Annotated in this window: 50 protein-coding genes (2 of these 50 running past the window's edge); 29 read left to right on the forward strand and 21 right to left on the reverse strand. The window is 55.4% G+C overall.

Going from position 1 to position 57,671, the window contains the following annotated elements:
• Together HX448_RS09540 and tsaD are read right to left on the reverse strand one after the other, a co-directional pair.
• Positions 1–146: the beginning of a M16 family metallopeptidase gene (locus HX448_RS09540; protein ID WP_102330976.1), read on the reverse strand. It extends 1,123 nt beyond the left edge of the window; 146 of the gene's 1,269 nt are visible here — the first part of the coding sequence; it begins with the start codon at positions 144–146; its stop codon lies beyond the left edge, outside the window.
• A gap of 61 nt (positions 147–207) precedes the next feature.
• Positions 208–1,224: a tRNA (adenosine(37)-N6)-threonylcarbamoyltransferase complex transferase subunit TsaD gene (gene tsaD / locus HX448_RS09545; RefSeq protein ID WP_102330977.1), complete on the reverse strand. Its 1,017-nt coding sequence runs from the start codon at positions 1,222–1,224 to the stop codon at positions 208–210.
• 280 nt (positions 1,225–1,504) lie between these two features.
• On the opposite strand from tsaD, the gene HX448_RS09550 reads away from it, so the two are divergent.
• The 13 genes from HX448_RS09550 to tilS all read left to right on the forward strand — a co-directional run bounded on the left by HX448_RS09550 (position 1,505) and on the right by tilS (position 14,580).
• Positions 1,505–1,798: a co-chaperone GroES gene (locus HX448_RS09550; RefSeq protein WP_102330978.1), complete on the forward strand. Its 294-nt coding sequence runs from the start codon at positions 1,505–1,507 to the stop codon at positions 1,796–1,798.
• A 30-nt stretch (positions 1,799–1,828) separates the two neighbouring features.
• Entirely contained in the window at positions 1,829–3,439 is a 1,611-nt protein-coding gene (gene groL / locus HX448_RS09555; protein ID WP_102330979.1) for a chaperonin GroEL, read from the forward strand.
• A gap of 135 nt (positions 3,440–3,574) precedes the next feature.
• Entirely contained in the window at positions 3,575–3,934 is a 360-nt protein-coding gene (gene hypA / locus HX448_RS09560) for a hydrogenase maturation nickel metallochaperone HypA (RefSeq protein WP_102330980.1), read from the forward strand.
• Positions 3,915–4,562, forward strand: coding sequence for a hydrogenase nickel incorporation protein HypB (gene hypB, locus HX448_RS09565; RefSeq protein ID WP_102330981.1), 648 nt, complete (start codon positions 3,915–3,917; stop codon positions 4,560–4,562). Before hypA ends, hypB begins: the two co-directional genes overlap by 20 nt.
• A gap of 9 nt (positions 4,563–4,571) precedes the next feature.
• Positions 4,572–6,872: a carbamoyltransferase HypF gene (gene hypF / locus HX448_RS09570; RefSeq protein ID WP_102330982.1), complete on the forward strand. Its 2,301-nt coding sequence runs from the start codon at positions 4,572–4,574 to the stop codon at positions 6,870–6,872.
• Positions 6,873–6,890: 18 nt separating this feature from the next.
• Positions 6,891–7,118 (forward strand): HypC/HybG/HupF family hydrogenase formation chaperone, encoded by a 228-nt coding sequence (locus HX448_RS09575; RefSeq protein ID WP_102330983.1) that lies wholly within the window; start codon positions 6,891–6,893, stop codon positions 7,116–7,118.
• Positions 7,115–8,206, forward strand: a complete 1,092-nt coding sequence (gene hypD / locus HX448_RS09580) for a hydrogenase formation protein HypD (RefSeq protein ID WP_102330984.1) — start codon at positions 7,115–7,117, stop codon at positions 8,204–8,206. Before HX448_RS09575 ends, hypD begins: the two co-directional genes overlap by 4 nt.
• A gap of 23 nt (positions 8,207–8,229) precedes the next feature.
• On the forward strand, positions 8,230–9,243 hold the full coding sequence (gene hypE / locus HX448_RS09585) for a hydrogenase expression/formation protein HypE (protein WP_102330985.1): 1,014 nt from the start codon (positions 8,230–8,232) through the stop codon (positions 9,241–9,243).
• Positions 9,244–9,357: 114 nt separating this feature from the next.
• Positions 9,358–10,683 (forward strand): HlyC/CorC family transporter, encoded by a 1,326-nt coding sequence (locus HX448_RS09590; RefSeq protein ID WP_102330986.1) that lies wholly within the window; start codon positions 9,358–9,360, stop codon positions 10,681–10,683.
• 19 nt (positions 10,684–10,702) lie between these two features.
• Positions 10,703–11,344, forward strand: coding sequence for a TIGR03936 family radical SAM-associated protein (locus tag HX448_RS09595; protein WP_102330987.1), 642 nt, complete (start codon positions 10,703–10,705; stop codon positions 11,342–11,344).
• Between the two features lie 10 nt (positions 11,345–11,354).
• Complete coding sequence (locus HX448_RS09600; protein ID WP_102330988.1) at positions 11,355–12,500, forward strand: M48 family metallopeptidase; 1,146 nt, start codon at positions 11,355–11,357, stop codon at positions 12,498–12,500.
• A complete protein-coding gene (locus HX448_RS09605) occupies positions 12,497–13,123 on the forward strand; it encodes a histidine phosphatase family protein (RefSeq protein WP_102330989.1) in 627 nt (208 codons plus the stop codon). Before HX448_RS09600 ends, HX448_RS09605 begins: the two co-directional genes overlap by 4 nt.
• 11 nt (positions 13,124–13,134) lie before the next feature.
• Complete coding sequence (gene tilS / locus HX448_RS09610) at positions 13,135–14,580, forward strand: tRNA lysidine(34) synthetase TilS (RefSeq protein ID WP_102330990.1); 1,446 nt, start codon at positions 13,135–13,137, stop codon at positions 14,578–14,580.
• Here the strand turns inward: tilS and HX448_RS09615 are convergent.
• Together HX448_RS09615 and hgcC are read right to left on the reverse strand one after the other, a co-directional pair.
• Positions 14,564–15,391, reverse strand: coding sequence for an arsenite methyltransferase (locus HX448_RS09615; RefSeq protein ID WP_102330991.1), 828 nt, complete (start codon positions 15,389–15,391; stop codon positions 14,564–14,566). The genes tilS and HX448_RS09615 overlap by 17 nt on opposite strands.
• A 16-nt stretch (positions 15,392–15,407) precedes the next feature.
• Complete coding sequence (gene hgcC, locus HX448_RS09620) at positions 15,408–15,674, reverse strand: HgcAB-associated protein HgcC (RefSeq protein WP_102330992.1); 267 nt, start codon at positions 15,672–15,674, stop codon at positions 15,408–15,410.
• 92 nt (positions 15,675–15,766) lie between these two features.
• Here hgcC and HX448_RS09625 point away from each other — a divergent pair, with 92 nt between their 5' ends.
• Both HX448_RS09625 and HX448_RS09630 read left to right on the forward strand, forming a co-directional pair.
• Positions 15,767–16,771, forward strand: coding sequence for a YdeI/OmpD-associated family protein (locus tag HX448_RS09625; RefSeq protein ID WP_102330993.1), 1,005 nt, complete (start codon positions 15,767–15,769; stop codon positions 16,769–16,771).
• 1 nt (position 16,772) lies between these two features.
• Positions 16,773–17,201 (forward strand): C-GCAxxG-C-C family protein, encoded by a 429-nt coding sequence (locus HX448_RS09630; RefSeq protein WP_226846759.1) that lies wholly within the window; start codon positions 16,773–16,775, stop codon positions 17,199–17,201.
• Positions 17,202–17,203: 2 nt separating this feature from the next.
• Here HX448_RS09630 and HX448_RS09635 read toward each other — a convergent pair whose 3' ends face one another.
• From HX448_RS09635 to purM, 3 genes are all read right to left on the reverse strand, one after another.
• Positions 17,204–18,229: a nicotinate phosphoribosyltransferase gene (locus HX448_RS09635; RefSeq protein ID WP_102330994.1), complete on the reverse strand. Its 1,026-nt coding sequence runs from the start codon at positions 18,227–18,229 to the stop codon at positions 17,204–17,206.
• An 18-nt stretch (positions 18,230–18,247) separates the two neighbouring features.
• On the reverse strand, positions 18,248–19,783 hold the full coding sequence (gene purH / locus HX448_RS09640) for a bifunctional phosphoribosylaminoimidazolecarboxamide formyltransferase/IMP cyclohydrolase (RefSeq protein WP_102330995.1): 1,536 nt from the start codon (positions 19,781–19,783) through the stop codon (positions 18,248–18,250).
• Positions 19,784–19,875: 92 nt separating this feature from the next.
• Complete coding sequence (gene purM, locus HX448_RS09645; RefSeq protein ID WP_102330996.1) at positions 19,876–20,889, reverse strand: phosphoribosylformylglycinamidine cyclo-ligase; 1,014 nt, start codon at positions 20,887–20,889, stop codon at positions 19,876–19,878.
• A 245-nt stretch (positions 20,890–21,134) separates the two neighbouring features.
• Between purM and HX448_RS09650 the strand changes: the two genes are divergently transcribed.
• The 3 genes from HX448_RS09650 to HX448_RS09660 are packed head-to-tail and all read left to right on the forward strand — an operon-like array spanning position 21,135 to position 24,895.
• Positions 21,135–22,070 carry a DnaJ C-terminal domain-containing protein gene (locus HX448_RS09650; RefSeq protein WP_102330997.1) on the forward strand — a complete coding sequence of 312 codons (936 nt, stop codon included), beginning with the start codon at positions 21,135–21,137 and terminating at the stop codon, positions 22,068–22,070.
• 18 nt (positions 22,071–22,088) lie between these two features.
• Complete coding sequence (locus HX448_RS09655) at positions 22,089–22,403, forward strand: MerR family transcriptional regulator (RefSeq protein WP_102330998.1); 315 nt, start codon at positions 22,089–22,091, stop codon at positions 22,401–22,403.
• The gene (locus HX448_RS09660) at positions 22,403–24,895 is read left to right on the forward strand and encodes an ATP-dependent Clp protease ATP-binding subunit (protein ID WP_102330999.1); all 2,493 of its coding nucleotides are present in this window, start codon (positions 22,403–22,405) and stop codon (positions 24,893–24,895) included. The genes HX448_RS09655 and HX448_RS09660 overlap by 1 nt, the downstream gene beginning before the upstream one ends.
• Positions 24,896–24,957: 62 nt before the next feature.
• Here the strand turns inward: HX448_RS09660 and HX448_RS09665 are convergent, their stop codons facing one another.
• The gene (locus tag HX448_RS09665; protein WP_102331000.1) at positions 24,958–26,412 is read right to left on the reverse strand and encodes a multiheme c-type cytochrome; all 1,455 of its coding nucleotides are present in this window, start codon (positions 26,410–26,412) and stop codon (positions 24,958–24,960) included.
• 243 nt (positions 26,413–26,655) lie between these two features.
• Between HX448_RS09665 and pyrG the strand changes: the two genes are divergently transcribed.
• The 5 genes from pyrG (at position 26,656) to HX448_RS09690 (ending at position 35,588) form a co-directional block, all read left to right on the forward strand.
• Positions 26,656–28,302 carry a CTP synthase gene (pyrG, locus tag HX448_RS09670; RefSeq protein ID WP_102331002.1) on the forward strand — a complete coding sequence of 549 codons (1,647 nt, stop codon included), beginning with the start codon at positions 26,656–26,658 and terminating at the stop codon, positions 28,300–28,302.
• 95 nt (positions 28,303–28,397) lie between these two features.
• Positions 28,398–29,063, forward strand: coding sequence for a fructose-6-phosphate aldolase (gene fsa / locus HX448_RS09675; protein WP_102331003.1), 666 nt, complete (start codon positions 28,398–28,400; stop codon positions 29,061–29,063).
• 55 nt (positions 29,064–29,118) lie between these two features.
• Positions 29,119–30,474, forward strand: coding sequence for a transcription termination factor Rho (gene rho, locus HX448_RS09680; RefSeq protein ID WP_102331004.1), 1,356 nt, complete (start codon positions 29,119–29,121; stop codon positions 30,472–30,474).
• 714 nt (positions 30,475–31,188) lie between these two features.
• Positions 31,189–34,263: a beta strand repeat-containing protein gene (locus HX448_RS09685; RefSeq protein WP_102331005.1), complete on the forward strand. Its 3,075-nt coding sequence runs from the start codon at positions 31,189–31,191 to the stop codon at positions 34,261–34,263.
• A gap of 281 nt (positions 34,264–34,544) precedes the next feature.
• The gene (locus tag HX448_RS09690; protein WP_102331006.1) at positions 34,545–35,588 is read left to right on the forward strand and encodes a histone deacetylase family protein; all 1,044 of its coding nucleotides are present in this window, start codon (positions 34,545–34,547) and stop codon (positions 35,586–35,588) included.
• Between the two features lie 39 nt (positions 35,589–35,627).
• Here the strand turns inward: HX448_RS09690 and HX448_RS09695 are convergent, their stop codons facing one another.
• From HX448_RS09695 to gatB, 10 genes are all read right to left on the reverse strand, one after another.
• The gene (locus HX448_RS09695) at positions 35,628–36,539 is read right to left on the reverse strand and encodes a cation diffusion facilitator family transporter (RefSeq protein ID WP_102331007.1); all 912 of its coding nucleotides are present in this window, start codon (positions 36,537–36,539) and stop codon (positions 35,628–35,630) included.
• A 4-nt stretch (positions 36,540–36,543) separates the two neighbouring features.
• Positions 36,544–37,455 (reverse strand): protein translocase subunit SecF, encoded by a 912-nt coding sequence (gene secF, locus HX448_RS09700; protein ID WP_102331008.1) that lies wholly within the window; start codon positions 37,453–37,455, stop codon positions 36,544–36,546.
• Entirely contained in the window at positions 37,448–38,797 is a 1,350-nt protein-coding gene (secD, locus tag HX448_RS09705; protein WP_102331009.1) for a protein translocase subunit SecD, read from the reverse strand. Before secD ends, secF begins: the two co-directional genes overlap by 8 nt.
• Positions 38,798–38,883: 86 nt before the next feature.
• Complete coding sequence (locus tag HX448_RS09710) at positions 38,884–40,380, reverse strand: CCA tRNA nucleotidyltransferase (RefSeq protein WP_102331010.1); 1,497 nt, start codon at positions 40,378–40,380, stop codon at positions 38,884–38,886.
• 114 nt (positions 40,381–40,494) lie between these two features.
• A complete protein-coding gene (gene priA, locus HX448_RS09715; protein ID WP_102331011.1) occupies positions 40,495–42,915 on the reverse strand; it encodes a replication restart helicase PriA in 2,421 nt (806 codons plus the stop codon).
• 69 nt (positions 42,916–42,984) lie between these two features.
• Positions 42,985–43,338, reverse strand: coding sequence for a 50S ribosomal protein L19 (gene rplS, locus HX448_RS09720; RefSeq protein WP_102331012.1), 354 nt, complete (start codon positions 43,336–43,338; stop codon positions 42,985–42,987).
• 160 nt (positions 43,339–43,498) lie between these two features.
• On the reverse strand, positions 43,499–44,269 hold the full coding sequence (gene trmD, locus HX448_RS09725; protein ID WP_102331013.1) for a tRNA (guanosine(37)-N1)-methyltransferase TrmD: 771 nt from the start codon (positions 44,267–44,269) through the stop codon (positions 43,499–43,501).
• 610 nt (positions 44,270–44,879) lie between these two features.
• On the reverse strand, positions 44,880–45,731 hold the full coding sequence (locus HX448_RS09730) for an SAM hydrolase/SAM-dependent halogenase family protein (protein WP_102331014.1): 852 nt from the start codon (positions 45,729–45,731) through the stop codon (positions 44,880–44,882).
• A gap of 69 nt (positions 45,732–45,800) precedes the next feature.
• Positions 45,801–46,019: a preprotein translocase subunit SecG gene (gene secG / locus HX448_RS09735; RefSeq protein WP_102331015.1), complete on the reverse strand. Its 219-nt coding sequence runs from the start codon at positions 46,017–46,019 to the stop codon at positions 45,801–45,803.
• A gap of 47 nt (positions 46,020–46,066) precedes the next feature.
• On the reverse strand, positions 46,067–47,545 hold the full coding sequence (gatB, locus tag HX448_RS09740; RefSeq protein ID WP_102331016.1) for an Asp-tRNA(Asn)/Glu-tRNA(Gln) amidotransferase subunit GatB: 1,479 nt from the start codon (positions 47,543–47,545) through the stop codon (positions 46,067–46,069).
• A 213-nt stretch (positions 47,546–47,758) separates the two neighbouring features.
• Here gatB and HX448_RS09745 point away from each other — a divergent pair, with 213 nt between their 5' ends.
• From HX448_RS09745 to HX448_RS09765, 5 genes are all read left to right on the forward strand, one after another.
• Positions 47,759–48,772 carry a S1C family serine protease gene (locus HX448_RS09745; RefSeq protein ID WP_102331017.1) on the forward strand — a complete coding sequence of 338 codons (1,014 nt, stop codon included), beginning with the start codon at positions 47,759–47,761 and terminating at the stop codon, positions 48,770–48,772.
• Between the two features lie 34 nt (positions 48,773–48,806).
• Positions 48,807–49,637, forward strand: a complete 831-nt coding sequence (locus HX448_RS09750; protein WP_102331018.1) for a S1C family serine protease — start codon at positions 48,807–48,809, stop codon at positions 49,635–49,637.
• An 80-nt stretch (positions 49,638–49,717) separates the two neighbouring features.
• Positions 49,718–51,730, forward strand: coding sequence for an excinuclease ABC subunit UvrB (gene uvrB, locus HX448_RS09755; RefSeq protein ID WP_102331019.1), 2,013 nt, complete (start codon positions 49,718–49,720; stop codon positions 51,728–51,730).
• Positions 51,717–51,875 (forward strand): hypothetical protein, encoded by a 159-nt coding sequence (locus HX448_RS09760; protein ID WP_190259876.1) that lies wholly within the window; start codon positions 51,717–51,719, stop codon positions 51,873–51,875. Before uvrB ends, HX448_RS09760 begins: the two co-directional genes overlap by 14 nt.
• Entirely contained in the window at positions 51,872–52,561 is a 690-nt protein-coding gene (locus HX448_RS09765; RefSeq protein ID WP_102331020.1) for a class I SAM-dependent methyltransferase, read from the forward strand. The genes HX448_RS09760 and HX448_RS09765 overlap by 4 nt, the downstream gene beginning before the upstream one ends.
• Here HX448_RS09765 and HX448_RS09770 read toward each other — a convergent pair.
• A complete protein-coding gene (locus tag HX448_RS09770) occupies positions 52,558–53,418 on the reverse strand; it encodes a universal stress protein (protein ID WP_102331021.1) in 861 nt (286 codons plus the stop codon). The two genes, HX448_RS09765 and HX448_RS09770, sit on opposite strands and share 4 nt — an antisense overlap.
• A gap of 172 nt (positions 53,419–53,590) precedes the next feature.
• On the opposite strand from HX448_RS09770, the gene HX448_RS09775 reads away from it, so the two are divergent.
• Complete coding sequence (locus HX448_RS09775) at positions 53,591–54,016, forward strand: YkgJ family cysteine cluster protein (RefSeq protein ID WP_102331022.1); 426 nt, start codon at positions 53,591–53,593, stop codon at positions 54,014–54,016.
• A gap of 84 nt (positions 54,017–54,100) precedes the next feature.
• Here the strand turns inward: HX448_RS09775 and HX448_RS09780 are convergent, their stop codons facing one another.
• A complete protein-coding gene (locus tag HX448_RS09780; protein ID WP_102331023.1) occupies positions 54,101–56,782 on the reverse strand; it encodes an MEDS domain-containing protein in 2,682 nt (893 codons plus the stop codon).
• Positions 56,783–56,983: 201 nt separating this feature from the next.
• On the reverse strand, positions 56,984–57,671 hold the 3' portion of the coding sequence (locus HX448_RS09785; RefSeq protein WP_102331024.1) for a hypothetical protein. 1,445 nt of this gene lie beyond the right edge of the window; only the last 688 of its 2,133 coding nucleotides appear in the window; its start codon lies beyond the right edge, outside the window — the gene reads right to left on this strand; it ends in the stop codon at positions 56,984–56,986.

Genomic DNA, 57,671 nt, shown 5'->3' on the forward strand with positions numbered 1-57,671 from the left:
TCGATAAAATGGGAAATCCCGGAAATAGGCTCGGTTTCGTAACGCGAGCCGGTGCCGACGAAAAGGCAGATGGACACCGATAAAGTTTGCGGCATCTCCTGTGACAGCAATCTTAAACCGTTGGGCAATACAGTTTTATGGTACATCTCTAACCTCTGGAAATGATTGTACCCCGTTTATCGCGGAGGCCAAAACGGTATTGACCGGTCACGGCCGGGCGAAATTCCGGATTAGTCCGTTTACCCAGGCAAAGGGCATGCTGGGATAAACGTCCAGGTCAAGGTTCGAGCGTTCGCCTTTAACCATATGAAAATAACCGCAACTGGCGATTATGGCGGCATTATCGGTGCATAATGAAAGCGGCGGAATCGACACAGGGATTGGGGAATCTTCAATCATCTTCTCCCTTAGTCGGCTGTTGGCGGCGACACCCCCGGCAAGCAGGATCTGATTAACTCCGTGTTCTTCAGCCGCTGCCAGGGTCCTCTTGACCAATATTTTAACCACCGCCTCCTGAAAACTGGCGGCGGCATCGTTCGGAGAGGCAACCTGACCGGTTTCGGCCAACCGGTACAGCGCCGTTTTGAGCCCTGAGAAGCTGAAATCGAAGCTGCCCGGGATGATCCCCTTTGGCAATTTCAGCGTTACTTTCCCCGATTTGGCCGCCTTCTCGATAACCGGCCCGCCCGGATAGCCCAGGTTCAGCAGCCGGGCGGCTTTGTCGAAAGCTTCTCCGGCGGCGTCATCCCTGGTTCTGCCGATGAGTTGATAATCGCCGTGGTCTCTCATCAACACCAGGTCGGTGTGACCACCGGAAACGATAAGCGCCAGCGCCGGGAACCTCGGGGTTTGGCCGGGGGTCAACCAATTGGCATAAATGTGGCCTTCGAGGTGGTTGATCCCGATCAACGGTTTACCGGCGGCCATCGCGATGGATTTGGCGAAATTGACGCCGACCAGCAGGGATCCGGCGAGTCCGGGACCGCAGGTTACCGCCAATGCGTCGATCTGTTCCATTGTCAGAGAAGCGTCCCTCAGGCACTCTTTGAGCACCGGCACAATGGATAAGAGGTGCTGCCGGGAGGCGACTTCGGGCACTACGCCGCCGTAGCGGGAATGGATGTCCACCTGGGAAGCGACCTTGTTGCCTAGGATTTTGATCCCGTTCTCGACCACTGCAGCGGCTGTCTCGTCGCAGGAGGTTTCTATACCCAAAACTCGCATTGCATGATTATAACAGACCGGCGATAAACGTTTCAGTCAGGCATGCGCAATGCGAATAATGGTAATAATGAATATAAATACAAGAAATGAAGAGTAATACCTCGAAATATTTGTCATGGATCTACTAGAATCAGTTAGGAGATAGCCCCAGAATCGATAAGAATGGATGAGGATCAATTTGCTGATATTTAGGTTGGTGGGTTATTATAACTGGTGTTAGCAGTCTCGTGGTGAGACTGCTAAAATAATGAGGAAGAAAGACACTAAGAAGGAGGTATTCATGGCAATCAACGTGCAACCGCTGCAAAACTTCATCCTGGTGAAACCCGGTAAGAAGGAAGAAAGTCGCAGCGGCATCATCATCCCGGACACAGCCCAGGAAAAAGCCCAGGAAGGTGAAGTCGTCGCCGTAGGTCCCGGCCGACTGGGCAAAGACAACACCCGTGAGGTCATGGACGTAAAGGTCGGCGATTTCGTGATCTATCCCAAGTTCGGCGGCACTGAGGTCAAGGTTGACGGCATGGACATGGTTATCATGCCCGAAAATCAAGTCCTGGCCAAAAAAGTCTACTAATAAATACTTAAAAAACGATTAGGAGGAAAAGTGGCAAAGCAGATTATTTTCGGAGATCAGGTTAGAAAATCCCTGGCTCGTGGCATCAACACTCTTACCGATACCGTCAAAGTCACTCTCGGCCCAAAGGGTCATCCGGTTGCCCTATCTAAGCCCTGGGGCGCACCCACGGTCATCGACGATGGCGTCACCATTGCCCGCGACATCGACCTGCCGGATCCTTTTGAGAACATGGGCGCCCAGATCGTCAAGGAAGCCGCTTCCAAGACCAACGATGCCGCCGGAGACGGCACCACGACTTCCATCATGCTAGCCCAAGCCATCATCACCGAGGCATTCAAAAACATCACTGCCGGTTCCGAACCCATCGCTCTGAAGCGCGGCATCGAGAAAGCCACCGCCGCGATTGCCAAGGAGCTCAAACGGATGTCGAACCCAATTCGCGGCCGCGAACAGATCGTCCAGGTCGCCACCATTACCGCCAAGGATCCTGAAATTGGTGAACTTATCGCCGACGTCATGGAAAAAGTCGGTAAAGACGGCGTCATTACCATCGAAGAATCAAAAGGCCTGAAATACCAGACCGATTATGTCGAAGGTTTGCAGTTCGACCGCGGCTACATCTCGGCCTACTTCGTTACCGATACCGGCCGCATGGAATCGGTGCTCGAAGACCCGATGATCCTTATCACCGACCGCAAGATCGAGACCATGGGTGAGCTCCTGCCCGCCCTGGAGAAGATACTGCAGTGGACCCGCACCCTTGTCATTATCGCCGAGAACGTTGAGGGCGAAGCTCTGGCCACCCTCGTCGTCAACAAGATGAAGGGTACACTGAATATTCTGGCCGTCAAAGCCCCGGGCTTCGGCGATCGCCAGAAGCAGATGCTGGAAGACATCGCCATCCTTACCGGTGGCCGCGTCATCTCCAAGGAAGCCGGCCGCAAGCTTGACTCGGTCACCGAGGAAGACATGGGCCGCGCTCATCGCGTCACCACCAACAAAGACAAGACGGTTATCGTTGACGGCGCCGGAACTCCGGAAGCCATCAAAGACCGCATCAAGCACATTAAAGCTCAGATCGACGAGGTCGAGAGCGCTTTCGACCGCGAGAAGCTGCAGGAGCGCCAGGCTGCCCTCGCTGGCGGCGTTGCCATCATCGCTGTAGGCGCAGCCACTGAGACCGAAATGAAAGAGCGCAAGGCCCGCGTCGAAGACGCTCTGGCCGCCACCCGCGCCGCTCTTGAAGAAGGTATCCTCCCCGGCGGCGGCGTCGGTTTGATCAACGCCCTGCCCGCTCTGGACAAGTTGAAGTTGGAAGGCGATGAGGCCACCGGCGCTTTGATCGTGAAGCGCGCCCTGCCCACGCCGGTCCGCTGGATCGCCACCAATGCCGGCCGCGACGGCGCCGTGGTCTTCGACAAGGTTCGCACCTCTCCTCCCGGTGTCGGCTACAACGCCGAGACCGATGAGTGGGGCAACATGGTCGAAATGGGCATCATCGATCCCACCATGGTTGTCCGCTCCGCCCTGGAGAATGCTGCGTCCGTAGCTAACATGGTCATCATCACCAACTCACTGGTGGCCGATATCCCGGAGAAGAAGATTGAAGCTCCGCCACCCGCCGGCGACTTCGGCTAAACCTAACTGGTCTCCTTTCGGAAGAGAGCCGCCTTCAAAGGCGGCTCTCTTCTTTTGACCGGTTTCCCAAATTGCCCAATCGTGGCAATCGCGGTATAATTTTAAATTGTACTTTAGTATTAGGACTGTGCCTTAATGCATGAAATGGCGGTAACTCAGAGCCTCCTGGAAATCGTGCTGAAAGAAGTCGGCAAGGTTGGAGCCAAGAAAGTGAACGGCGTTAACCTGGTCATCGGCGAACTTTCGGGATTGGTGGATGACTCCATTCAGTTCTATTTCGATTTCATGACTAAAGAAACCATCGCCGAGGGGGCGAAATTAAAGTTTACCCGTATTCCCGCAAAAATGAAGTGCCGGGCTTGCGGCCAGGAGTTCATCACCGCTCCGGATGAATGGATTTGTCCCAAATGCGGAGAATGGCAGGCTGAGGTGATCGCCGGCAAAGAATTTTACATCGATTCGATCGAGGTGGACGATGCAGATAAAGGTCCTTAAAGACATCATGGCAGCCAACACCCAGAACGCCGGCGCGAATCAGGCGAGGCTGGATGCACAGGGCATACTGGGGATTAATATCATGGCTTCTCCGGGCGCCGGCAAAACCACCTTTATATTGGCCACCATTGACAGCCTTGGACAGGATGCTCGCGTCGGTGTCATCGAGGGCGACATTGCCTCGCAGATCGATGCCGAGGAGGTGGCTCAGAAAGGCGCCCCGGTAGTTCAGATCAACACTGGAGGGGGCTGTCATCTCGATGCGGGGCAAGTAGCCGCCGGGCTTGATAATCTACCGCTGGAAGAGATTGATATTCTCTTTATTGAGAATGTCGGCAATCTTGTTTGTCCCTCCGAGTTCAAACTTGGCGAGCATCTGAGAGTTGTCCTCCTGAGCGTTCCCGAGGGGGATGACAAGCCTTTCAAATACCCGGGCATGTTCGCCTCGGCTGATGTGGTCGTTGTTACCAAAATCGATATCATGCCCTATTTCGATTTTGACCTGGATAAATTCACTAAGGCCATCGAAGGTCTCAAGCCGGGAATTCGAGTATTTCCACTGTCTGCTCGAACCGGGGAGGGTTTTTCCGGCTGGACGGACTTTTTGAAATCGCAGTTGAGGCGGTAACCAGAGCCTGTGGCTGTGAATTTGGCTGTTGAACGCCTGGCAATCTCTGTCAAAGGAGTTGTTCAGGGTGTGGGTTTCAGACCGTTTGTGTACCAACTGGCACATTCTCACCATCTATCCGGTTGGGTAACCAATACCTCGGGCGAGGTACGAATTGAAGTCGAGGGTCCACGAACGAATGTGGATGCCTTTCTGCTCGAGATGGAGAAAAAAACTCCCCCTCAAGCCCATATCACCGGCGTTATGTCAACTAGACTCGAGCCGTGCGGGTACCAAGACTTCGAAATCAAGGAAAGCCTGGCCGAACCGGGAAAATACCAGCTGATCTCGCCGGACCTGGCAACTTGCCCCGAATGCCGGGCTGAGATATTCGATCCGGCCGACCGGCGATACCGCTATCCATTTACCAACTGCACAAATTGTGGCCCAAGGTTCACCATCATCGAAGACATCCCCTATGACCGACCGCTGACCACGATGAAAATTTTCCCGATGTGCCCCGACTGCCGAAAGGAATATGAAGACCCTTCGAACCGGAGGTTTCACGCCCAGCCTAACGCATGCCCTGTATGCGGACCACGGCTTCGATTGGTCGATTCTGCCGGGAGACAACTCGAAAGCCAGGACGTCATCGGTGATGCCGGAGAATACCTCAAAGAGGGCAAGATCATTGCCATCCGGGGGTTGGGAGGGTTCTTGCTGGCCTGCGACGCCACAAATGAATTGGCCGTCGCCGAACTCAGACAGCGGAAGCATCGTCCTGCCAAGCCATTAGCGGTGATGATGGAAGATATGGGTGAAGTAGAAACGAGGTGCGGCGTATCGCCCGATGAAAAAGACCTGCTGAATTCATCAGCGGGGGCTCCCATCGTTCTGCTGAAGATGAAAGATTGCACCGACATCGCGCCGTCCGTAGCCCCCGGTTTGAAATATTTGGGTGTGATGCTGCCTTACACCCCCCTTCACCACCTCCTGATGTCCGAAGTGAACCGGCCGCTGGTCATGACCTCCGGCAACATGTCCGAAGAACCCATCGCCAGGGACAACAAGGAGGCGCTTTCCCGCTTAGGTAACATCGCCGATTATTTCATTCTGCATAACCGGGATATCTTCTCCCGTTACGACGACAGCGTGACCATGTTCGAGGCTGGTTCCAAGAGGATGCTGCGGCGCGCCCGCGGTTTCGCTCCTTCTCCGGTTCGTTTAACTTCCCCAGCACCGCAGATGCTCGGCGTCGGCGCCCAGGAAAAGAACACCTTCTGCCTAACGCGTGACGATAACGCGTTCATTTCCCAGCATATCGGTGACATGGAGAACGAGGAAACCTTCGAACACTTCGAGAAAACGCTGGACCTCTACAAAACTATGTTCCGCGTTGAACCGCAACTCATCGCCTGCGATATGCACCCGGAATATTTCGCCACGAAGTGGGCTGAGGTCGAGGCCTCCCGGTCGGGATTACCTGTGATTAAAGTTCAGCATCACCATGCCCATGTCGCGTCCTGCCTAGCCGAGAATGGAATCGACGAAAAAGTTATCGGCGTTGCCCTGGATGGTACAGGTTTTGGTGCCGATGGTAAGATCTGGGGCGGTGAATTCCTCGTAGCCGATACAACGGATTACGAGCGGATGGCTCACCTTGAATACCTCCCACTCGCCGGCGGCGAGGCCGCCATAAAGAAGCCGTATCGCGTGACTGCGGGCTATCTCTACCGACTTTTTGATGACCAGGGGTTGACAATAGCAACCCGATGTCTACGGGATGTCGAGGGGGCAGAATTCGGATTAATCAAGCAATTAGTGGATCGCGGACTTAACTCACCGGTAACATCCAGCGCTGGGCGGCTATTCGACGCCGTTTCATCGCTGCTTGGAATATGCCGGGAAATTAAGTACGAAGCCCAGGCAGCGATAGAACTCGAGATGGCGGCTGAAGGGGTCGAAACTCGGGCTAGTTATCCGTTTAACCTTGAAACCGACAGCGGGCACAAAGTCATACGTCTGAGCCGCTTATTCGAAGGCCTCATCGCGGATATCGACGCGGGTATTCCGGTCCCGGAAATCGCCGCCAGGTTTCACAACGCAATTGTTGACATAATCATTAGGACATGTGACATTATTAGGAGCGAAAGGCGATTAACCAAGGTGGCTTTGTCCGGCGGTTGCTTCATGAACCGGCGACTGCTGAGGCTAAGCATCGAACGCCTCTCCGCCCGGGGATTCGAGGTTTATGCGCACCGGGAGGTGCCGACCAACGATGGCGGCATTTCACTTGGACAGGTTGCAGTGGCAAAACATTATGTCAAATAGATTATTGGGGGTTTTGTTATGTGCCTAGCGGTTCCGGCCAAGATAGTGAGGATCGATGACACGATAGCCGAGGTCGATATGGCGGGTACCACGGTGCGCGCCAGCCTGGTGATGGTGCCTGACGCCAAGCTTGGCGACTATGTTCTGCTCCACACCGGTTTTGCGATACAGGTCCTCGATGAGCATGAGGCGCTTGAGACTCTGGAGCTTTTCAAAGAAATGGAAATGATTCCGGAGACAACATGAAGTTTGCCACTGAATTCCGGGATTCGGCGCTTGCCAAAAAGCTCCTGGAAGATATCCGGCGCAAGTCTACCAAACCCGCCAATATAATGGAGTTTTGCGGCGGGCACACAGTAGCCATTTTCCGGTACGGTCTTCGCGATCTTTTGCCCAAGCATCTGAAATTGCTTTCGGGACCCGGTTGTCCGGTGTGTGTCACCTCGACCGCCGACCTGGACAGGGTCATGGCTTTGGCCAGGATGCCGGGGGTTATCATCACCACCTTCGGCGATCTGATTAAGGTGCCGGCGAGTTACGGCAGTCTGGACAGAGCCAGAGCCTCTGGTGCCGATGTCCGCACCGTCTACTCTACCCTTGACGCCTTGGACATCGCACGCAAAAACCCTGAAAAAAAGGTAGTCTTCGTCGGCATCGGTTTCGAGACCACAGCACCAACCATCGCCGCCGCAATCCTGCAGGCGGATTCCGAAAAACTCACGAATTTCCTGGTTTTATCCCTTCACAAAGTCACGCCTCCGGTGACCAAAGTGCTGCTGGATGCCGGGGAAGTAAAGATTCAGGGCATCATCGCTCCAGGGCATGTCTCGGCTATAATCGGAGCCGACGCTTGGAATTTCATCCCCGAGCGCTACGGGATCGCCTGTGCCGTTTCAGGGTTTGAACCCCTGGACATTCTGTATTGCGTAGACCTGATCATCGATCAGATCGAGGCCGGGAAACCAAAGGTGGAAACCGCCTACAGCCGCGCTGTGAAGAGTGAGGGCAATCCGGTCGCACTTGCAATGCTTGACCGGGTGTTTGCGCCCGCTGCGGCCAACTGGCGGGGCGTCGGCATCATTCCCGGAAGCGGGCTGGTCATAAGGCCGGAATTTTCAGCCCACGATGCCGAAAAAGTTATTGACATAAAGCTGGACAAACTGCCACGCGAACCGACTGGATGTCTTTGCGGCGAGGTCATCCGCGCCGTCAAAACCCCGGAGGAGTGCAAGCTGTTCCGCAAGGTCTGCACACCGGAGAACCCCATCGGCCCATGCATGGTTTCCAGTGAAGGTTCCTGCGCCGCCTACTACCATTTCGCCGAAGCAATCTAGCGCCCAACGAATTCGGAGGCATCTTGGAAAAATCCAAACAGGTACTGCTTGCTCACGGCTCCGGCGGCAAACTAAGCCAGGAACTGGTGCGCAACATGTTCATCGGCGAATTGGCCAACGAAGCCCTCTGCCGGATGGATGATTCCGCCTGTCTGGACCTTGGCGGCGGTCGGCTGGCGTTCACTACAGATAGCTATGTGGTCAGCCCGATCTTTTTTCCAGGCGGAGACATCGGGAAGCTGGCGGTTTGCGGCACGGTGAATGATTTATCCACCTCCGGAGCTGTACCCAAATATTTGAGCCTGGCCATGATCATTGAAGAAGGCTTGCCCTTTGAAGATCTGTCCAGGGTTGTCCAGAGCATTAAGGCAACCGCCGCCGAGGCTGGCGTCTGCATCGTTACCGGCGACACCAAGGTGGTTAATCGAGGCAAAGCCGACAAGTTATTTATAAATACCGCCGGGATCGGAGTCGTTCCGCCGGGAGTTAATATTTCCGGGAGCAACGCCCGGCTTGGTGATATAGTTATGTTAAGTGGAAGCATTGGGGACCACGGCATGGCCATCATGGCGCAGCGGGAGGGATTTACTTTCAAAGTGCCCGTTGAGAGCGATTGCGCTCCCCTAAACGGCCTTGTCGCCGGGATGTTGAAGGCATCCGGCAATATTCATGTGCTTCGAGATCCGACCCGTGGCGGACTGGCCAGTACTTTGAACGAAATAGCCGCCCAGTCAGGTGTGGGCATCGAAATCGATGAATCGAAGATTCCGGTGAAAGACGCCGTCCGCAGCGCCTGTGAACTGCTCGGCTTCGATCCACTGTATGTGGCCAATGAAGGTAAGATGATCGTTATCGCCACCCCCGGTGACGCCGAAAAGGTTCTGGCAGCCGTGCGGTCCAACCGGTATGGGGCTGATGCCGCCGTCATCGGTGAAGTCACGTCAGAACACAAAAACCGAGTCGTTTTAAGGACAGCCCTCGGCGCAAGACGCATCGTCGACATGCTTTCAGGCGAACTTTTACCACGGATCTGTTAGCCCCTGACATCCTATGGCCAATCCGGCCTGGACATGTCAAAGGTAGTGCAACCCCTCCCGGACTGTGTTATCATCAAGTTACGATGAATCCGAAAATTCTCCCCAGGTACAATCATGTCAACTGAGTCCATTTATCTGATACTTCTTTTAGCCTGTCTCCTTCTGTCGGCTTTTTTCTCGAGTTCTGAGACGGCATTTATCTCATTATCGAAATACCGTCTGCAAAACATGCTCGATGAAAAAGTAAGAGGCGCCGACCATGTCGCCAAATTGGTTGAGAAACCCGAGAGGCTGTTGTCGACGGTGCTGTTGGGCAACAATTTCGTTAACATCGCGGCTTCAGCTCTAGCAACCGTCCTGGCGATTTCAGTTTTCGGCGAGGAATATGGCGTCATTATAGCCACTATCGGTTCGACCGCGATCATTCTGATTTTCGGTGAAGTGACTCCCAAGACCGCGGCAACGCGACATCCCGATCGCATTGCGCTTACTTTTGCCAGGCCGATCGCCTTCTTGGCCTGGTTGTTCACACCCCTGGTCACCGCTCTCTCGTGGATCGCCTCAGGATTTATGAAAGTTTTCGGCGGGGGCGTAACCTATCACCGCTCTCTGTTCAACGAGGACGAAATACGCACCATGATCGACGTGGGCCACAAAGAAGGCGCTGTAGGGCCGGTTCAAGCCGAGATGCTTCAAGCTGTATTCGATTTTCGCGACCGTCCGGTCTCAGAAGTCCTGGTGCCGCGTCCGGAGGTCGTAGCTGTCGAAAAAGGGACAGCGCTGCAGAACTTTTTTGACATCTACCAGAAATCTCCGATGTCACGTTTTCCCGTGTTTGAAGAAAACATGGATAACGTTGTCGGTATTCTGTCGATAAAAGACGTCCTCATGGCGCAAGCCCGAGGGGAGATCAAAACCGAAGAACCCATCGACAGCCTGGTTCGGCCGGCTTATTTTGCCCCAGAATCTAAACCCATCGGCGCCCTTTTCAATGAGATGCGCGATAAAAATTTCCGGATGTGCATCGTCATCGACGAACACGGCGGCACCGCCGGCATCGTCTCGTTGTCCCGCCTGATGGAAGAAATAGTCGGTCCTGTCGGCGATGAACTTTCTAAGGTTGAAAAAGAATACGAGCCCATCAACGAGTTTACCTTCCAGGTCGACGGCGGTATGAGGGTTGCCGACGCCAATGAAGAACTCGATCTTGGTTTACCTGAGGATCCAAGCTATGAGACGGTTGCCGGTTTCATTATGAAACGTCTGGGCCAAATTCCACGCCAGGGACAGGTTCTTAAATACCAAAACCTTAAAATGGTAATCAGCGGGATGCGTGGGCGAAAGATCGAGGAGATTCTTATCACCAAAGAAAAACCTCCGGAAATCACCGGACCCGAAGCGCCCAAGCCGGAAACGGTTACCGGTATCAAAGCTAGCTGAGATTCTATTATTGCCTCCTATGAAACGTCTTCGTTTTCAGTTTAGCCGCGGGGAGAAACTCAAGTTCCTATCCCACCTGGATATGATGCGGCTTTGGCCGCGGCTTTTTCGACGCGCCGGGATCGATCTAGCCTATTCCGAGGGCTTCAACGCCCATCCCCGCCTGGCCGTAGCCGCCCCATTAGCCGTGGGTTGGACAGGGCAGGCAGAGCTCATGGAAGTCTGGCTCGACAGCCCTTTGCCCGCGGATTCAATACTAGCGTGCCTTGCACGGAAGCTGCCTGAAGACCTGACGCTTGGACAGGGGATGTTTGTAAACGACGAAGAATCCTCTCTGCAATCACAAGTACGTTTTGCTGAGTATAGGGTTTCGTTACCTCTTAACCGACCTTCTCCCGAGATCGAAAAATCTATAATTGACCTGCTTGGAATGTCTACCCTGGACTGGAGCCACCGCAGAGATGACGAGACCAAACATTACGACCTTAGGTCCCAGATCGAGAACATCTCGATTGAAAATGCCGGCGAAGAAACCGTTTCGATGGTGATGCTTCTCAAAAACGATCCATCAGGTTCCGGCCGTCCCGAGCAGGTCAGCCTGGCACTGGGATTCAAAGAACATCCCCTCAAGATCCATCGTACCCGTTTGGTGTTGGCTTAGGACCGAGCCGATGGCCGAATTGGACCCGGAACGGCAGAGACAAGCCAGCGAATACGCCAGAAAAAGACGTCGACTCGGGTTCGTCAACTTTGGATTAACGATCTTTCTCATCCTGGTTCTACTGCTGACGCCTTTTTCAAAAGAGATCGCGAGCCATTTACCCGGGGCTTCACCGGTCGCCGCGGCTCTCTACCTCGTGTTGTTGATGGTCGCGTATGATCTCCTGACGCTTCCGCTGTCCTATTTCTCGGGGTACAAGCTGCCGAGGGATTACGGACTGCTACACCAAACGGTGAACGGATGGTTAACGGACCATTTCAAGTCTCTGCTACTCGGGACAGCTTTCGGCGCAGGGGTGGTGGCTGTCTTGTTTTTCTTAATCGGGACCTCGCCCGGTTGGTGGTGGTTGATTGCCTGGGGCCTACTACTGATCGTGACCGTAGTTATGACCATTCTAGCCCCGATCGCGTTGATCCCGTTGTTCTACAAGATACGGCCGATCAGTGAAGGTGAACTAAAGGATCGGCTGATTGCAGTGGCAATAAGCGCTGGAGTAAAAATATCGGGGATATACATAATCGAATTTTCTGAAAAGACGACCCTCGCCAATGCCGCTGTAATGGGTTTGGGCCGCACCAAGAGGATCGTGATATCGGACACGCTGGTCAACGCCTATACCCAGGAAGAGATGGATGTCGTCATGGCTCATGAACTGGGGCATCAGCGGCACCATGACGTGTGGCGCCTGTTCGGTTGTCAATCTGTGATTTATCTAGGGGTGTTTTGGCTGGCTTCTTGGCTCTTTGCCGTACTGGTGAACCAAATGGATTATGTAAACCAGACCGATCCGGCCGCTTTGCCTCTACTGCTTTTTTGCATCACCGTTGCCGGCGCGCCCAGTGTGCCGCTTTTAAGCTGGTTCAGCCGAAGAATTGAAGCCGGAGCGGACGCTTTCGCCCTTCATTCGAGCGGTAAACCTGACGTTTTTATCTCCGCGATGACGAAACTGACCGATCAGAACCTGGGTGAAGCCAGATCCTCAAATTTTCTCGAACGGCTGGGACAGGATCATCCAAGTTATGTTGATCGTGTTAAAATGGCGGAGAGATTTAACACGAGAAGCCGGCCAGATAATGGCCAGTCTGGACAAACATGACTCGGATTTTCATCGCCCGGCACGCAGAAACCGAATGGAACCGTATCCGGCGCATCCAGGGTGGAGGTTCTGATACTCCGCTTAACGAGACTGGCCTGAGGCAGGTTAAATGCCTGGCGGGGCGCCTGGCTACTGAAAAGTTGGAAACCATCGTATCCAGTCCTCTCGGTCGGGCAAGGGTCACCGCAGAGGCCATCGCCACCGAGCATGGACACATGCCGGTAGAACTGGAACCTGACCTGAGAGAGATTGATGCCGGCGAACTCGAAGGCAAGGCAGTCGCTGAGGTTGGTGGCGGGTTGGGCTTATTGCTAACCGCCGTGACCGAAAATGGACTGCCTAGATTGCCGGGTGGAGAATCGCTTGCCGATGTAAGGGAGCGAGCCTGGCGGGTCGTGCAGACGCTGACCAACAGGTTTCCGGATGGTGAAGTCTTAATCGTTACCCATTATTTCGTGGTGTTATCTTTGATCTGCCGGGTTTTAGGATTGGAGGAGTCCAGTATAAGAAAATTCCGGCTAAATACGGGAAGTCTTTCGGTCGTTGAAGTTGATCAAAACGGCAACGCCAAGCTTGTGGTTTTTAACGAATCCTGTTTTCAGGTAGACAGTCACCCCTGGTAAAAACTTACGGCATGAACAAAACGGAAAATAAAGTCCTGGCATTCATTAAGGCTAACCATCTAGTGTCCAGGGGTAGTGAGGTGATTGTCGCCGTTTCCGGCGGCGCCGATTCGGTCGGTTTGCTTCATATATTACATAATATCAGTTCCGAGCTCGATATCAGCCTGCATGTTGCCCATCTTGATCACATGTTGCGAGGCGAACCCTCAAGGCAGGACGCTGAATTTGTCAAAAAACTGGCTGATCGGCTGTGTCTCCCAGCCACCCTCGGATTAGAGGATGTGTCCGCTTACCGACAGCAGCATCGCCTTACCCTCGAAGAAGCCGCGAGAGAGGTACGCTACAAGTTTCTCGAGGAGGTGGTCAAGGCGACCGGGGCGACCTGTGCTGCGGTAGCTCACACCATGAATGACCACGTGGAGACCGTCCTCCTGCACCTGTTAAGGGGAAGCGGTCTAACGGGTTTGGCGGGGCTACAAGCGAAAAGCGTTCTTCGCTACAAACGCGTGGGCCCCCTCACCCTGATCCGCCCGTTGTTGTGCCTAAATCGAGGTGACATCGAAGAATATTGTCGCGACTCTAATATCGAATTTCGAAATGATGCCTCCAATGAATCATTGTCGTTCACCCGCAACCGTATTCGCCGAAAGCTGTTGCCGAGCCTTCGCCAAGATTTCAATCCAAGCATAGATGAAGCGTTGGATCGGTTGTCAAAATTAGCCGTTGAAGAAGTTGATTTTAAAAACCGTGAGGCTGCTAAAGCTTCTGAATCGATAATACGTACTGAAGGGCCGCTGGTAAAAATCGACAGGAAGGGCTACTTAGGGCTTCACCCCGCGCTAAAGCGCGCCCTGCTGCGGCAGGCGCTCGTTTCGGTCCTGGGGAGCCCTAAAGACATTGAGGCAGTCCATATCGAAAAGATGGTCGATCTCGCCGAGGGTGAAACCGGCCGGAGCGTTAACTTGCCGGACGGGATAAATTTTATCTCAAGCTACTCCGAACTGGTTCTCGGACGTGACGTTTCGGCGGACATCCCTCTACCCGAAATAACTGGAACATATGCCATAAACGTACCAGGCGTGACCGAAATGCCAGGGTGGAATATCACGGCATCGGTTATCGAATATGGCCCTGATTTAATCACTGGCAAGGAAAATGACGGTTTTTCTCAGTTATTTGATTTCGATGCCGTTGGTTCAGAACTTAAGGTCAGGACGCGTAAGCCCGGCGACCGCTTTATCCCCCTTGGCGAAGTCGCCGAAAAATCGGTTAAGGACTATTTCATCGATGCCAAAGTACCCAGGCTCTGGCGGCCCCGGGTACCGGTGGTTGTCAACCATGGTCAGATCGTATGGTTGGCAGGATACCGGCTCGACGATCGGGCGAAGGTTACACCGGCAACGAAAAACGTTTTAAAGCTGGTGTTCAGGCCACAATCTACTATTTTGCCGGTTTGACCGCCTGAACCTTAACGCTCACGATTGTCTCGGAGATGTGCTGGATCATTCCCTCGGTTATACCCAAGGCTTCCGCGTCTTTCATAAGTTCCGGCGCCATATCGATGAAATCGAGGTCGAAGATATTTTCTCCCACCACTTCGATATCATCGAATCCGGCTCGTTTTATGGCACCCAGATACTCTTCCTTGAGGTTAGCCCCGGAGACGCAGGCGGTGTAAGCCGCCACGGAGTCTCGGACATAATCCGGTAACGGCTCCAGGAGGACGATGTCGGATACGGCTATGCGGCCGCCCGGTTTAAGGACGCGGAAAGCCTCTTCGAACACCTTCGGTTTGTCAGTCGATAGATTGATCACGCAGTTGGATATGATCGTGTCGATCGTGTTCGATTCCACCGGGAGATTTTCAATTTCACCCTGACGAAATTCAACATTCGTGATATTGCCTTTTTTAGCGTTATCCCTAGCTCGCTCCAGCATGTCGGGGGTCATGTCCACGCCGATGACTTTGCCGGTGGGGCCGACTTTCCTCGATGCCAGGAAGGCGTCGAAGCCGGCACCAGAACCGAGGTCAACGACAGTTTCCCCCGGTTTGAGGGCGGCGATGGCAGTAGGATTACCGCAGCCCAGGCCGAGGTTAGCGCCCTCCGGTACTGCTGCCAGTTCATCTTCCGAGTAGCCGACCACCTTGGCGATGGTATCCACGGGCACCGGGCCGCAACATGTGGAGCCGCAGCCACACCCGCCACCGCTGCGGGCGATGCCGCCATAGCGTTCCTTGACATAACTCTTGATTTCGGTGTCTTTCATCGTGTTATCCTTTCGCTCAAATTTCTTTGATCAATGGTCCGAGTAGGTCGCGCGCGCTCTTGGCCAAGTTTTCCGCCTTGGTCATCACAAGGCAACAGGGCTTTCCACCGCGAGACAGGGTGACCAAAGCCAGTTTGTCCCCGGCGGCGATCCCCATGCCATCACGGATTTCCTTGGGTAGTACCACCTGACCGCGGGCATCTACTGATACCACCGCCTCGACGCGGCAGCATTCAGTTGTTTCGCAACACGCGCCTTGTTGGGACTTTGAATTTTCGGGCATATACCCTCCGCAAAAGCAGATATATCAGTATAATCAGAATATACTGATATGTCAAGGTGGAAAGGGACTGCATATTATCGGATAATGTGGCCATGGTCAGCCAAGTCGGACTGCTCGTGTTCAACGATGCCGGTGAATGGCATGCCTGGTTAGCTGACAACCATGACAAAGCTAAGGATGCCTGGGTGGTCCACTATAAAAAGAACAGTAAAACACCGGGATTGCGTTATGACGAGGCTCTGGAACAGGCTATTGCCTTTGGCTGGATTGATGGCAAGCTCAAGAGCCTCGATGACAATAGGTTCATGCTTCGTTACAGCCCCAGAAAGATGAACAGCGTGTGGTCGAAACGAAATAAGGTGATCGCTGAGAGATTGATAGCCACCGGGAAGATGGAAATCCCGGGGAAGGCCTCTGTTGAAAATGCCAAGTCTAATGGTAAGTGGGATGCCGCGTATTCTGACGATGCGCCAATCGAGCTTCCCGAAGACTTTCATCGAGCTCTATCTTCGGACAGAACCGCCAGCGAAAACTTCGAACGGTTTTCGGTCAGTTCTCGGAATATGTATGTTCGGTGGATCGAAAACGCAAAAACTGCCGCCACACGCCGCGCCAGGATTATGTCTGGCGTGGAAAGATCTCGCCAAAATCTTAAACTTGCAAGCGACGATGAGTTCATGACCGATATGGCGGGCGCCAAGGCGAACTCAGTCAACCAAAGTCCCGAAGCGCTTTTTCAAGGTCGCCCGGTTTCATTGATGCTATTTGAAACAGTGCGCAGTTATATTGAATCCCTCGGACGGGTAACCGTCGAGTGTCTGAAAACGCAGGTATCCCTCGGTTCGAAGGGAAAATTCGCCTGGATCTGGCTGCCGCAGATGTGGATCAAAAAACAGCCCGAGAATAGCATTGTATTAACCATAGGTATTGATCATAGGATCGAAAGTCCGAAGATAAAGGAAAGTGTCCAGCCTTATCCCGGTCGCTGGATTCACCACATTGTCATCGGCAAAGAATCAGACTTCGACGAAGAAATGAAAAAGTGGCTAAAATCAGCTTATGAGTTTGCACAAAAGCAAGACATTCTGGAGGCGTGAATTGACTCGTTCTGAAGAAGCCCGAATGAATATGGTCGAATCTAAAATGAACTGCGCTCAATCGGTTTTGACTGCTTTCTGTGAAGAGCTTGAACTGGACAAAGCGACAGCTTTGAAGTTGTCCAGGGGATTCGGCGGAGGGATGGGGCGAACCGGAAAAACGTGCGGCGCGGTAACCGGTGCTTTCATGGTCATTGGACTCTCGGAATCAAAGACAGCCCGTGAGGGGGTTGAGGCCGTTTACGCCTGGATCCAGGAATTCACAAGGCGGTTTAATGGGCGATACGGCTCAACCGAATGCACCGAACTGATTGGCTGTGACCTTAGTAATGCTGAGGGTTTATCTAGGGCGAGGGGTGAAGGTGTATTCACAAAAATCTGCCCGGATATTGTCAAAAGCGCCGTGGAAATACTGGAACAAATCAGATAAGGCTACAGAACGCGTTTTAGCCGGGGATTAGCGGTTAATCCAGGTATCCTGCCTCGTTTGGCGATCGGTTTTCCGTCAATCTCGTGAAGATCGGCGGTGTAATCGATAGGTTTGGCTCCGGAAATGTAGCTGCCGATACCGAAACCGGTTACCGGCGCGCCCCGGTCGATAAAATACTTGATGCGCTCCGGCGTTATGCCTCCGCTTACAAAAACACCCACACCGGGATGTCCAGCCTGGTCAAGCCGGGCACGGACCTCTTTGACTAGCTCAGCGGTTACCCTGCCGCGTTCAACCGGGGTATCCAAACGGACTGCTTTTAACTTTTCTCCCAGCGCATCCGCCACCCGCAGACTCTCTTCTGCCTCGTCTTTGAAGGTGTCCACCAGTGATACTCTGGCTACTGATGGATCAATATATTTATCGAAGGCCAGGGTCGCTTTCACGGTGTCGCCCATGACGATGATGAGGGCGTGCGGCATAGTGCCTGAAGGTTCGATATCGGCCAAACGAGCGCCTTCAACGCTGGAGCAACCGGAGCAGCCGCCGACAAAAGCGGCGTAGTCCATTCGTCCGGAGACAAAGGGGTGGACATGCCGTGCCCCGAAACTGATGCAGGGAATGTCGCCCGCGGCTTGAAGGCATTCGCGTGCAGCGGTAGCCCAACCTGTGCCCGAAGCCAGAAAACCGAGGATCGCTGTTTCATAAAGGCCGAAGCTCTGATAAGGAGCCTTGGTTCGCAAGGCGACTTCTTTGGATGCGACAGTGTCGCCGTCAGACAGCGCCCAGACTTCCCGATTGTCTTTTGGCAAAACCCGTTCCAATAGCGCGAGGGTTTCATCGAGCCCGCAAATGATCCCGGATCCGTTGGGGAATGCTTCCATGACGGCTACCGGGTTCAGGCGCTCCTTTTTAAGGATCTCAATAGTCCTGTGAAAGTAAACGTCGGCCGAATCGCCGAGGATTACTGACTCAGGCGTCCTGAACTTGGCCAGGCGATCATTGATATTCTGAGAGTCTTCGATCATAGTTTCGAATTTCGATATTTAGTGCAAGAAATGCCGGACGCCCGTGAAAACCATGGCGATGCCGTTCTCGTCTGCTGCCTGGATCGAAGCATCATCCCTAATAGAACCGCCGGGCTGGATAATGGCGGCGACACCCGCGGCCGCGGCTTGCAACACACTGTCGTTGAAGGGGAACATGGCGTCGGAGGCGAGGACGCTGCCCTTCGATTTTTCACCCGCCCGTTTGACCGCGATGTCCACGCTGGTAACCCGGTTGGGTTGGCCGGCGCCCATGCCCAGCAATGTCCTGTCTTTGACCAGGGCTATGGCGTTGGACTTGATGTGCTTGACCGCCCGGAAGGCGAATAACATGTCGGCGATTTGAGCTTCCGTCGGCTCTTTTTTGGTCACCGTCTTAAGCGTTAAAGCCGAATTTGGCATGATGTCGGTCCGTTGCACCAGCAGTCCGCCTTTGACCCGTCGGTAATCCAACGGCGGCTGGGCTTCGGGCACGGGCAATTTGGCTTTCAGGATACGCAGATCCTTCCTCTTTTTGAGAATCTCGAGGGCGGCATCTTCGTAATCGGGTGCGATAGAGATCTCGTAGAATGTGCCTCTCATGGCCTCAGCCATTCCGGCGGTGAGCGTATGATTGACGGCCACGATACCGCCGTAAGCAGAAACAGGGTCACCTTCAAAAGCTTTTTTGTAGACCTCGACGAGATCATCGCCGCTGGCAAGGCCGCACGGATTAGTGTGCTTGATTATGGCGACCGTAGGATCTGGAAAATCGGTCGCCGTGGACCATGCGGCGTCGGCATCAAGGATGTTATTGAATGAGAGTTCTTTGCCCCAGAACTGCTCCGCCCAGGTGATACCGGTGTTCTGTCCGGCGCCGACGCGTTGTTCCGCGTAAAAAGCGGCGGGCTGGTGCGGATTCTCGCCGTAGCGCAGGCCGTAGCGTTTCTTGAGGGCGATTGTCATGTTATCCGGGAAGCCTTCGTTACCTTGCCACAGGTATTGGGCGATGGCGGTATCGTACATTGCGGTGTGCTGGAAGGCTTTTTGTGCCAGGCGTTTGCGTTCATCGAGTGACAGGCCGGAGCCTTTGAGTTTTTCGATGACCATCGCATAGTCCGCTGGGTCGGTCACAATGATCACGCCCGGGAAGTTTTTGGCCGAAGCGCGGATCATGGCGGGCCCGCCGATGTCGATGTTCTCCAGGGCGGTTTCGAGGGTAACATTACCCTTTGACACGGTTTGGACAAATGGGTAGAGGTTGACCACCACCATGTCTATGGGCGTGATTCCGTTTTGGGCTAGTTGGGTCATGTGGTCTTCCTTGTCCCTCCTGGCCAGGATGCCGCCGTGAACCATGGGATGGAGGGTCTTAACCCGGCCGTCGAGGATCTCGGGAAAGCCGGTAATATCGGAAATCGAATGGACGGGAACACCGGCTTCAGAGAGCGACTTTTTGGTGCCGCCGGTCGAAAATATCTCCCAGCCCAGCTTGGTGAGATCAGCGGCGAAGGATTCTAATCCGGTTTTATCGGAGACACTGAGGATGGCCCGCATGGTTCCCTCCTGCAATTTTGGTGTTCACGGACGAGTTTGCCTCATCCAATTGATAATTTCAGTGTTGGCGAGAAAAGTTACTCGACATAATGTTATTCGATGATGACGCGGCCTTTGCCGGTATCAGCAACTACTTCGCCGACGATTCTGGCATCGGGCATTGCATTCAACAGCGCAGGGACTTTGGCTTGATCGGCAAAAATCACCATCCCGATCCCCATGTTGAAAACCCGGTACATCTCTGCGTCGGCCACATTACCCATTTCCTGGATGAGTTCAAAAATGGGCAGGACATCCCAGGAGCCTTTTTTAATGCGTGCTGAAGTGCCCACCGGCAGGGTGCGAGGGATGTTATCGGTGAATCCGCCACCGGTGATGTGCGCCAGGCCTTTTATCTCGGACAGAACTGGTTTGAGATCTCCGAGATAAGAGCGATGTGGAGCAAGGAGGGCTTCGCCGACGCTTTCGTCCAGGGGAGGATAGCGAATGACCATGGCGGACGAACTCTCCCCGAGGACCCTCCGGGCAAGAGAATAGCCGTTGGTATGGAGTCCGGTCGACGGAAGTCCGAGGATGGCGTCGCCGGGGTTTATCGATTGTCCGTTCAGGATATTGTCTTTTTCAACGATACCGACGATGAAGCCGGCGAGGTCGTAGTCATTGCCATGATATAATCCGGGCATCTCGGCTGTTTCGCCGCCGATCAATGCGCATCCCACCTGTTGACACGCCGTGGACAATCCTTTGACAATATCGGCAACAAGGACGGGGTCGAGCTTGCCCATGGCAATATAGTCAAGGAAGAACAGCGGTGTGGCGCCGCAGGTAAGAATGTCGTTGACGCTGTGATTGACAATGTCGATACCAACGGTATCATGTTTGCCCATCGCCGACGCGATGCGGAGCTTGGTGCCGACGCCATCGCAACTTGAGACTAATACCGGTTTACTATAACCGGTCGGAATCTCGAACATCCCGCCGAAGAATCCCGGGCCTGCCAGGACGTTTGAGTTGAAGGTCGCTTTTGCAAGCTTTTTGATCTGTTCCTTGGCGATCGCGGCCGAATCGATAGAAACGCCGGCAGCGGCGTACGAGTCCTGTCTGATGGGATTCTCCTTGGAGTTGATGCAGAAATGATAGCATCTGCTGCTGGTTGACGCAATCGGTAATCCGCGATAACCGCGATATCGATTTCTTTTTTGAACTCGGGAACTGGCGGCTTACAATATGAGTGAAGTTGAACCGACGATCAACAAAGTTAATACCAGAATGTCAAGAAAACTTACAGCAACTCGACAGAAAACCTTAGCCGCTGATATAATGAACTATCTTGTATTTACAAGAGGACGATATGGCCGCTAAGGATTACTACGCTACCCTTGGGGTGAGCCGCACCGCTACCGAAGACGAGATCAAAAAAGCCTTCCGCAAACTGGCTCGGAAGTATCATCCGGACGTGAACCCGGGAGACAAAGCTGCTGAAGCTAAGTTCAAAGAAATTAATGAAGCCCATGAGGTTCTTTCGGACAAGGACAAACGCGCCAAATATGACAAATACGGGGAGAACTGGCAGCACGCCGAAGCGTATGAGAAGGCTGGTGCCGGATTCCGGCAATACAGTGGCGGCGGCACGCCGTTCGAAGGGTTTGATTTCCAGCAGGGAGGCGGCTCTTTTGGCGGCTCGTATGGCGGGGAAGACGTCGGCGATTTATTTGACCAGATACTGAGGGGTGGTGGTAGACGCCGGCCGCACCGGGGTCAAGATGTCGATTACGAGGTCGAGGTTTCTCTTGAAGAGGCTTATCACGGCACCAATCGCATGCTGACTATGCAAGGGGCTAAGCCCGAAAAACTTGAAGTCAAAATTCCAGCCGGGGTGAATACCGGTTCCAGGGTAAGACTCGCCAGCAAGGGCGGCGAGGGCGTTGCCGGCGGTCCCCGCGGCGACCTGTACCTTGTAGTCAAGGTCCTGCCCAACACCCGCTTTGAACGAAAAGACGATGACCTTTATACCACCGTAGACGTGCCGTTGACGGTAGCCGTCCTGGGCGGCGAGGTTCATGTGCCGACGATCAAGGGCAGCAGGCTGGCGCTTAAGATCCCGGCAGAAACCCAAAATGGCAAGACTTTCAAATTGACCGGCCAGGGGATGCCCCATTTAGGTAAGAACGGCAATGGCGACCTTATCGCTAAGATAAACGTGACGTTACCGACCAAATTGAATGAAAAAGAAAAAGAACTATTCGCTGAGCTGGCCAAGATCCGGCCTGCCGGACATGCCAGTTAGAAACTATAGGAGCATGTGATGGACGAAGAACGCTACCGGCCCCGTTATGTGATCCACGTTGCCGCCGAACTCATCGGTGTCAAAACGCATACCTTGCGCTATTACGAAAGATCCGGCCTGGTCAAACCCCAGCGGTCGCCGGGGAACATCCGGCTATATTCCGAGAGCGACATAGAAATCCTGCGCCGCGTCAGGAGCCTGATGGATGACCTGGGGGTCAATATGGCGGGAGTCGAAGTGATCACAAATATGTTGGAGAAGATGACAGAAGTAATGCGTGAAAACGAGAAGCTTCGCGCTGAGGTTCTGCGTTTACAGAGAGGAAAAAGTTAGTGCGACAGGAAAAATTTACTGAACAAGCCCAGGAAGCGGTCGCCGCTTCCCAACAATTGGTAAGGGAATACCGGCACAACCAGTGGGATGTCGAACATCTGCTGATGGCACTGCTGACTCAAGACAAGGGTCTGGTCGGTGAGATCGTCAAAGAGTTCGGTGTTGATGCCGATGCCGTTAAAACTGAGGTGGATGCCGCCTTGTCCAGGGTACCCAAACTGGATCACGACGCCCAACAGATATTTCCGACCCCCCGCATCATCCAGGTCGGGCAAGAAGCTTCCCAGGAAGCGCAACGATTAAAAGACGAGTTTATTGGCACCGAACATCTTTTTATCGCCATCGTCGGCGAACCCAAAGGTCTGTCTGCGTCAATCCTGAAGAGCTTTGGGATAGATAAGGAGAAGGTATATTCGGCTCTGCAGAAGATCCGCGGCAGCCACCGGGTCACTGATGCCCGAGCTGAGAGCAAGTACCGCTCGCTGGCCAAGTACTCCCGTGATCTAAATGAAATGGCTGAACAGGGTAAACTTGATCCTGTTATCGGTCGGGAGCTTGAGATCCGGCGTGTGATGCAGATTCTGACCCGAAGAACCAAGAACAATCCGGTCATCGTGGGCGAAGCCGGCGTCGGTAAGACCGCCATCGCCGAAGGTGTTGCTGAAAAGATTGTCGCCGGCGATGTACCCTCGTCCCTCAAAAACCGGCGTGTCATGGCATTGGACATGGGTTCGCTCCTCGCCGGCGCCAAGTTCCGCGGTGAGTTCGAGGAGAGGCTTAAGGCGGTCATGGATGAAGTCCGCTCGTCGCAGGGAGAGGTTATTCTTTTCATAGACGAGATTCACACCCTTGTCGGCGCCGGGGCTGCCGAAGGGGCTATCGACGCTTCCAACATGCTCAAGCCGTCTTTAGCCCGGGGCGAGATGCAGGTCATCGGCGCCACCACTTCTGACGACTACCGCAAGTACATCGAAAAAGACAAGGCGCTGGAACGTCGTTTGCAACCGGTCTTTGTTGATGAACCAAGCGTCGAAGACACCATCGAAATATTGAAAGGCCTGCGCCCCAAGTACGAGGCCCATCATAAGATCAAGATCACCGACGAGGCTTTGGAGGCTGCCGCCCGCCTGTCGCAGCGCTACGTCACCGACCGCCATTTGCCTGACAAAGCCATAGACCTGATCGATGAGGCCGCTTCCAAGATAAGACTGGATTTGGAAAGCACCCCGGAAAATGTGCGCGACCTGGAAAAGAAGCAGCAACAGCTCCAGATGGAAGAAGACGCTGCCTCTCAGCGCAACGATTACGCAGCGGCAGCTTCTTTAAAGAGTGAACGCCTGCGGACTGAGGAGGAGTATAAGAAAGAACGGGATGCCTGGATGGCCAGCAAAAAGATAACTGGCGAAGTATGCGCCCCGGATATAGCCGCCCTGATAGCCGCTTCCACCGGTATTCCGGTAAGCCAGATGCTGGAAGGGGAGGCTGAAAAGCTTGTCCACATGGAAGAGCGGATTCACGAGCGATTTGTCGATCAGAATGAAGCCTTGATCGCCGTGGCTGATGCCATCAGGCGCAGCCGGGCCGGCTTGAAAGATCCCCGTCGGCCAATCGGCAGCTTCCTTTTCCTGGGACCCACCGGCGTCGGCAAGACCGAACTCGCCCGGTCCCTCGCCTGGTTCATGTTTGGCGATGAGACCGCCATGGTCCGCATCGACATGTCGGAATACCAGGAACGGCACACCGTATCCCGCATGATCGGGGCGCCGCCTGGCTACATCGGGTTTGAAGAAGGCGGCCAGTTGACCGAAGCGGTGCGGAAACGCCCATATCGCGTCATCCTGCTGGACGAGGTCGAAAAAGCCCACCCGGAGGTGTTCAACGTCCTGCTCCAGCTCCTCGATGATGGTCGCCTGACCGATGGGCACGGTCGTACGGTAGACTTCAAGAATACGGTTGTGATCATGACCTCCAACGCCGGTGTCGAGACGATCCGTCGCGAATCCCGCCTGGGCTTTGCCACCGGCGGCGCTGACGGGCGTGAAGGTTACGAGAAGATGCAGGAAAAGGTCCTGGGCGAGGTCCGGAAGATGTTCCGGCCGGAGTTCCTGAACCGCGTCGATGAGATCATCGTCTTCCATGAACTCGGCGAGGAACAACTGAGGCACATCGTAGACCTGATGGCCAGAGAAGTTGAGCAGAGGCTTGAGGATATGTCGATCGGCATTGTCATTACCGAGGCGGCCAAGGGGTGGTTAGCTAAGGTCGGCTACGATCCTGTTTACGGCGCCCGGCCACTACGGAGGGCGATCGAAAAATTCGTCGAGAACCCGCTGGCCACCCGGATACTGAAGGGTGATTTCAAGGAAGGATCGACCGTGGTCGTCGACCTCGAAGGAGATGAACTTACCTTTACAGCCAAACGAGAGGAAGCTCCAACCGGCAACAGCCATCGGAAAGGCAGAAAGCCGGCAGCCAAGGTCGAGGTTTCCTAGTCGCAAAGGGACAAAAAAGAAGGGAGGTGTAAACCGCCCTTCTTTTTATTAACGAGCTGGGGCTAGCGTTTCAGCCATTGGAACATGTGGGGCCATAGGCTCGTGTTAGTGGTGGTGACTGCGGTATGGCACACGTTACATCCATTGAAACGCTCCGGGTTGGTGCCGCCGTGGGCCTCCACGTATTCTCCCAAGCTCCCATTATTTCCCCCTCCCTTTGACGTCGAATGGCAAGTCTCGCATGCCCCGATAGGTAATGCCTTACCCTGGTATTGCAGAGCCTGGTAGTTGTCGGACATGACGGAGGTTGGCACCATTGCGTGTGGACTTGAATGACAACTGGCGCAGTACAAGCCGCCGTGACCGGCCGAGTTGCGGTAGAGTATCGAACCGGTATCGGCTCCTGATACTCCCGGATGGCATTGCGAACATTTCGGTTCACTTAACCAGGGCACTCGGCCTGACGTGATCGAACTCCCTACGTTAGCCAGTGTTCCGTGGCAGGCGGTGCAGTTGCCGTCCGCTGTGGTGTGGGCGATGCTGCGGCTGCAGTTGGTGTTGGCTCCCGGGTGGCAGTCGTAACAGTTCGGCTGCGGGGAGACCGTTGAATGCTTGGTGTGCATAGCCTGGGAGAGGAAGGTGCCGGCAGACCCGGGCTGGGTCAGCCCCAGCACCGGCGAACCGTGGCAGCTGGCGCATAGCACCGGTTTTTGGCTTACCAGGTTGGTGTTCTCATTCTTGTCATGGGTTGTCAAAATGTTATCGAAGGTGTTGGCCGTTCCGTGGCATTTGGCGCAGTTCATCTCTTCCGAGGTCGGCGCCGTGGCGTAGGTAGAAGCAACCACCAGACCGGCGGAGTTTTTGACCGTAATTTCGGCTATCTGATACGGTGTCCATGCGCCGTTGTCCAGGATCGGGGTCAGCGGGATGCCGTCGACCTCAAAGTGGTCGGTCTTGTTGACCATGGAACCGGATAGTCCGTTGCTGATCGATGGATCGACGAGGTTCAGACCTTTATTCTTATCGACGTTGACCCCGAACAGCTTGAGCACGTTATCCCAGAACTGGCTGAAAACGCTCTTTCCGTAGGAGTAGGTGTTGCCCAGGATGCGGTATTCCACTGTCAAACCTTGGGTGACCACTTGCGGCGGGTTGCCCCGTTTTACCACCTGAGCCCAGACGGTATTGTAAGGCGGCAGGACTACCGCCGAGTCGTAAGACGGATTCAGACAATGCATGCCAAGGTCATTGAAGGCCAACACGACATACTGGGTGTTCTGGAGCGTCGCTTTCTGGCTGATCAATGACGTCGGAACGGTGAGTTGGGGAAGCCCGTTGGCGTTGGTGGTGGGTGGCGGAAGCTGAGTTCCCGTAGCCATGGGATTGGTGGTCGGGTTGTTGACCGAGCCGTTTGTTGTACCTGACTTCGACCCAGAGCACGCCGGCAGGAGCAACAGGGATGCGAAAACCATCACGGTCAGGATGATCAGTTTGTGATTTCTGTGAGGAGATTGCATGGCTTTGATCCTTGATTTATTCCTCACTTATGATAACTTCATTATTTTGAAGTGCCATTAGCAAAATTACCTAAAAATCGGCCCATTGGGTACCTATTTCCGGTTATTGCGGTCGTTAGATAGTTGACAACGTTCGGGAGCGTACCTATAATACCCCTCGGGCTTGTGAAAGTCCGCCCCGCAAAAATTTCCACTATGAACATTGCAACGACTTTCCATTTGAAAACTCGGGCATGCTTTTGAATGACTAAATACATTTTCGTCACCGGCGGCGTGGTCAGCTCAGTAGGTAAAGGCATCACCGTCGCCAGCATCGGCACCGTGCTGAAAAGCCGGGGGGTCAGCGTCTCGGTTTTAAAACTCGATCCCTATTTGAATATCGACCCCGGCACCATGTCACCTTACCAGCATGGCGAGGTGTTCGTGACCGGCGACGGCGCTGAGACCGACCTCGACCTCGGCAACTACGAACGATTTATCGACATTGACCTGACCGCCGAATCCAACACCACCTCTGGCCAAGTCTATTCCGCGGTTATCGCCCGGGAACGCCGTGGTGATTTCCTGGGCGGCACCATCCAGGTGGTGCCTCACCTGACCGGCGAGATCAAGGACCGGTTCAAGAAGCTGGCCGTCAAATCCAAGGCGGATGTCATCCTCATCGAAGTGGGCGGCACTGTCGGCGATATCGAAGGCCAACCATTCCTGGAAGCTATCCGCCAGATGCGCAAGGACGTCGGCCGGGACAACGTCCTCTACGTCCATGTTACTCTCCTTCCTTATATAGGGCCCACCCAGGAACTCAAGACCAAGCCTACCCAGCACAGCGTCAACGAGCTCCGCCGCATCGGTATCCAGCCGGATGTTATCGTCTGCCGTTCCGATGTGCCCATACCTGAGTCGATCCGCGACAAGATCTCCCTTTTCTGCGATGTCGACCGGGAGGCCGTCATCTTCGCTCAAACGGTAGATTCGATCTATGAGGTTCCCCTGATGCTTGAGTCTGAGGGGTTGGGCGATTTCCTGGTGCGCAAGCTTGACCTGAAAGCCCATGCCCCGGAACTCGACGCCTGGAGGGAGATGGTCTCCTGCGTCAAAGGTGCCTGCGGCTCCGTCCGCGTCGCACTGGTCGGCAAGTACGTCGAACTTAAAGATGCCTACTACTCCGTCCGCGAGGCTTTGTCCCATGCCGGGATGTTCCACGGCCGGAGGGTCCAGATAGACTGGATTCAATCGGAAGACCTGGAAAAGCCCGGCGGTGAAAAACTCCTCGAGCACGCCCAGGGCATCATCGTCCCCGGTGGCTTCGGCGACCGCGGCATCGAAGGCATGATCAAGGCCGCGCAATACGCTCGTATTCACAAAGTGCCCTACTTCGGACTTTGCCTGGGGTTACAGATTATGGTCATTGAATTCGGGCGCAACGTCCTGTCGCATTCCCGCGCCAATTCCACCGAGTTTGACGCCGGCACCGCCCATCCGGTTATCGACATTATGCCGGAACAGAAAGCCGTCTGCGGCAAAGGCGGGACCATGAGGCTGGGCAACTGGCCATGCCAACTCGTGTCGGGGACCCAGGCTGCCTCCGCCTACGGGCGTGAATTGATCTACGAACGTCACCGCCATCGCTTTGAATTCAATAACCAGTACCTGGAACGCTACGAAGCGGCGGGCATGGTCTTTTCCGGTCTTTCCCCCGATCGGAAGCTGGTGGAGATTTGTGAATTGAAAGGCCACCCGTGGATGGTCGCCTCGCAGTTTCACCCTGAATTTACCTCTCGTCCCGGCAAGCCCCAACCGCTCTTCCGCGACTTTATCGGCGCCGCCAAAAACGTTATCCGCGAGGGCGAACAGACGGCCTTGCCGCTGACTGAAATATCTAATCCCTGATAACCAAATCCCAAACAATGATAAAATCCAAAATGACAAACCTTCGAACCTCATCTTCATCCATCTAGGATTTTTGAGTTCAAGACTGGAGCCTGATGAAAATATTCCTCGATACCGCAAACATCTCTGAAATCAAAAAGGGCGCTTCCATGGGCGTCATCCACGGCGTGACCACCAATCCCTCGCTAGTCGCCAAGGAAGGTCATAAGGACTACAAGTCAGTTGTTAAGGAAATCGCCAACCTCTTGCCTGCCGCAGCTCCGATCTCGGTCGAAGTGGTTTCCGAAACCGTTGCCGAGATGGTTGCCGACGGCAAGCGGTTCCATTCCTGGGCGCCGGACAACGTTGTCGTCAAGCTGCCGATGAATGGCGAAGGTCTCCAGGCCACCCGCGAGCTGGCGAAAGACGGGATCCGGGTCAACATGACCCTGTGTTTTTCGCCTAACCAGGCGATTCTAGCCGCTCATGCCGGCGCAGCCTTCATCAGCCCGTTCGTCGGCCGGCTGGATGACATCGGTCAGGACGGCATGCAGGTCGTCCGCGACATCGTCGAAATATACGAGATCCACGGTTTCAAGACAGAGGTTATCGCCGCGAGCATCCGGCATCCGTTGCACTGCACACAGGCTGCTCAAGCCGGCGCCCACATCGCCACTATTCCTTATAAAGTACTTGAACAGATGTTGAAACATCCGCTCACTGACATCGGTATCCAGCGTTTCCTGGAAGACTGGAAAAAGTCAGGGGCATCGAATCAATGAAAATTCGTAGGGGCACGGCATGCCGTGCCCATGTACCAAAAAGGTAGGAGCAACTATGTCCGAAATCGATCCCGTCAACAGTATTGAACCCATCGAGGTCGCCCGCACCCCCGAACCCCCCGCGCCTCCGCCTCCCCCTCCACCCCTCGCCCTGTCCGTCCTGGAGACGATGAGCCGGGAAGACCTCCTCGAACTCGCCAAGCGCATGAAGCTAGTTGGCGTCACCGGCGCCAAGAAACAGGAGATCGTACTCCGCTTGCTGCAGGCGTTCACCGAGCAGCAGGGCAACATCTTCTGCTCCGGCATCCTGGAGATCATGCCTGACGGTTATGGCTTCCTACGCCAGGCGTCGCTTCTGCCGTCCAATTCGGACATTTACATCTCGCAGTCCCAGATCCGCCGCTTCGGCCTGCGCACCGGCGACATGATCATCGGCCAGTCGCGCCACGCCAAGCCGGGCGAGAAGTATTACTCTTTACTACGGGTCGAGGCGATCAACGATCTTAACCCGGACGTCGCCAAACAAAGACCCCACTTCGGGACTCTCACTCCCACTTTCCCGGACAAGATGATCAACCTCGAGACCGAGATGGGCCAGCTTTCGACCCGCCTCATCAACCTCATCGCCCCCATCGGCCGCGGCCAGCGCGGCATGGTTGTCTCTCCGCCTAAGGCTGGCAAAACGATGCTTTTAAAGAACATCGCCAACGCCGCTACCACCAATTACAACGATATCCACCTGATGGTCGTCCTCATCGGCGAGCGCCCGGAAGAGGTCACAGATATGCGCCGATCGGTCAAGGGCGAGGTCATGGCCGCCACCTTCGATGAAGCCGTGGAGAACCAGACCCGCGTCGCCGAGTTGGCACTGGAACGCGCCAAGCGCATGGTGGAATCCGGCAAGGACGTCCTGATCCTGCTCGACGGAATCACCCGTCTCACCCGCGCCTACAACCTGGCCATGCCGCCATCCGGCCGCACCCTGTCCGGTGGTCTCGACCCCGTCGCCCTGCACCCCGCCAAGAAGTTCTTCGGCGCCGCCCGCAACACCGCGGAAGGCGGGTCGCTGACCATCATCGCCACCTGCCTCGTCGATACTGGCTCCCGCATGGATGACCTCATCTACGAAGAGTTCAAGGGCACCGGCAACATGGAACTGCACCTCGACCGTAGATTGGCCGAACGCAGGATTTTCCCTGCCTTCGACATCCCCCGCTCCGGCACCCGCCGCGAGGAACTGCTGATGTCGGATACTACCTTCCGCCAGGTCCAGCTGCTCCGCCGCATGGTCGCCCTCATCTCCGACGACGCCACCCACTTCGCCGAGGTCACCGAGCGCGTCCTGGACAAGCTCAAGAAGAGCCGCAATAACACCGAGTTCCTGGACAACCTCCAGCGCGGTAAAGACTAACATCCACAATATATGAATATAAGGAAGGGCGCCGCAACGCCCTTCCTTTTTTTTGTCTTTGCGAGGAGGGTCATTCTTCGTCGTTTCGAAGAGAGCAGCGACGAAGCATTCCTTCTTTGATCCATTGATTCGAACCTAACAAAGCCACCCCATTCTGTCTTTGCGAGGATTGCCTTGAATGGCAATCCGTGGCAATCGTCTCCGAATAGTACACCGAAGACTTTCCCCGCCCCCCAACCCCTATTTCTTTCTGAGCTTCGCGAAGAATCTCGGTACCAATTCTCCGGCAGGCTGACCCTTATAGTCTAAAACTACTCGACATAATAAAATAATGTATAACTTTCCCATAACATCCCCTTTCCCCCTTCGTTATATCTTTTGAAACCGACAGGCTTCCGCGCCCCTTCGTATTACGTTTGGGAATGGTTATTATGAACCGTTTCGTATTTCGGAATTCGTGCTTCGGATTTGATTCCGGAGGAGTAGTAGGGATTGACACTGGTGTTATCATAGTAAGAAGTGCAGGGAGAACCCCCTGTACTGAGATGTTTTGTGATTAATCGTAAAATTCATAATGAAAGGAAGTGATGGGATTCGAAAATGAGCCGTAAGGCGGAGTATGACACAATTGCTACCCCATAAGTCTAAGGGAATAACCAAAAATAACCGATAGACAATAACCATAATAAAATTGAAAGGTAAACTCAAAGGTCGATGAAACACTTAAATAAAATCTTCGGTATCGTGCTGACCGCAGCGATCGCCGCCAGCATGCTGGTGGTCTCCGCTCTGCCCGTCAGCGCTGCTGACAACGCCTGGACTGAATTCAAAGTCCCGGCTATGTCCAAACTCACTGCTTCCGGTTTCCTGACCAAGGGCATTGACGGTGCTCTTTATGCTTATACCAACACCGTCGCTGCTGGTGCCAAACTTTCCAAGTCCGTCGATGGCGGCCGCACCTGGACGTCTGTTACGACCCCTGGTGCTGCTGCCCTTACCGCCATCGCCACCTCCCCCAGCGAAGCTAACGTGGTCTACGTGGCCACTGCTGCCGCTGTTTGGAAGTCCGTTGACGGCGGCGCCACCTTTGCCGCCCAGCCCGTCGGCGCTATTGCTGGCACTACCTCCCTGGCTGTCGGCCTCCTCGGTGGCAGCTACAAAGTCTTCGCCGGCACTAACGCTGGTGTTTTCCTGTTCGACGAAGGCGTCGCCCTGAACAACAACTTCGTATTGTTCGGTGGAACGGGCGGTAACGTCCTTGACGTCAAGCTGTCCCCGACCTTCAACACCGCTGCAGGCATTTACGCCCTGTTCACCACTGCCACCGGTGTTGAGGTTCGTGTCAGCACCGGCGGCGCCTGGCAGACCACCTCTGCCCAGATCGCTGCCGCCGCAATCCCCACCGCTGGTGAGATCGGCTTCTCTTCCGACTTCAACCTGGCTAACACCCCGGTCCTCTTCGTCGGTTTTAACGGCGCCAATGGTGGCGTATTCCGCACCATCGTCGCCGGCACCAGCATGGGCGGCACTGAGATTGGTACCCTCAGCGATGTCGTGACCATCGATGTCACCGGTTCCGGTGTCTTCGGTGGCGCGGTCACTATCGTTGCTGGTACTGGTACCGGCGCTGTCTCCATCACCTCCAACGCCGGCGTCTCTGGCCTGACCGCCGCTGCGAAGAACGTGACCGGTGGCACTCCGGCGTTCGTTGCTCTTGCCAACGACTACGCCACCTCCGGTACCGTCTTCGTCCTGACGGCTGCTACCGCTGCTGATTTCGATGAGACCGGTTTCAGCATCTCCACCGACAAGGCTGCCAACTTCGTACAGGTCAGCCTTCTCGATTCCACCATCGCCAACATCGATGGTACTGCCTTCGCCGCTAATGGCGATATCTACCTGGTCTCCACCGGCGCCGCCGGCGCTCCCGTCCCGGGCGCTGGTGATGCCTTCACTCTGTCCTCAGTTCTCGGCGCGGGTGATGTAACTGTAACCGGCGCTGTCTCAATCGTGGCTGGCGCTGGTGCCACTGTCGTTGGTAATGTCATCACATTCACCGCTGCCAATGGCATCGCTACCGTAACCGCCACCGCTGCTGGAAACGTTACTTGGACCAATGGTACCGCCACTGACACCGTCGCCACTGAGACCGTTGACGCCAATGCCAGCATGACGGTTGGTGCTTCTGGTGTCGCTTTTGCCGTGGACATGAATCCCACCACTCCCCCTGGTGCCAAATCACTTTGGCGCAACATGGGCGGCAAATGGGATCGCCTTGCCACTGGCGCTGTTGCCTTCGACAAGATCTCCGTTTCCCCCAACTATGCCACCGACAAGGGTGTTTACTATGTTGTTGGTAACACCATCTGGGCATCCTCTAATAACGGTGTATCTTTCGCCGCTACCACCGCCGCCCCCGCTGCTATCAGCAGCTACGTGATCCTGGACACCGCCACCTTCGTGGTCGCCAGCGGTGCCGACATCTACCGCACCACCAACAGCGGCTTCATCTGGAACGTAGTCAGCACTGCTGACGCTGCCATGCTTGTTCGCTCCAGCGATGCCACCACCCTGGCCGCCGTTACGGCTGCCGGTGATGTCTTCACTTCCGCTGACCTCGGCGCCACCTGGAAGGCTGCCCTTTCCACCGGCGTCGCCCTGGCCGGGGTTAGCGCCGTCACCTTCCAGAACGGCTCCAACACCGTCCTCTGGGGCACCACCGCCACTGGTGGTATCTCCAAGCTGGACCTCGCCGCCACCACCGTTGCCTGGACCGCCAGGACCGGTATCCCCGCCGCTCTGACCAATGGTGTCGGTATTGCCTCCGGCATCGCCGCCACCCCGGTTGTTTACGTCCTCGATGCTGCCGGCTCCCTGACCCGCTTGATCACCGATGCCTCTCAGGCTGAGAACATCGCTGCTGAAGCCACTGTCACCGCTGCCAGCAAACTGTCCATCGTTCCCGCCGCCGGCGGCAACACCCTGTGGGCTGTCACCGCCACCAAGCTTTTCACCTTCAAAGACACCATCGCCATCATCGTCCCGAACGTTGCCGTGCCTTCTTTCACTACCAGCAGGGCTAACGTCACCTTTGATGCGGTACCCGGTGCTACCGACTACGCTGTCTTTGTAAGTGCTGGTTCCAGCGCTCAGAAAGACTACTTCACCGCCACCACCGTTGGTACCGTGGTTGTTGACAAGACAGCCCGCACAGCCACTGTCACCGGCCTAACCGATGACACCACCTACACCGTCAGTGTCTTCGCCAAGACCCCGTTCACTTCCATTGTTGGTTCGAAGACCTTCGCGACCCAGCCGGTTACCCCTGGTTCCGGCATTCCTCAGGCTGTCTTCCCGGCTCCGGCCGCTACCGGTATTTCCATCAATCCCGGCTTCCAGTGGACTCCAGTCGATAACGCCACCAGCTACACCATCGAAGTTTCGACCTCCAACACTTTCGCCACCCTGGTCGGAACCAAGCAGACCACTACGGTCAACGCTTTCGCCTGGACCACTCCGGCTTTGGCTTACAACACCTCTTACTACTGGCGTGTTGTTGCCATCACTCCCACCGGTACGTCTGATCCTGTGGTCAGCGTCTTCACGACCATGACTGCTCCGCCCCCCACGGGTACGACTCAGCCTCCGGTGACCGTTACCAACACCACCGTTACCCTGACCACCCCGACTGAGGCCACCCCGGCCTACATCTGGGCCATCATCGGTATCGGCGCTCTCCTGGTCATCGTGGTCATCGTCCTCATCGTCCGCACCCGCCGCGTCGCCTAACCTAAACGTTAGACAATCGGTTGGATAAAAAGGGGGGCTCCCACAAGGGAGCCCCCCTTTGTTTCTCCTTCCCCCTTCCCCCTCATGTGTCTTTGCGAGGAGGGCGCAGCTCGACGCGGCAATCTGATTGGGATTGTTCGATATGCCTGGTGATACAATAGTGCGATGCAGGATAGACTTTCGGAGCACTATTCGGATTACGATTGCCACGGACCGCGATTGCGTCGTGAGTTCTCTCAAAGACAGTTTAGGGGATCGCTAATCGCTGAAAGCTCGTAATTATGAGTATCATCGGCTACGTGTTCCACCCTTCCTACCTCCTCCATGACACCGGCTACGGCCATCCCGAGTCCGCCGCGCGCCTGGAATCGGTGATGGATTACCTGAAATCGTCCGGTCTTCTCGACAGATTAGTCAAAGTCGAAGCCCATCGCGCAACCGGCGATGAAATTTCCCTTGTGCATATTCCGATATATAAAGAAAAAATCAACTTGATCTGCTCTTCCGGCGGAGGTAGCCTCGACGCCGACACAATTCTTTCGACTGAATCCTGTAATGCCGCGGAATATGCCGCCGGAGGCGCTGTGACGGCTGTAGAGGCGGTCATGGGTGGGAATGTAGGGAAATGCTTTGGCCTGGTCCGCCCGCCCGGCCATCACGCCTTCGCCGATAGGGGATCAGGATTTTGCATCTATAATAACATCGCCATCGCGGCACGGTTCGCCCGGCAAAAGTATGGTCTTACGCGGATCGCCATCCTCGATTTCGACGTCCACCACGGCAACGGCACCCAGTCCACCTTCAATAACGACCCGGCCACGATGTACGTGTCGGTTCACCAGTCGCCCCACTACCCCGGAAGCGGCAGCATCGATGATATCGGGATCGGCGGCGCGAGTGGCACCAAGGTCAACATTCCGCTTCCCGCCGGCAGCGGCAACGCGGAGTATACTTCGATCTACAATGATATCGTGATGCCGGCTGTCAGGCGTTTCAAACCTGAGTTGATCCTGGTCTCCGCTGGCTACGATGCTCACCGCGACGACCCGTTAGCGGGGATGAAACTGACCGAATCAGGCTATGCGGCGATTGCGTCGAGGATTTGTATTCTGGCGGATGAACTGTGCTCTGGTAAAGCCGTTTTCTGCCTCGAGGGCGGCTACAACCTTGATGCCCTCGCCAGATCGGTCGCGGTGACTTTCAGGGTTTTACTAGGAGAACCTGCCGAACTGGAAATGGCGATGGAACCTTTGGAATACAACTTCGGTGCACCGGACATTTCGGGGATCATTGCCAAACTCAAGAGGATTCATCACATTGAATAGGGTATTGATCCCTTCTCCCCGCTGGGGAGAGGAGGTAACCTAAGTGGTCTCGGTCCGCCTTGCCTCACAGGACATCTCGCAGGACTTGCAGGAATCGTCGCACGGTTCGACGTGGAGGGTTATTTCCAGGCGTGGCAAGCGGCGTTTTAAGTCCGCCTCCAGGTGGTCGCACATCTTGTGAGCTTCCTCGACCGAAAGCGCCCCCGGCATCACTAAGTGCAGGTCGACGAAGCGTTCGGCGCCGGACTTGCGGGTACGGATCTCATGGAAATCTACAAGCTGTCCCTTGTGCTCCGCCAGCGTATCGACAATAATTTTCTCTTCCTCCGGTGGCAGCCCGGTGTCGATGATGCCTCCGAATGACTTTTTAAGAATATCCCAGGCAGCCTTGACGATGATGAGCGCGACCCCTATGGCAACGATGGGATCGAGGATTTTGAGGCCGGTGAACTGGACAAGGGCTAGTCCTACCAGGACGCCGAGCGAGGTGATGACATCGGTGCGGAGGTGCTGGCCGTCCGCCTCGAGAGCTATCGAATCATGGACCTTGGCCTGCTTGAACAGGTTGCGGCTGACCAAAATATTCACTATCACCGATACCGCCATGACGGCGATACCCCAGCCGAGGAGTTCGACCTCGACGCCATGCATTATCTTCTTGATCGCTTCGTAGATGATCCAGATGGCGGCCACGAAAATAAGGACCGCCTCGACGCTGCCGGAGACGTTCTCCCATTTGCCGTGGCCGAACTGGTGCTCCCGGTCGGCGGGCTTGCCCGCGGCGCGGAGGCCGAAAAAGGCGATGATGGCCGCCAGGAGGTCGATCGAGGAATGGATCGCCTCGGCCAGTATCGAAACCGATCCGGTAACAAACCCGACGATCAGCTTCAGGAAGATCAGAAGCGAGTTGGAGCCGACCGAAATAGCGGCGACGCGGCTTGCACCGCTCATCTAGCTAGGTTCCTGCCCGGGAAACCCTGGGCGCAAGGCGTCTTTTGTCGAAATTATCCCAGATGACGAGGATCGCAGGAGCAATGAAGAGAGAGTCGTAAGTCCCGACCAGGATGCCGATGAACATGACGATGGCCAGGTTCTCGACGGTGGCGCCGACGAACAGCATGAGGGCTAGAACGGCGATGATGGTTGTAAAGGAGGTGTTCATCGACCTGACCACTGTCTCGACGACGCTACGGTTGACTGTCGCTTCAAAAGTGGGAGCCACGCCACGCAGCACGTTCTCCCGGATGCGGTCGTAGATCACCACGGTGTTGTTGACGCTGTAGCCGAGGACGGCCAGGATGCCGATGACGAAAACAAGGTCTATTTCCCAGCCGAAAATACTGGCCAGGATGGCGAAAATACCCAGGACGACCACGACATCGTGGAGCAGGGCAATGACGGCGCCGGTGCCGTAATGCAAGGGTTTGGGCATCCGCCTGAAGGCATAGGTGAGGTACAGCAGGATGCCGACCGCGGCCAGGGCAATAGCTCCTGCGGCGATTTTTCGGGTGTCCCCGGCGATGGTGGGATCGATGGACTCGAAACCCTGCTCGGAGAGTGTGCCAAAGGCGGTCTCCAAGCCAGCCTCCAGGTCGTTCTTCTGGGCATCGGTGATAACGCTGATGTGGATGATGAAGTCGCCGCTGCCCGTCTCCTGGATGACGGCTTCCGGGTGGCCGAGGTCACGCATTTTGGCGTTCAGATCGGCAAGTGCTGGGGCGGAATCGAATTGGACGGTGAGCGATGAACCGGCGGAGAAATCGATGCCCGATTTAAGCCCGAAAATCGCCAGGCTGAGTATCGAGCCGATAACCAGCAGTCCCGAGATAATCAGAAAAATATTACGTTTGCCGATGAAGTTAGGCATTGCGGTCTCCCGATTCAGTGGTGAACAGGTTCAAGTTCTTGGTCACGTTGGTGCCGATGATCATCCGCAGGAAGGTGCGGGTAACCATGATGGCGGTGAACATGCTGGCGATAACGCCGATGCCCAGCGTCAGGGCGAACCCCTGGACCTTTTCGCCGCCGGTGACGGTGGCGCCGACCCAGACCAGGATGCCGCAGACGATAAGGGTGGTGATGTTGGAATCCCAGATGGCGCTCCATGCTCTGGAGAAGCCGGCTTCGATGGCCGCGCCCAGGGTGCGTTTGGCTCGGAGTTCATCCTTCATGCGTTCGAAGATGAGGACATTAGCGTCGACCGCCATACCGATGGAGAGGATGAAACCGCCGATGCCGGGCAAGGACAGGGTGACCGGCACCAGTTTGTATATGGCCAGGATGAGCACCACATAAAACAGCAATGCCAGGCTGGCCAGGAAACCCGGCAGCCGGTAGAAGAAGATCATGAAGGCCATGACCAGCAGGACGCCGACAATGCCGGCCAGGTACGACAGGTGAACGAAATCGGATCCGAGGACCGGTGAGACGGTATTTTGATAAATGATGGTCAGCGGCACCGGCAAGCGGCCCGCGTTAAGTTGTTTCGACAGGAGTTGGGCTTCGCTGATGGAAAGTCCCTCGATGACGCCCTTGTCGGTGATGACCGCGTTGACGGTGGGAGCCACAGGCATGCCGTCATCACCCAGCAACGTGGTGTCGCCCTCGAAAATACCAAGGCGCTTCCCCAGCATCCTCGTGGTTACGGCTTCGCTGATCTTGGCGCCTTCGTCGGTCCATTCGAAGTTCAATAGCACTGCGCCGGTCTGGCTGTTGGTGGTCAGGAAAGTGTTGTTCTTGAAATAGCTGGAATCCAGCACCTTGCCGTCGGCTGTTCCGGTGTCGGTGGCCGGTTTCCATTTACCCAGTGCGTTCTCCCAGGTGAAGGCCTCATCGCCGGTGACCAATTCACCGAAAACAAGGAGAGCCGTAGAGCCGATACGCTGTTTCTGTGCGTCCGAAAGGGCGGTGCCCGGCAGGTCGACGACGATGCGGTCGGCGCCCTGTTGGGCGATGTTCGGTTCGCTGACGCCGAGCGGATTCACCCGGTTGGATATGACCGAGACTACGCCGCTCAACACGTTGTTCTTTTCGGAATCGGCCACATCGGATAGATCAGCTTGATATACCAGGTGCAGACCGCCCTGAAGATCGAGGCCGAGCTGGATCGGCTTGCCGAACAGGACACCCTTTCCGGTCGGCAGGACGACCAGAGCCGAAAGCACGAATAGGATAAGGATGACGATAAAACCGGGAAGGTGTTTTTTCATTCTTTCATTTCCATGCGGGTCGTTTTGATAGTGAATTATGTTTAATATATGTTTTTTATCAAATAGTCCGTGTTTGTAAATCAAGTTCAGCTTTTTGCGGCTTCAATCAGGCGTTTGGCTAACTCAAGTCCCTCTTCGCGCGTGCTGATCTCGCCTGTCGCCTGCGCTTCAACAATTTCATCCAGTATTTTGCCCAGTTCAGGTCCGGGCTTCAGGCCGAATCTCGATTGCAGTTCATTGCCGTCGATCAGCCGTTGCGGTTCTTTAGACTTCTGCCGCTCGCGCTCGGACAAGACATAGGCCACTATTTTAACATGTTCGGCGAAGTTATCAAGCTGAAGGGTTGGTCCCCGCGCCGCCAGATGGTCTGCCAGGCTTAAATAGAGCGTGGCGACTGCGGCATCACCCGCATCCCGGTGGAACCGGTAGACCGCCTTCGGTGTCGGCTGGATCGAGTCCGGGCCCATCTGGGTGGGTCGCATGTGCAGCTCGACCATGGCGGCGACGAATTTGATCTCCCTCTGTGAAAAACGCAGCCGCGACAGCATCGAGACCGCCGTTTCGGCGCCGCGGGCGGGATGCCCGTAGAACCGCACCCGGCCGTTGGGCGCCTGAGTCTTAGTCTCAGGCTTGGCGATGTCATGGATCAAAGCGGCCAGGCGGGTCAAGGCTATCCGGCTGGCCCCGGAATTCACTCCGGATTCAAAATAGCTTTGAACCGCTCTCGTCCAGGGCACAAGTTCCTGGGCTCCGGTGGGGGCGTAAGGCCAATAGCCGCGGCGCAGGACCCAATCGAGGGCTTCCACCGTCTTCATCTGGTGCCCCAGGACGTCCCAGGAGTGCTCGATGGGCTGGTCGACTCCCCGGGATGGCTCAAGTTCAGGGAAAATACGCGTGAGGAGGCCGAGCCGATCGAGGTACTCGATCGCCGGTCCTGCTGACGGCAGCGAAAACAGCTTGACCAGGTCCTCCCGGGTCCGTTCTCCGGCCACATTTTCGCAAAGTGCGGCGTTTTCGGCTATTAGACGCTCGGTCGCCGATTCAATAGTGAAGCCGAGTTCGGCGGCCAGCCGCACACCGCGCAGTAGCCGGGCAGGATCGCTTTTGAAAACGTCCGGAGAGACGGCGCGCAGAATTTTTTGTCCAATGTCAACAAGGCCGTTTGAAGGATCGACGATCTCCATCTGGTTGTTATTGAGCGCCGGCAAAGTAATCGAGGCCCCCATCGCGTCAACGGTGAAATCCCGGCGCATCAGGTCATCGCCCAGGTTGCCGTCGACTTCAGAGACGTCTATTTGATCGAATGCCTGCCCGGTAAGTGTTATACGGTACATCCCGGCTTCTGAATGGAGGATGAACATCGAGGCGCCAAGTTTCGCCGCCAGGGCTTCGGCGAACAGCCGGCCATTGCCTTCTATTGCCAAGTCCAAGTCCCGGACAGGCCGGCCGAGCAGGCTGTCCCGGATGAATCCCCCAACGATGGCCGCTTCAACATTCTGAACAGCGGCAACTCCGGCAACGGCCTTGATGATCTCAAGCTGGCTGGGATTCGAAACCGAAATAAAATTTGATGAAGGCGTCATTAAGTACACTACTATACAAGCAGGTGATGACTACGACAAGGATAATGCCTGAAATCGCTGCGTCCTAATTTGAGTGGCGATGCCCATCCGTTGAATTGGGAATAATCCGAATGTTCAGTCCAAACCTAGAGGATCAATGTCAACGCCGATGCTGGAAGATAGATTGGTTTTCGATAGGAACTCAACGATGTTTCGCCCTTTCACGATGACCTGCCACCGATATTTACCCCGGCGGCGGGGTATGAAAGCCGGCGCCGGCCCAATAAACTCAATGCCGCTGACACCGGTGGAATCGCGTTCCAGTTCCAGTGTCTTTTTAAGATCGTGCGCCAATTGCAAACCGTCGGCTTCGTTAAGGTGCTGGACGGTTAGGACCGCCAGTTTGTTGAACGGAGGATAACCCAGGATTTTCCGGTATTCCAGCTCTTTTTGGTAAAAAGTCTTGAAGTCGTGCGCCACCGCGGCGGCTATGGCATAGTGGCTGGGCTGGTAGCTCTGGACAACGACCCGCCCGGGAAATTCTCCTCGGCCCGCCCTCCCCGCCACCTGTAAAAGCAATTGAAAAGTGCGTTCCCCGGCCCGGAAATCCGGCAGGTTGAGAGCCGTATCCGCGTTGATAACCCCCACCAGCCCAACCCTCGGCAGATCAAGGCCGCGGGCGACTACCTGGGTGCCGATCAGGATGTCCGCTTTACCGGCGCGGAAGTCGTCGAAGATCTGGTAACCTGAGTCTTTGCCGCGGGCAGCGTCGGAGTCCCAACGCAGAACCCTGGCTCCGGAGAATTCCTTCTTCGTTTCTTCTTCCAGTTTCTGGGTTCCGAGGCCGATAAACTTGATCCGGCTGCCTTTGCAGACGGGACACACTGTTGGGACTCTATACTGGGCGTTGCAATGGTGACAGACCAGGCGGTTCTCAACCGGGTGAAAGCCTAAAGGCAGGCGGCAGTGACGGCACTTCAGGACCTCCCCGCAATCCCGGCACTGGATGAAAGTAGCGCCGCCGCGGCGGTTGAAAAAGAGGATAACCTGTTCGCCGTTTTTGAGGGCAGACTCCATCTCGGCCTTCAATTTGCGGCTGAAAATGGAGAGGTTGCCGCTCTTCAACTCATCGCGCATGTCGATAAGCGTCACCGGCGGAAGCGGCGCCGAGGGGTGGGGAGTCAGGCGGTCGGGCAACTCCAGCAGGCGATACTCGCCACGCTCGGCTTTGTTGTAGGTTTCGATATCGGGCGTTGCCGATCCCAGGAGGAGCGCCGCGCCGGTCTCCAGAGCCAGGCGGCGAGCGACCTCGCGGGCGTGATAAAGGGGCGGCGTATCCTGCTGCTTGTAAGCCCATTCATGCTCTTCGTCGATCACAATGAGCCCCGGATTTGTGAACGGGGCGAAGAGGGCGCTTCGCGGACCGATGACGATGTCGTAGTCACCCTCGGCGATACCTCGCCACTGGTCGAAACGCTCTCCCAGCGACAGCTTACTATGCAGCACGGCTACCCGGCCAGGAAACCGGGCGGTGAAACGCTCGATGATCTGGTGAGTCAGGGAAATCTCCGGCACCAGCACCACAACCTGCTTGCCCTGTTTCAAGGCGTAGTTGGCGGCGTGGAGATAGACCTCGGTCTTGCCTGACCCGGTCACGCCGTGGAGCAAAAATGCTTCTCCTTTGGCTTCATCGATGCCTGCTGTCACCACGGAAACGGCGGCCGATTGGGCGGGGGTCAGGGTATGCGCCATCGGCAATTCTACGGCCGCCGGAAGTCGCGGATTACGGCGCGATTCCTCCATAGAGATTTCGATGAGCTTTTTGTTCACAAGGGCTGAAAGAATGGCATTGACTTCGCCAAATTCACGTCGAATCTCGGTGACAGAGAGGCGTCCGCGCGAGTTAGCCAGGAACCGGAGGACTGCCGATTGTTTTGGAGATCTTTTTAACAGCCCTGCGGCTGCCTGTTGTGCCTTTTCAGTATCTATTCTTAAATGAGCAATCTTTTCCAGCCTGGGTTTAACTTTTATCGCCTGCAGCCTGTACCGGCGCTCTATCAAGCCATGCCCCAATAGGTGCCTTATCGCTTTCTGAGCCGCAACTTTGCCGAAACGTTTTTCCAGGGTTTTTTGATCGGTCGGAACTCTGGTGTCTAGGGTGGCCAGGAAGTTGCTTTCGAGATCGGAGAGGGGGATTTCGCCAATGTCCAGCCCGGAACGTGTAAAAACTGATTCCGCGGAGCGTTCAAAACCAGGTGGCAGCCATAAAGCCAAAGAGGGGAAAAGCGGCGCCAGGTAATGCCGGCTGATCCACATGCCAACGGTTAGCTGTTGGGGAGTCAAACATAACGGTGGATCGATGATGCCGGAGAGTTGGCGGGTGTCGTCGAACCTCGGGGTTTCTGAAACCTCGACTACTATGCCCTGGAGAACACGGGGGCCGAAAGGGACCAGAACCGCCTGACCGGGACGGACGGTTAGGCCGGCAGGCAGTTCGTAGCTATACGCGCTGCGCCCGGCGGCTGGGGAATTAACGCTGACCTCGGCGTAAGGCAAAGCATACTCCCCTTGTTAAATCGGCGTCTCCGTGATGGAGACGCCGATGAGATTCAACGACCGGAGAAATTAGGTAGCGTTTTCGCGCTCGCCTTCCTTGATGCGAGCGGCTTTGCCGGAGAGGGCGCGCAGGTAGTAGAGCTTGGCGCGGCGGACACGGCCGCGGCGGGTCATCTCGATCTTGGCGACAAGCGGCGAGGCAAACGGGAAAATGCGCTCGACGCCGACGCCATACGAAAGGCGGCGGACGGTGAAGTTACCGCCATCGGTCCCAGCCCTCTTGCGCAGGACGATACCCTGGAAGACTTGGATGCGCTCTTTGTCACCTTCAACGATCCGGCAGTGCACCTTGACAGTATCGCCGGGGTTGATATCCGGAAATTCGGCTTTGACGGCCGGTGGCACTAATTCATCGATTCTCATGATCCGGGAACTCCTTTGTTTGCCGCGCCGGTCATCACCAGGCGGATAATTTCAATGTCACAGACTGAATAGTAAATCACAAATGGGGGGGCTATGGCAAGCCCGTTATACTCTGTCAATAGTATCGATAGTCAAATTATTGATCATCAGACTCACAGATCTACGCCTCGGGCTCGGCAAGGCGTTCTCTCATTTCCGAATCCGATTCGGATTTGATCTCGGCGAGGAGTTTTTGGTCGGTTTTGGAAAGAGTTACATTCTCCATCAGGTCCGGCCTGTGCTCGAATGTACGTTTCAAAGATTCTTTCCGACGCCATTTGGCGATCTTCGCGTGATTTCCCGAAAGAAGCACCTCCGGTACCGGCAAACCTCGAAATTCCGGGGGGCGGGTGTAGTGCGGATATTCCAGGAGTCCCTGGCTATGGGATTCTTCCACCTGTGATTCTTCCGACCCAAGCACACCCGGAACAAGGCGGGATACGGCGTCCACTATTACCATCGCCGGGATCTCGCCCCCGGAGAGTACGTAGTCCCCGATGCTGAGTTCATCGTCGATAAAAGCTCTCACCCGCTCGTCGAACCCTTCATAGTGCCCGGCGATTAAGATAAGGCGGGGCTTTGAGGCCAGATCGGCCGCGATGGCCTCATTAAACAAGCGCCCGGAGGGAGAAAGAAGTATCACCCTCGCTTCGTCGCCGGAAAGACCTTTAACCGCCTCGATCGCCTCGACGACCGGGCCGGGTTTCATCACCATACCGGCGCCCCCGCCATAGGGAGTATCGTCGACGACGTGGTGCTTATCATGGGTGTAGTCCCTGATCTGATAGAGGCGGATCTCTATCAATCCTTTGTCAGAGGCGCGTTTCAGAATGCTTTCTGAAAACGGTCCAGCGAACATCTCCGGGAATAACGTCAGTATGTCTATACGCATCGGTTGATTTTAACACAAACAGTTTACCCCGGGTTGATCAACCGAGAGTTAGCTTTCCTGAACGTGGTACTCTGTGAAATAGCGAGTATCGGTGATATAGCTGGAGAATAATCAGCCTGGCAATGGGTTATGACGAATGATGGATGGCAAAGTATGACGCAAAATCGGTATATTCAAGCATAGTTATCTTTGACCTAATTCCGGATTGGGAGTAGGTTATAGGTGTGAGTACCGGTACTAGTACTCACAGGGTCACCCAAATAAAGCGAAAGGAGGGCGAATGGTAGAGAGACAAGCCGTTCTCGGGATTTGGCTCTTTCCGTGCACATGCTCCTCGCTGGGAGGTGGGAAATCCTAGTCAATGTCCATGGCGAGGAGTCAGGACGAAGGCTCTTGAGCTTTTCATAATTGAGGATTGAAATCCATCTGGTTTTTCTGACCAGGACGGAAAAGTAAAGGGCGAAGAACTTTCCCGAAGAACGAAAATAGAATAGGTCTCAAGGATCCACTGGTTTTACCAAACAGGTTTTCAACCAAGGGTTCCAAAAATTCAATCTGGGGGCGGGTACCTAGGCGGACTAGCTAGGTACCCGCTCTTTTTATTCCGAAATTATAAGCACGAAATCCGAGAACTTTGTTTAGAGAATACTTTGACGACGTCCCCAACCTTGAGATTAGTTACCGCCGCAGCGCTTCCACCATTAACCGCAATCTCCAGGTAGCCTGATGATCCGATCAGAGCCATCAAGCCAATGCCTTCAGAATAGGTCTTCTTCAAGCCGCTCACGACTTTTTTGCCCAATTCGAGGCGCAGTTCGCCGCCCTGCGGCAGATCACTCTCTCGGACATCAGTGATCATGTTGCCGAACCTATCGATGAGAATAATATGACCGATAACCGTCCCGCCGGGCTCCTTTACGGCTTGTGGCAGATCCAGCATGGTCAATCTCTCAAGCGGTTCACCGAAGGCGGTCAATTCGAATCCTTTCGAAAGCATCGCGGCTACCGGCGCCATGATATCCCGGCCGTGAAAAGTGTCGGATACAGGATGCCGGAAATGGGGACTATTGGTCACCGTTACCGCTTTGGCGCCGTTCGAGAGTTCTCCCTGGAGCAAACTACTGGAGGTTATGGCGGCATCCCGGACGTAGTTTTTAACGGCGTAAGATAATACTCCGTTATCGGGACCGATGAACTTGCCCTCCGATGTTTTTAAGGCGATGATCTTGCGGTCGGTACCGACGCCGGGATCGACCACGACCAGGTGGACGGTGTAATGCGGAAAACAGCGGTAGACGGTTGAGAGGAGGAACGCAGCCTCGAAGATGTTCTGCGGGGCAATCTGATGGCTGATATCGACAATCTGGACGTCCGGGGCAATACCCAGGATGACGCCCTTCAAGGCGGCGGCGTAGCCGCTCGTATCGCCAAAGTCGGTAGTCAGGGTGATTATTCCGGACATACCACCTCTTCGAGGATCGATTCTTCTCTGAACCGATTCCTCCCGTGCAGGGAGAAGAAAATGGATGAGTTAAACTACCAGCAAGACCCAGATAGAGATGAGCACCAGCAGAACGACAAGTATGATGGTCATCTGGAACAGGGTTTTTTCTATGCCGCGCTTGGTGCGGAAAACGGTGTCAGCCTGTCCGAAAATGCCGCCCAAGCCACCGCCGCGCACCTGCAGCAAGGACGCCAGTCCGAGGGCTACGGCGACAATTATCTGGGCTATGAGCAAAAATGTCAGCATGTTTTAACCTTCCTGTAAGGGCACGGCGTGCCATGCCCGGCAGTTCCTTAACTTTCTTTCAGCTTTTGCAGTATTATATCAGAAGCGACCGCCGGGTTGGCGCGTCCTTTTGACAGCTTCATCATCTGGCCGACCAGGAATTTCAGCGACTGTTCCTTGCCGGCTTTGAAATCGGCAACCGCGGCGGGATTATCGCCAATGATTTTTGCCGCCATGTCCCTTAAAGCTGAATCGTCGGATATCTGGGCCAGGCCTTTCTCCGAGATGATGGCCTCCGGTGTTTTGCCGGATTGCCACATTTCCTCGAGCACCGTCTTGGCGGTTGCGGTATTGATCGCGCCCTTTGCCGTTACGGCGATGAGTTTGGCCAGGGCGGCGGCGGGGACCTTAACGGAGAAGGCGTCGATATTCGCATTGGCGGCGTTCAGGATACGGGCGACCTCGCCGTTGACCCAATTGGCAGCGTCCTTGGCAGTCACGTTTAGATCGGCGGATAACACGCCCTCGAAATAATCGGCGATATCTCGAGCGGAGGTCAGAATCGCCGCATCGTAGTCTGACAACTGGTAGTCGCTGACGAATCGGGTCTGACGGGCTTCCGGAAGTTCGGGCAGCCTAGCCCTGATCTGGGCGATCCATTTTTCATCGAATTGAAGCGGCGGCAGGTCGGGCTCCGGGAAATAGCGGTAATCGTGGGCAAATTCCTTGGAGCGCTGAGACACGGTGACGCCTTTTTCGTCCTGCCAACCCCGTGTTTCCTGCGGGACGCGAACGCCATTGTCGTAGTCTTTGGCCTGGCGGACCTCTTCGTATTCCAGCGCCCGAAAAACGGCGCGGAACGAGTTCATATTCTTGACTTCGACCTTGGGATTGAACTTCGTCTCGCCGGTTGGGCGCAACGAGATATTGGCGTCGCAGCGGAAAGAGCCCTCTTCCATGTTGGCTACCGAAACGCCCAAATAGCGTAGAATGGTGCGGAGTTTCATCAGGTACTGCCGGGCTTCCTCGGGAGTCCGCATATCCGGCTCGGAAACGATCTCCATGAGCGGTACGCCGGAGCGGTTGACATCAACAAGGGAATAGCCCGGACCGCCAAGTTCGTCCCTATGGAGGAGTTTGGCGACATCTTCTTCGAGGTGGACGCGGGTGATGCCGATCCGCCGGATCTTGCCGTCGACAGCGACGTCGATCCAGCCCTGGCGGCCGATGGGCTCATCGTACTGGGAAATCTGGTAACCCTTCATCAGGTCGGGATAGGCATAGTTCTTGCGGTCGAACTTGCTGTTGGGCGCGATGGTGCAGTTGAGCGCCAGTGCCGTCATCATGGTAAATTCGACGGCCTTTTTGTTTATCACCGGAAGTACGCCGGGCAAGCCGAGGCACACCGGGCAAACGCGGGTGTTGGGCGGGGCATCGGCATAATCGGAGGCGCAGCGGCAGTACATCTTGCTGGCTGTGGCCAGTTGTGCGTGGACCTCGAGTCCGATGACCGTCTCGTATTTGGAGGAGATTGTCGCGTCAGTCATAAAATTAACCTTGTAAGTATAGCAATACACATTTGCCCCGGCAACCGGAAACACAATTCATTTTTTAGATAACGCAGTCGAGCCACCTTAAAGTTCCCACGAATCCCACATAATTCATCCATTATTGCGTGACAAAATAAAAGTGTCATAATAGAAAAAGAGGGCAAATAAGTCGTAAATTTTCAGAAAGCTTTGGAAAGGATCGGATGAAAAATGGAAATGGAATCATCTAATATGCCGGAACAAAATCCTTCGGAACAGGCGAGGAATCCTCAGCCGGTTACGCCATCGCCAATGATGCACCAAACGGTGTCTGAACCTATAGCCCAGATGCCGCGAAAATCTCCAGGTTCGGGAGGCAACGCCCTGGTCGCCGTACTTATCGTCATACTAGCCCTGGCTACCGTCGGCAATGGCGCTCTGGCTATCCAGTCAAACTCCAAGGTGAGCTCCACCAACTCCGATCTGGCAGCGGCTCAAAGTGCCAACTCATCTCTCCAAGCCTCCATCGCGCAGCAACAAACGGCAGCCAATACGTTGTCCGCCAGCGTCGCTACGCTTCAGCAAACCGTGTCCAAACTGACCGGCACAACCACACCGACCCCGACGACCACCGATTTCGTCACCCCGGCCAAGATGATCGAGCCCCAGGTAGTGTATATCGAAGTGACTGACCGGACCGGCGGCGGCAGCGGTTCCGGCACCATCATCCGTTCCGACGGCTACGTCCTGACCAACCAGCACGTCATCGCCGGGGCGACCTCGATAAGCGTTACATTGAAAACCGGCGAGAAGTTTACCGCGACGCTGGTCGACAGCAGCGCCGACCTCGATGCCGCCATACTCAAAATGAACACCACCCGCACCGACCTGCCGACGGTCACTATCGGCTCTTCGGCTTCGGTGGTCATCGGCCAGGAGATCCTGACCTGCGGCTTCCCCCTCGGCTCCGACCTTTTCGGCAACGCCGTTTTCGGCCCGGCTACATTCAATGCCGGCGTAGTCTCCGCCATACGCAACCTGCCTTCCGGCAATACCGATAATCCGGCCTTCACACTCAACTACATCCAGATCGATGCCGATATCAACCCGGGCAACTCCGGCGGCGGCCTGTTCACCCTTGACGGCAAGCTTGTAGGCATCCCGTCATACGGTTTTGCGACGGGCATCAATACCGCCATACCCATCGACGCTGTAAAGGCCCTCATCCAGAGTTCGGTGAAGTAACGAAAGCGAGAGAAGAAGAGAGGATGAAAACAGTATGAAAAATCCAGCTTCGATCGCCATCGTAGTTGTTCTACTAATAGTCAACGGAGTCTTCGCGGCCTTTAACCTCGGGGCGTCAAGCACCATTAATTCAGCCCAGGCTAAGATCTCCGATTTGACTTCTGCCAACACCACGATCCAAACCGATCTGGCGGCGCTTCAAACCAGCAACATCCAAACTCAAACAGCCCTGGCGGCGGTCCAGGCGCAAGTGGATAAGCTGACATCCCAAACGTCTTCCGCTGCCTCAAAATACGGCGCGGTGATGAATTCAATTAATCCTGTGGTCGTCAGGATCAATGCCACCGGAACCGGGCTGCGCGGATTCGCCTCCGGCGTCATTGTAAGTTCCAACGGGTATGTTCTGACGGTGCTCCACAACGTTGACGGCGCACGATCGATCAACGTCACTGTTTCTACGGGCGATACATTTACCGGAACGATCAGCGCTACTGATACGGTAAATAATTTGGCTTTGATAAAATTAACCTCTACTCGGACGGATTTCCCCGCGGCTGCCCGGGGATCGATCAGCACTCTCCAGGACGGGCAGATCGTGATCTCCGTCAGTTATCCTCTAAGTGATGAACTGCACGGTCCGGCGACCTTCGACGTCGGCATAGTTTCATCACTTCGGATGGATATCCCGACCAACTACTTCATTCAGAGCGATGCCGATATCGCCCAGGGCAGCGGCGGTGGCGGGCTGTTCACTTTGGACGGGAAATTGGTTGGGATTGCCTCGCTTGGTATCGCCGACGGAATCTACGAGTACATCCCTATAGATGCAGCAGCCACGCTGTTGAAAGGCGCCAGCATAACCTAGGTCTCGATCGACGTGTACTGTAAGGACACGGCGAGCCGTGTCCTTACAGTTATGTTGGGCCATGGGATATAATTCGGGATATGCCTGAATTTAACCTCGTTTCTGATTTCGGCCTGATGGGCGATCAATCCGCCGCCGTGGCGGGACTGACCAAAGGTCTCGCAGATGGATTAAAAGATCAGACCCTGCTCGGCGTTACCGGCTCGGGGAAAACCTTCACCATGGCCAACGTTATCGCCCGCTGCGGCCGTCCGGCTTTGATTATTTCACATAACAAGACCCTGGCGGCCCAGCTTTACGCCGAGTTCCGCGAATTCTTTCCCAATAACGCCGTCGAATACTTCGTCAGCTACTACGATTACTACCAGCCGGAGGCTTACGTCCCGTCCAAGGACATGTATATCGAAAAAGACGCTGATATCAACGACGAGATCGATAAGCTTCGCCACGCCGCCACCCGGTCGCTCCTGTCCCGCCGGGATACCATCATCGTCGCTTCGGTGTCGTGCATCTACGGCCTGGGTGAGCCTGAAGAATACATGCGTTTCGTCCTGAACCTCGAAAAAGGGGCGCGCTATCCCAGGACGGAGATCCTGCACCGGCTCGTCGATATGCAATACGAGCGTAACGACCTCGATTTTTCCCGGTCGAAGTTCCGGCTTCGGGGAGATACCCTGGAATTGCATCCGGCTTATGAAGAAACAGCCCTACGCATAGAGTTCTTCGGCGATGAGATAGAACGCATGGTGAGGATCGATCCTCTGACGGGTGAAATTCTCGAAGAACTCAAGATGGTGGATATCTACCCGGCTAAGCATTTCGTGACCTCGCCGGAAAAGCTTGTCAAGGCTATCCAGGCCATACGTGAGGAGTTGGCGGGGCGGGTGGAGCAGCTTAAACGCGAGGGTAAACTCCTGGAAGCCGCCCGGCTGGAACAGCGCACCGAATACGATATCGAGATGCTGGAACAGGCAGGTTATTGCAACGGCGTGGAGAACTACGCCCGGCACCTGTCCGGAAGACCCGCTGGCTCGGCGCCGTGGACGCTGCTGGATTATTTCCCCAAGGATTTCATCCTTTTTGTCGATGAATCTCACATGTCGCTGCCCCAGATCAGGGGCATGTACAACGGCGACCGGGCCCGCAAGGAAGTGCTGGTCGAGTATGGATTTCGCCTTCCTTCGGCTATGGACAACCGGCCGCTGAATTTCTCCGAGTTTCGGCAGCGCTTCGAACAGGCGGTTTATGTCTCGGCGACGCCCGGGCCGTACGAAAAAGAGCATTCGCAAAATACCGTCGAACAACTGGTACGGCCGACCGGACTCCTCGAGCCGGTCATCGAGGTCAAACCGACCGAAGGTCAGATTGACGATCTTCTTTACCAGATCAAGCTTCGCGTTGAAAAAAGCGAGCGCTGCCTGGTGACTACCCTGACCAAGAAGCTTGCTGAAACCCTGTCGGAGTACATCGCCGAATCGGGTATCAAGACCCAGTACCTTCACTCCGAGGTCGAGACATTCGAGCGCGTGGAAATTCTGCGCGATCTCAGGCTGGGCGTCTACGATGTAGTCGTTGGCATCAACCTGTTACGCGAAGGACTCGACCTCCCGGAGGTTTCTCTTGTCGCCATCCTCGATGCCGATAAGGAAGGTTTCCTCCGCAGCGAATGGGCGCTGATCCAGACTATGGGCCGCGCCGCCCGTCACGTTGACGGCAAGGTCATCATGTACGCTGACATCATCACCGGTTCGATGGAACGCGCCATCGCCGAGGTCAAGCGGAGGCGTGCCATCCAGGAAACCTATAACGCCGAGCACGGCATTACGCCGCAGGGCATCCGCAAGGCCATAAAAGACATTACTGAACGTATCCGTACCGCCGAGGCCGTGGTCGCGGAGCAGACGGCTGAGTCCTATAAAGCCATGCCGTTGACTAAGGAAGACCTGGCTCGTCTTATCCGGGAGCTCGAATATCAGATGAAGCGGGCTGCCAAGACTATGGACTTCGAACGAGCGGCCTTGTTGCGTGATCGAATAGTCGAACTTAAGCGCGAACTTATCGAACCGGAGGCAAAACCTCGTGGCCGGAGATAACGATCGCGGATATGCCGAAACTCGCCAGGAACGCCGCGAAAAGAAACGACAGGCGCAGAAAAACCGGATGACCCATCACGGCAAGTCCATTGCGTTGATTTACCGGCAGAGCGTGGAAAAGCGGGCGGGGAAAAGCAAAAAATGACCGACTCCCATTTTGACACCTCCAAAGCCGCCCGCCTGGACAATCCCAGCCGCGTCGCCGAACTCCGCATCCCTGAGCTCCTCACAGAGATCGGGGGTGTCAAGGTAATGACGGACTGCGTTGACCTTGGCTGCGGCACCGGGACGTTCACGTTGCCGATGGCGGAGATCGTGGGGAGGTGGGGCAAAGTATACGCTGTAGACGATTCCCAGGAGATGCTGGATATCCTGAAATCTCGCAAGCCCCCGAAAAACGTCATGCCCGTAAAAGCCGATTTTACCGAGACCGGTCTCGTCGATGGAATAGCCGAATTCTGCCTGGCGGCATTCATTTTGCACGAGACAAAACAGCCGGAAAAGCTGCTGGCCGAAACTTACCGGTTATTGAAACCGGGAGGCAGGTTGCTGGTGATGGAGTGGCGGGCTGAATTCGACAGCCCCGGACCGTCGCAGAAGATTCGGGTGACGGTCGAGAAAATGTCGGCGTTAGTCTTAGAGACAGGGTTTAGGAACTTCCAATCGGATAATTGGTCGGAAAAGCACTACTATGGCCTCGGGGTGAAGCCACTCTACGAAACAGACAAGGAACCAGATCCACTGGTATTGGGCATTGTAAAAACTTCCGGACAGTTGTTTCTTGAGACCGGAGGCGGGACCTCATTCCCGTCAACTACTAGGTTCTATTAACCCCCCGGAGGGTGGACTACCAGCACCGGCGTGGTGCCATAGACGACGATTTTCTCGGTCACTGAACCGAAAACCCAACGCGTCAGGCCGGACAGGCCGTGAGTTGACATGGCGATGAGGTCAACTTGGTTGTCCCGGGCATAATTCATGATCAGTTCGGCGGCGGCGCCGGTTTTGACTACCGTAGACACTGTTATGCCTTTTTGGCGCAAGGCCTCAGCGCGGCGGTTCAGGAACGTAGTCGCATCAGCTTCGATCTCGGCATCATCTATGGGCAGTGTGTAAGCGCCCATGCCGTCCACGCTGGGCAGGTACCGGACGGGTTCAACAACCTGGGCGAGCACCACCTCGGCTCCGAAGGCCGGCGCCAACTGTACCACGATGTCGAGCGCCGCCTGGCCGATGCCGGAGCCGTCGAGCGGTACCAGAATCTTGCTGATGAGCGGCTTGTTTTCAGGCGGCGGAGATTTAATCAGTAATGCCGGCTTGTTGGTGCCTGTCATGATCTTGTTGGCCACCTTGCCGACCAGTGCTGCCCCCCGCCCCGAGGCACCGTGGGCGGAAAGTATCACCAGGTCGGCCACATGTTCCTCGATAAACCGGAGGATCTCATCGGCGGCTTTGCCGGTTTGGAGGCTGGTCTGCCAGGCGCGCTGGCCGGGGTATTTCGCTTTGAGGCGCTCGTCGAGGTGTCGCAGGTAATTCCGGTAGAGGTTTCCGGTGTCGGCGGCGCCGGTCTCGTCGACACTGATGAAATCTAGCTGGGCGCCCAGCTTCTGAGCCAGCGCGATGCCGTAGGGGACGGTTATCTCAGCTTCCGCCGAGCCGTCGAGGGGGATTACGACTTCTTTGATCATGCGGCTTTACCTGCCTTTACATAGTCGAATGATCGCCTGTGCTGTTAGTATAACATCGTTTGTGGCGTTGATGGCAAGAAAATGACAGCCTCCCGGAGTTCACTTATAATATTTCACAAATGATTAACGGGCCTGGGGTGACAACCCAGGCGTTTTTAATATGAGGTGAGATGTGTCCCCGGAAGAGTCTTTCCAGTGTTTCTGCTGTGGCGTCTGCTGCTCCAAGTACCAGGTGCAGATGACGGTGAACGAGGCGCATAACATCGCCGACAAACTGCGCATCGAGTGGGATGAGTTCGAGAATGATTACCTCGACGGCGCCTGGCCGGGAACCAGGACAGTTCTTTTGGGGCACCGCGAGGGGCATTGCGTATTTCTTGAAGCCCAACCCGATAACCGGGTTTTCTTCTGCCGCATCCAAAAATTCAAGCCCGAATCCTGCATCCAGTGGAACGCCGACGCCGATAAAAAGGATTGCCAGGAGGGGCTTGAACAATTGTGGGATTTGGGAACAGACGCCGAGGGACAGTTCACGGGAGACCCGGGGAAGGTGCGGGAATTGAATGCCTTCCTGGAAACACTAAATCCTGAACGCTGATTTCAAACGCTCAAATCCACGTTCAAATCAAAATGCGTTAGAAATCTTAAATTTGGATATTTGGTATTATTTAGGAATTAGATATTAGGATTTGGCGCCTGCGCGAATGGGCAGGGTCAGCAGTATGTTTGTCCCCTTGCCGGGGGCGGAATCGCATTCACAGGTGCCCCCCAGTAACGCCGCCCTCTCCCGCATCGCCGATAAACCCGTGGATTGCCCCGGCTGCAGCGAGGAAGGATCGAAGCCCCGGCCGTTATCCCATATCCCCACGCACAGGTTATCTCCATCAGGCTTCAGGCTGACGCGTGCTTCCTTGACGCCGGAGTAGCGCATGACATTAGTCAGTGCCTCCTGGACAACCCGGAAAGTGCCTGTCGCCTGGTCGATCGGCAGGGGCGGCAGCGGTTGGCATTCGAAAGACACCTTGAGACCCGCCTGCGTGTGCAGTTGTTTGAACAGCCACTCAAGGGCTGGTACCAGCCCCAGTTCGTCAAGCACGCCAGGTCGCAGGGAGAGCGAAAGGTTGCGAACATTGCGGATGATGTCGCCTATCTGTTCAGAAAGATCTTTCAGGATCGGATGCAGTTCTTCGGGCGCTTGCCGGTCGGCCCTTGCAGCCATTAACTTAGCCACGGTCAAACCCTGGCCGATTTCATCGTGCAGTTCGCGGGCGATGGCGCGGCGTTCGGCCTCCTGCACCCCCATCAAACGGTTAGACAGGGCGCGCGCCGTTTCCTCAGCCCGACGGCGGAGTCCCACCTGTTCCCTCAGTTCCAATTCAGCCCGCTTCAGTTCTGTAACATCGCGGGCGGCGGCGAACACGCCCAATACATTACTATTCAAGTCACGATAGACGGAGGCGTTATAAAGAACATCGGTCGACTTGCCGTCGCTTCGGCGTATGGTAAGCGGGTAACCGATGACGGCGCCATCGGCGAAGACCTGAAGATAAGCTCGGCGGGCTTTGTCCGGTTCGGTGAAGTAGTCGCAGAAATCGTCGCCGATGAGCGTTTCGCGGCTGGCTCCGGTGGCCTCGACAGTAGCCTTGTTGACATCGGTAATCTTGCCGTCCGGATTGATGGTAACCAGGGGGTCGACCGCGGCTTCGATAAGACTACGGACATAGGAGTGGGCCTGCGCAAGTTCTGCGGTGCGTTCACTTATCTTGGTTTCCAGGCTGTCTTTGGCCTGCTGAAGTTGTTCCTCGGCCGACAGCCGCTGGAGCGCCATGCCTATATTGGCGGCGATACTCTCGAAGAAATTCACCTGTTCAGGCGTGAAACGTCCGGCTTGACGGTCGTTCAATTGAAGCAGGCCGACGATTTCATTACCCGCCGTTACCGGGAACAGACCCACCGAAGCGAATCCGGTGTGAATGCAGCGGTTCCGGGGGTTTATCCGGGGGTCCTCTTCAGGCGTTAGGGATAAAAGATCGGTCGAATTGTTAGTCCAGAAACCGCCGGCGGGTGTAAAACAGGGCATATCGGGGAGTTCGCGCCCCGAAATCAGCAGGCCGCATGTGCATTCGAGCACCGGCCGGCCCGACGGGTCCTTGAGGACACGGCCATCGCCACCCCGGTGACACAGGAAATTTTCCTCTCTGACGAACTCATCGGTAAAGCCATCGATACCGAAATAAGGATAATCATCCCCCTGGCACAGGCGTAGTCCTACCGCCTCAAAACCGGTGGTTTGCTTGATCAAACGCAGAGTGTCGCCGACGATCGCCTGAAGCGAGTCGTGCCGGTTCAGGATTTTAAGGATGCCGTTAAGGAGAGCCTGTTTCGATTCCTGGTTCTTGCGCTCCGTGATATCGCTGAAGATGGTGCCGAAACGATTTTTACCCGGTGAAAAGACCGAAATGCTGAAATGTTTCCCCATCGGCGGGAAATACGTCTCGAAGGACTCCGGTTCCCCGGTGAGGGCTACTCTTTCGTAAACATCAAAATAGGGCGGTTTCCCGGTGCCATACAACACGGAAGCTTTTTGGCCGATCGATTTAGCTCGCTCCAGACCGGTAGCCGCCTCGAAGGCCGGATTTACATCGAGAATGCGGTAATCCACCGCTTTTCCGGAATCATCGAAAACCAGTTCGTGCAGGCACAGACCCTCTCGCATCGAGCGGTAGGTCGCCAGGATCTGCTCCTGCTGCCTCTGCATCGCCTGGCGGGTTTGCCGGTGGGTGGAACTTTCGATTAACTGCCACTGACCTTTTTGCTGGATCAGGGCGAACTCATGGTTCTTGATGACGTCCAGGATTTCGGGTGCACCGCATTTTTCCAGCGAATAGGTACACAGCGCCAGCATGTTGTACTGGCTGATGACCGAGTCTACGGCGTGCTCATAATCGGTAAACCCGTCCCAGTCGGCTTTTTCCAGCCAGAAGGTGTTGCCGCTGAGCCTCAACCCGTCGAAACCTTTGTCGAGGGCATTATTCAGCTTTTCGACCCATCCGGCCAGGACCTTGTCGGAATTGAACATGCCTTCGGGGAGGTACCAGTTGCGGTGTGATAAAATCTCTATCTGCCCGGAGGCGATCCTCGATTCCAGGTCGGGGACGGCTTCCGCCAGTGCGGTTTTCGCCTCGGCGACGTTCAGCGGTTCCGAGGTGATCCACATGCAGAATTCGTTATTCAAAAGCCCCGAGCGGAAATAAGGCACCAGGGTATCGATCAAGTCTTGTTTGGTCTGATAGAACTGGCAGAAATGCGTGCCCCAGGGCACGTTGCCGATAATGTCGATGCCGCTCAGCCTCAGGGTTTCCAAACAGGTCTCCGTTCTCCGGGTTCGCGAGGTTAAAGACTATTGAGAAGAGTCATAACATTATACTCCGGGCTTCAATGGCCGCCCAAATTGGCTCCAGCCATGTTCAAATAAAGGTAAGCGGTATGTCTGTATCGGCTAAGGTGCATGAAAAAAGAAGCCCTCGGTTAAGAGGGCTTCTTTAAATTCAACCGCGAAAAAACTCTAAAACGAGGAACGGCGTCGCAGGAGCAGGTAAACCCCGCCTCCGATGATGATTACGGCGAAGAATCCTATGGTGACCCAGGCCCAAACCGGGACGTCAGCCCAGGAGAAACCGACGACGAAGCTATTGGCGGTGCTCGGTGCCCCGACGTTGCCTGCCGCATCCGTGGCGATCACCCGCCAGTAGTACGGGGCTTTCTTTGAGACCGTCGGCAGTTTTTCGGCGTCGGTCATGGTGTAACTGGTCGTGGTCAGGCCGTCCTTTGAAACAATAAGGGTGGTGAAGTTGGCGTCGGTGGCGACTTCAAGTTTGTATGTCACCGGGTTGGACTGGTCGGTGACGGCACCCCAGGTGAAGGTAATCGGCTGCTTGGCCTTGATGCCGGACGCCGGTTCGGTCAGGGTCGGGCCGGCTGGGGCTGTTCCTTCCATGGTGAAGGTGAGTGGTTTGCCGTCTTGATCTTTATCTTTTGTAGTTTGGCCGTCGGATACCGTCACCGGATGGGCGCCTTTGACGATTACCGGGGCTTTGAAGGCGACGGTGAAGGCTCCGGCGGTGTTGGATGTGCCGGTTGCCACTTGATTTCCTTCAAGTTTGACCGTGATGGCGGCGCCCGGTTTGAAACCGCTGCCGGTAACGGTAATGTCCTGGCCGACAAATCCCGGCGTCGCTGAGGTGTCCGGGGAG

This window comes from Dehalogenimonas etheniformans, from assembly GCF_014672715.2.
In the GTDB taxonomy this organism is placed as follows: domain Bacteria; phylum Chloroflexota; class Dehalococcoidia; order Dehalococcoidales; family Dehalococcoidaceae; genus Dehalogenimonas; species Dehalogenimonas etheniformans.

Bases quoted from the DNA above. Each gene is read 5' to 3' on its own strand.
- purH (WP_102330995.1), bottom strand. From the start codon at position 19,783: ATGCGGGCCATCCTCAGTGTCTCCGATAAAACCGGATTAGAATCCTTC.
- HX448_RS09665 (WP_102331000.1), bottom strand. From the start codon at position 26,412: ATGCAATCTCCTCACAGAAATCACAAACTGATCATCCTGACCGTGATG.
- gatB (WP_102331016.1), bottom strand. From the start codon at position 47,545: ATGACTGACGCGACAATCTCCTCCAAATACGAGACGGTCATCGGACTC.
- rplS (WP_102331012.1), bottom strand. From the start codon at position 43,338: ATGAGAATCGATGAATTAGTGCCACCGGCCGTCAAAGCCGAATTTCCG.
- hypB (WP_102330981.1), top strand. From the start codon at position 3,915: ATGCAGATAAAGGTCCTTAAAGACATCATGGCAGCCAACACCCAGAAC.
- HX448_RS09575 (WP_102330983.1), top strand. From the start codon at position 6,891: ATGTGCCTAGCGGTTCCGGCCAAGATAGTGAGGATCGATGACACGATA.
- HX448_RS09605 (WP_102330989.1), top strand. From the start codon at position 12,497: ATGACTCGGATTTTCATCGCCCGGCACGCAGAAACCGAATGGAACCGT.
- HX448_RS09730 (WP_102331014.1), bottom strand. From the start codon at position 45,731: ATGTCCGGAATAATCACCCTGACTACCGACTTTGGCGATACGAGCGGC.
- HX448_RS09765 (WP_102331020.1), top strand. From the start codon at position 51,872: ATGACCGACTCCCATTTTGACACCTCCAAAGCCGCCCGCCTGGACAAT.
- hgcC (WP_102330992.1), bottom strand. From the start codon at position 15,674: ATGCCCGAAAATTCAAAGTCCCAACAAGGCGCGTGTTGCGAAACAACT.
- HX448_RS09635 (WP_102330994.1), bottom strand. From the start codon at position 18,229: ATGATCGAAGACTCTCAGAATATCAATGATCGCCTGGCCAAGTTCAGG.
- HX448_RS09750 (WP_102331018.1), top strand. From the start codon at position 48,807: ATGAAAAATCCAGCTTCGATCGCCATCGTAGTTGTTCTACTAATAGTC.
- HX448_RS09650 (WP_102330997.1), top strand. From the start codon at position 21,135: ATGGCCGCTAAGGATTACTACGCTACCCTTGGGGTGAGCCGCACCGCT.
- uvrB (WP_102331019.1), top strand. From the start codon at position 49,718: ATGCCTGAATTTAACCTCGTTTCTGATTTCGGCCTGATGGGCGATCAA.
- HX448_RS09595 (WP_102330987.1), top strand. From the start codon at position 10,703: ATGAAACGTCTTCGTTTTCAGTTTAGCCGCGGGGAGAAACTCAAGTTC.
- trmD (WP_102331013.1), bottom strand. From the start codon at position 44,269: ATGCGTATAGACATACTGACGTTATTCCCGGAGATGTTCGCTGGACCG.
- tilS (WP_102330990.1), top strand. From the start codon at position 13,135: ATGAACAAAACGGAAAATAAAGTCCTGGCATTCATTAAGGCTAACCAT.
- hypD (WP_102330984.1), top strand. From the start codon at position 7,115: ATGAAGTTTGCCACTGAATTCCGGGATTCGGCGCTTGCCAAAAAGCTC.
- HX448_RS09770 (WP_102331021.1), bottom strand. From the start codon at position 53,418: ATGATCAAAGAAGTCGTAATCCCCCTCGACGGCTCGGCGGAAGCTGAG.
- hypA (WP_102330980.1), top strand. From the start codon at position 3,575: ATGCATGAAATGGCGGTAACTCAGAGCCTCCTGGAAATCGTGCTGAAA.
- secD (WP_102331009.1), bottom strand. From the start codon at position 38,797: ATGAAAAAACACCTTCCCGGTTTTATCGTCATCCTTATCCTATTCGTG.
- fsa (WP_102331003.1), top strand. From the start codon at position 28,398: ATGAAAATATTCCTCGATACCGCAAACATCTCTGAAATCAAAAAGGGC.
- HX448_RS09625 (WP_102330993.1), top strand. From the start codon at position 15,767: ATGGTCAGCCAAGTCGGACTGCTCGTGTTCAACGATGCCGGTGAATGG.
- secF (WP_102331008.1), bottom strand. From the start codon at position 37,455: ATGCCTAACTTCATCGGCAAACGTAATATTTTTCTGATTATCTCGGGA.
- HX448_RS09745 (WP_102331017.1), top strand. From the start codon at position 47,759: ATGGAAATGGAATCATCTAATATGCCGGAACAAAATCCTTCGGAACAG.
- HX448_RS09685 (WP_102331005.1), top strand. From the start codon at position 31,189: ATGAAACACTTAAATAAAATCTTCGGTATCGTGCTGACCGCAGCGATC.
- HX448_RS09615 (WP_102330991.1), bottom strand. From the start codon at position 15,391: ATGAAAGACACCGAAATCAAGAGTTATGTCAAGGAACGCTATGGCGGC.
- tsaD (WP_102330977.1), bottom strand. From the start codon at position 1,224: ATGCGAGTTTTGGGTATAGAAACCTCCTGCGACGAGACAGCCGCTGCA.
- HX448_RS09690 (WP_102331006.1), top strand. From the start codon at position 34,545: ATGAGTATCATCGGCTACGTGTTCCACCCTTCCTACCTCCTCCATGAC.
- HX448_RS09590 (WP_102330986.1), top strand. From the start codon at position 9,358: ATGTCAACTGAGTCCATTTATCTGATACTTCTTTTAGCCTGTCTCCTT.
- HX448_RS09695 (WP_102331007.1), bottom strand. From the start codon at position 36,539: ATGAGCGGTGCAAGCCGCGTCGCCGCTATTTCGGTCGGCTCCAACTCG.
- pyrG (WP_102331002.1), top strand. From the start codon at position 26,656: ATGACTAAATACATTTTCGTCACCGGCGGCGTGGTCAGCTCAGTAGGT.
- rho (WP_102331004.1), top strand. From the start codon at position 29,119: ATGTCCGAAATCGATCCCGTCAACAGTATTGAACCCATCGAGGTCGCC.
- HX448_RS09550 (WP_102330978.1), top strand. From the start codon at position 1,505: ATGGCAATCAACGTGCAACCGCTGCAAAACTTCATCCTGGTGAAACCC.
- secG (WP_102331015.1), bottom strand. From the start codon at position 46,019: ATGCTGACATTTTTGCTCATAGCCCAGATAATTGTCGCCGTAGCCCTC.
- HX448_RS09655 (WP_102330998.1), top strand. From the start codon at position 22,089: ATGGACGAAGAACGCTACCGGCCCCGTTATGTGATCCACGTTGCCGCC.
- HX448_RS09710 (WP_102331010.1), bottom strand. From the start codon at position 40,380: ATGACGCCTTCATCAAATTTTATTTCGGTTTCGAATCCCAGCCAGCTT.
- HX448_RS09600 (WP_102330988.1), top strand. From the start codon at position 11,355: ATGGCCGAATTGGACCCGGAACGGCAGAGACAAGCCAGCGAATACGCC.